The following is a 44,283-nucleotide window of genomic DNA, read 5'->3' on the forward strand; positions in this document are numbered from 1 at the left end:
GGGTGGGGCAGTGGGTTTTTTCTGATTGCGCCCGCCAAAACAGTTATTTTTGCGGCGGGTGAAAATCGACTGTGGGAGCTGGCTTGCCTGCGATGGCGACGGTGAATTCAACATCGCTATCGCAGGCAAGCCAGCTCCCACATTGAATCGGTGCTACTTGGCGGTTTTTGCGGTGGCCACCCAGCCGTCAAACGTCGCTTTGTTTTCCTTCATCCAGTCCTCCGCCAGCTTGCGAATGTTGCGTTCGCTGGAGCCGTCGGCGCTGATGTTTTTTTCCCAATAACTCCAGGTTGCCTGGGAAAACGTCATCTGCTCCACCAACTTCTTGATCGCCGGATTCGCCGCGATGAATTGCTTGTTGCCAATCGCATACCAGTTCCACGCCGCCATCGCCATGCGGCATGGATCAGCCCCGCCGGCGCACCCGGCAACCCCGGGCGTCAGTGCCGAAGTGGTGCTCGGCACATTGCCCGGCAACGCATCAAACGGCGTCGGCAGCCACACCACGTCCTTGCCCGGCACCATGGTGTTGGTCATCCACGACGGTGCCCACGCATAGAAAAACACCGGCTCGCCACGTTTCAGCCGGGCGACGTTTTCGAACATCAGTGCTTCGTATTTGCCGCGTACCGGGTTAACCGTGTCCTTGAGACCGAACTTGTCGAGCTGGTAATCCACCACATCGCCACAGCCCCAGCCCGGATCACAACTGATCAGGTTGGCCTTGCCGTCCTTGCCGAACAGCCCGGCGATTTTCGGGTCCTTCATTTGTTCCAGGCTGGTGATGCCGTACGCGTCGGCGGTTTTCTTGTCGATCATGTAGCCGTTATAGCCAGCGCCCGTAATGAAGCCCGAGCCCACCACTTCGGTACGGTCCTTCACCTTGTCAAAGCTCGGTTGCAGCATCGGCAAGGTCACGTCCATCGACAGGTCCAGGTCGCCCTGGGCCGCGGCGGGGAAGAACAGGGTGGTGTTGACGGTGCTCAACTTGCTCGCGTAGCCCAGGCGCTTGGTGGCCTCGATCGCGATTTTGGTCAGTACGTAGTTGCCGCCGGTGCTTTCCGATTGCACGAAGCGGATGGTCTTGCCGGTGCCCGGCAAATCCTCGGCCCACACCTGCGTACTTGCCAGGTACAACACTGCTGCAAATCCAAGCAAGGCTTTGAATGGATGCATCATGATTTCCTCTTTTTTTTCTCGTTATGGTTAGGGTTGGCAGTCAACAACGGGCATTCATGAGGTTCTTTTTGTTATGCGTTTACCGGGTTCGGATTGAGCAGTCGCTTGAACAGCGACTTGCGCTTGCGCATGGTCGGTTGCGCCAGGTTCTGGGTGATCCGGTCGAGCATCATCGCCAGCAGCACAATGGCAATCCCGCCCACCGCCGCGCGGCCCACGTCCATCCGGCCCAGGCCTTGCAGCACCACCAGGCCGAGGCCTTCGGCGCCGATCATCGCCACCACCACCGACATCACCATGGCCGTGAGCACGGTCTGGTTGAGGCCGCCGAGGATCGTCGGGATCGCCAGGGGCAGCTGGATTTCCCAGAGCAATTGGCGCTTGTCCGCACCAAAGGCGTGGCCGGCTTCCACCAGTTCGGTGTCGACCATGCGGATGCCCAGGTAGGTAAAGCGAATCAGCGGCGGGCAGGCGGAGATCACCACCGCCACTTCACCCGACACCGTGCCGACGCCAAACAGCATCACCACCGGCACCAGGTACACGAAGGTCGGGGTGGTTTGCATGATGTCGAGGATCGGCCGCATCACGCCCCACACCCGCTCGCTGCGGGCGCACCAGATGCCCACCGGAATGCCCACCACCATGCAGATCACAATCGCCGTGGTGATCAGCGACAAGGTGGTCATGGCCTCGTCCCACACCCCCAACGCGGCGATCACCACCAGGGCCACGGCGCTGAACACCGCCACCCCCAGGCTCGCCGCACGGTAGGCGATCAGGAACATCAGCAACACCATGACCGGGAACGGGATCGCGTGGATCACCGTGTCACTCAGCCCCAGCAAATGCTCCACCGGCCAGCGAATCGCCTGGAACATTGGCCGCAGGTGAATCCCCAGCCACTCCACACCCTGGCTGATCCACTGGTCTACGGGTAAAACCGCGAGGTCTTCTGAACTAAGCATGCTGTGCAACCTCCGCAGCGGCAGGGCGCGGGGCCGGGACGCTGGCTATGCAATCAAGAATGTGCGCGCTGTTGAGGGTGCCGACGAACTGCCCGTCGCCATCCACCACCGCCACCGGCAAACCCGGTTTGAGCAGGCGCGCGGCTTCCACCAGCTTGGCGCTGGCCGGCACGCAAACGAACTGGCTCGACAGCCGTTGCAGTGCGTCGGCGCCGCCGCCCACGGCCAGCAGCGCTGCCGAGTCCAGCACGCCGACCGCCTTGCCGCTGGTGTTCAGTACGAATGCAGCCGTGCTGTCATTGCCCACCACCCGGGTGTCACCCTGCACCAGCAGCGTGTGGGCTTTTTCCATGATCGAGCGCGCATCGAACAGCCGCGAACGGTCCACCTCCCGGGTGAACGCCGCGACGTAATCGCTGCCCGGGTCCATCACGATTTCCTGGGGCGTGCCCTCGCGCACCACTTGGCCGTCGGCCATGATCGCGATGCGTGTGCCCAGCTTCAGGGCTTCCTGGAAGTCGTGGGTAATGAACAGGATGGTTTTTTTCAGGGTGCGTTGCAGGCGCAGCAACTCGTCCTGCATCTCGGTGCGGATCAATGGGTCGAGGGCACTGAAGGCCTCGTCCATGATCAGCACGTCGGCGTCGGTGGCCAGTGCGCGGGCCAGGCCGACGCGCTGGCGCATGCCGCCGGACAGCTCGTGGGGATGGTGGTCGGCCCACTTGGCCAGGCCGACAATCGCCAGTACTTCCAGGGCCCGCTTGCGCCGCTCGGCCGCCGAGACACCGCGCAGCTTGAGGCCGAACTCGGTGTTCTCGATCACGGTTTTATTCGGCAGCAGCGCGAAGTGCTGGAACACCATGGAGATACGCGTGCGGCGCACTTCCCGCAGTTGGTTTTCGTCGAGGCTCACCAGGTCTTCGCCGTCCAGCAGGATCTTGCCCGCGGTCGGTTCATTCAGGCGGTTGATACAGCGCGCCAGGGTGGATTTGCCCGAGCCCGAGAGGCCCATGATCATGTAGATCGCCCCGCTGGGGATCGACAGCGATACGTTGTTGAGGCCGACCACGGTGGCGGTCTCGGCCAGGATCCGGTCTTTGCTGGCCCCGGCGGTCAAGAGCTGCATGGCCTTGTCCGGGGTTGAGGAAAAGACCTTGTAGAGGTTCTCAATCTTTAGTCGTTCGCTCACCAATTGCCTCCAATTGTTGTTTTGCAATCTGCGGAAAACTTCATCAATAGAAATTTTTGGGCTACTGGCAGTTAAAAATCTTCGAGCTAAGGCGACGCAAGGCGCAGTCGCAAAAATTTCTTGTTGTGGTGCCAAGGCACTTACAGCATGAGCGGTGTGGCGAGTGCAAGGGTTGGGCGTCAACCGGTCGTTGAATCCGATGGAGCCATGCTTTCCCGGGCTTTGCGGGCCACGCGAAACGCCTCGACACCCGCCGGCACGCCGCAGTACACCGCGATCTGCACGAGGGCGGCGTGCAGTTCGTCGTCGCTCAGTCCGTTGCGCAGGGCGCCGCAGAAATGCGTACCGAATTCGTCCATGCGCCCCAGCGCCGCGAGCATTCCCAGGTTGAGCAGACTGCGTTGCTTGAGGTCCAGGCTGTCGTCGGTCCAGACCATGCCCCAGCAGTACTCGTTGAGCACCGCCTGGAAGGGCCGGGAAAAGTCGTCGGCGCGGCCCAGGGCCTGGTCGACGTAGCTATCCCCGAGGACTTGGCGGCGAACGCTTTCGCCTTGGGCCTGCAATGATTTATCCATGGTGAGTCTCCGAAGGGGTTAGAAAATCGCGTATCAGGGCGGCCACCTGTTGCGGCGCCTCGATCAGGATGCAATGGCGCAGCCCAGGCAGAATCCGCAGTTGCGAACCCTCGATGCGATCGTGCATGAACGTCGCCATCCGTGGGTTGGAGCCGGCGTCTTCGGCACCGGTGGCAATCAGCGTGGGGCAGCGGATCCGTGACAGCTGTTCGCCGAAATCCGACTCGGCCAGGATGCGATACGCCGCGGCATAACAGCCCGGGTCGTTGTCGGCATTCAGTTGGCGCAGACGGGTAACAGCCTCGGGATTGCGCGCCTGAAAATCCTCGGTCAGCCAACGCGACAGCGATGCCTCGTAGTGAGCCACCGGCTCCCCGGCCTGCAAGGCGGCGAGGCGCGCGTGTACCCGCTCGCGCTCCTCGGCGTTACGCCCGGCGACGGTCGACAGCAGCACCAACCGGTGAACCCGCGACGGATGAGTCAGGGCCATGCGTTGGGCGATCAGCCCGCCCAACGAGAACCCGGCCAGGTCGAACTGCTTGAAGCCCACGTGATCCGCCAGGGCCAGCGCCTCACCCACCAAATGATCAATCTCATAACGCCCGGGCGTGCGGGACGACTGGCCGTGGCCGCGCAGGTCGAAGGTCAGCACGGTGAATTGCTCCTGCAGACCCGCCACCGTTTCAGCCCACGCCTCAAGGCTGGAACCCACGCCATGGATGCACACCAGCGGGCGCGGTCCATGCCCGTCCAGGCGATAATTGAGCGTGACGTTGGCCACGCTGAAACGTTGTGCCTGGCCCATCACGCGCTGACCTGGTTGCGTTGTCTGGCGCGTTCGCGCTCGGCGAAGAATGGCATCACTTCATCGATGAACAGGCGCAGGGTCTGCTTCTGCAGTTCGAACGGCAAGTTGAAGGTCAGGCCCAGGCAATACTGGTCGACACCGGCGGCTTCGTAGTCGAGCAGCTTTTCGATGATTTCTTCCGGGGTGCCGAACATCAAGTTGCGCCGCAGGTTTTCCGGGTTGTAGTTGTCTTTGCCGCGCACGCTTTCAAACGGCACCGGCTCGGGGAAGCCGTTGTGCACGGTGCCGATGTTCTGCATCAGGTTCTCGAAGGCGCGGCCAAAATCCATGCTGTGCTTGACCGGCAGTTCCCAGTCGTTGGCGTTGGCGTACACGCAGGTGCGGCGCTGCATCATGAAGCGCGGGCGCGGCACGTGGGGGTTGTCGGCCACGGCCTTGTTGAATTTTTCGCCGAGCACCGCGATTTCGGCCGCCGGCAGCGAGAGCGGGGTGGACAGGATGTTGGCGCCAATGCTCACTGCCCAGTCGAAGGTGCCCGGGTCCCGTGCGGCGACCCAGATCGGCGGGTGGCCTTTTTGCAGCGGCTTCGGTACGGCGGCGGTCTGCGGGAATTTCCAGTAGTGGCCGTCGTGGGCGTAGTCGCCGGTCCAGAGCTTTTGCACCGCGGGCACCAGTTCCTTCATGTAGCCCACACCTTCCTGCTGTTGCAGGCCGGGGGTCATGCGGTCGAACTCGTACTGGTAGGAACCGCGGGCGATGCCGAATTCCAGGCGGCCGTGGGTCAGGTGATCACACAGCGCGGCTTCACCGGCAAGGCGGATCGGATGCCAATAGGCGGCAGCGAGGGTTGCGGTGCCCAGGCGGATACGCTCGGTGTGCTGGCCGAGCCAGGTCAGGGTCTGGAACGGGTTGGGCGCGATGGTGCATTCCAGGGTGTGGTGTTCGGAGGTCCACAGGGTTTCAAAGCCGCCGGCATCGGCGATCTTTGCCAGCTCCAGCAGGTTGGCCATGACGGTCTGCATCGGCACGTCTGGCGAGAAGCGTTCCATGCTCAGGGATACGGCGAATTTCATAAGATGCTCCTTGAATAATCAGCGCAGGCGAATGACGAAGGGGTCCTGCATTTCGCCGGAGTAATCGATGACCACGTTCTTGGCCCGGGAAAACTCGCGCATCACGTCAAAGCCGCCGCGACGGCCATATCCGCTGTGCTTGAAGCCGCCGTTGGCGGACATGTAGGCCGAGCTGCGGTAGGTGTTGATCCACACCGTGCCGGCGTCGATGCGGTTGGCAAAGCGCATCGCGCGGTCGATGTTCTGGGTCCAGATTCCGGACGCCAGGCCGTAGTGGGTATCGTTGGCCAGGCTGAGCATTTGCTCTTCGGTGGTGAAGGGCATCACACCCACTACCGGACCGAACAATTCGTCGCGCATGAACGGCATGTCGTTGGTGGCGTTGGCCATCACCGTGGGCTCGAAGTACCAGCCTTCGGACAGGTGCGCGGCGCTGGGGCGTTTGCCGCCGACGGCGATCTGCGCGCCTTGTTGGGCGCCGCTGGCGATGTAGCCTTCGAGCTTTTGCAGTTGGGCTTGCAGAGCCAGCGGGCCGATGTCGGTGTGTTCTTCCATCGGGTGGCCGACGCTGATCTGTTGGGTGCGGGCCACCAGGGCCTCGACGAACTTGTCGTAGATCGGCGCTTCGACAAAGCAGCGCGAACCGGCCACGCAACTTTGCCCGGCGGCGGCGAAGATCCCGGAGACCACGCCGTTCACGGCCTTCTCGATATCCACATCGGCAAACACCACGTGGGGCGATTTGCCGCCCAGTTCCATCTGGCACGGCACCAGGTTATTGGCGGCGTTGCCAGCGATACGCCGACCCGTTTCGGTGCTGCCGGTGAACACGTATTTGGCGATGTCGGGATGGCGGGTCAGGGCCTCGCCGGTGACGGCGCCGTTGCCGGTGACTACGTTGACCACACCCGCCGGGAAGCCGGCTTCGATGATCAGTTCGGCCAGCGCCAGTGTGGAGGCGCTGGCGTGTTCCGAGGGCTTGATCACCACCGTGTTGCCGATGGCCAGGCACGGTGCGAGGGTGCCGGTGAGCAGCATCAGCGGCGAGTTCCACGGGGTGATCATGCCGACCACGCCCAACGGCTCGCGGCTGCTGTAGTTGAGCTGGTTGAGCTTGTTGACCGGGATCACCTCGCCTTGCAGCTTGTCGGCCATGCCGGCGAAGTACACGTAGGCATCGGGCAGGGCGCTCATTTGCGCGCGCATTTCCCGCAGCAGCTTGCCGTTGTCGCGGGTTTCCAGCAGCGCCAGTTCTTCGGCGTGCTCGGCCACCAGCTGGGCCAGGCGATACAACAATTTGCCGCGTGCGGTGGGCGTCATGTTGCGCCACTGCGGGTCGTTGAAGGTCTTGTGGGCGGAAGCGACGGCGCGGGCCACGTCGCCCGCATCGGCCTGGGCGAACTGGTACCAGGACTGGCCGGTGGTGGGGTCGAAACTGTCGACATAGCTGCCGCTGTCGGGAGCGACAAAGCGACCGTCGATAAACAGGTTGAGGCGGTTGCCCTCAAGGGCGCTGACCGTGGTTTTCATGCAAGAGTCCTGTAGGTGCGTGTCAAAGGGGCGCGTTTTCGAGCATCGCGATGCGGCCGCTGGCGGCAGAGCCGGTGTAGATGCCGAACTGCTGGTTCTGGCGCTCGCGGGCATAGCGGCGCACCACCGAGCGCAGTTCGTTGACCGGCATCTGCTCGATGGGCAACGCGTCCAGCGGGAAGAAGCGCAGGGTGTCGGGCAGCTCGGCGTCGAACGGGCCGAGCTGGGCGCGGTAGATCAGGTAGCCGGGGTCGGTGTCGTCGACATCGAACGCCGAGTACAGGAAGGTCGATTCCAGTTCCACCGGCAGCGAGCTGTCGCCGGCGTCGATAAAACCCTTGCGCTTGCCGGCCACCGGCAGCGTCCAGCCGCCCTGGCCATCGGCGCGAAACAGGATCGCGTCGCCGGCTTCGATCAGGTAGCCGATGATCATCTTGTGGGAGTCCAGCCAACTGGCCGGCAGCGGGTCCTGGATGTTCGCGTAGCGGCCCCGGCAGAAGCACAGCGGCAGCTTGGGGCTGGTGCCGAAGGCGCGGACCTGGCCGATCAGCACCAGGTGGTCGCCGGCTTCGATGCGCTGGTGCACGCTGCAGTCGAACCAGGTCAGGCTGTCGGTGAGGATCGGTGCGCCGGTGTGCACGGTGTCGTGGTTGACGGTGTGGAATTTGTCTGGCGACTTGGAGGCGAAGGTCCCGGAGACGTCCACCTGGCCTTCGTGCAACAGGTTCACGGCAAACTGTTCGGTGCTGGCAAACGCGGTGTAGCTGGCGGCCGACTTGCCCACGCACACCAGCAGCAGCGGCGGGTCGAGGGACACCGAGGTAAACGAATTGGCGGTCATGCCGCGCGGGTTGCCATCGGTGTCATGGGTGGTGATGACGGTGACGCCGGTGACGAAGGTGCCGAAGGCCTGGCGCAAGGCGCCCGGATCGACGGCTGCAACGTTGGCGCTGATCGCGGTGCTCGGCATCGGGGTACTCCTTTGTTCTTGTGGTGTGAAGCAAGCCTACGAGCAAGGGAAACCGTGGGCTTGCGTCGAAAAATGGTAGCGAAGACGAAAGTTTTGCTTCGTTTCGCAGTGCTCCGGCATTTCTGTGGCAAACATCAACCCTGTGGCGAGGGAGCTTGCTCCCGCAGGGCTGCGAAGCAGCCCCACAACGGCAACCGGGTTCTTTCAGGCGGACTATGGCGGGGCTCATGGGGCCGCTCCGCGACCCAGCGGGAGCAAGCTGCCTCGCCACAACTGAGCGTCGTTCTTCAGCCAGACGTCAGTCCTTGGGTTGTTCCGCTTCCATCTCGGCCATGTCCTGGTAGCGGTCGGCAATCCGTGGGTGGGCACGGGAGCCGTCGCTGGCGCCGATGGCGATCAGCACTTCGTCGGGGCCCGGGGCATCGGCGACCTGGAAGTTGGCGGTGAGAAAGTGCGAGCGCTTGCCGGTTTCGCTTTTGTGCACCATCGGCAGCGAAAGCAGGGCGCCCGGTGCATTGCGGGTGTTGGTGAAGCTCAAGTAGGCGGTGCCTTCCACGGCTTCGCGGAACAGGTTGCCGAAGCGCAGGGTGTGGATCAGGCCCGAGGCGTGTTCGATTTCGCCGTTGACCCCGACAGCCGCCGCCTTGCCGAAGGCTTCGACCTTGCCCCCGGGCATCAGGGCGATCAGGCGACGGGTCATCTCATGGCCCAGGCCGGGGGCCAGGCGCAGGATTTCCGGACGCAGGTTTTCGACGAAGCCCTGGCCGGCCCAAGGGTTTTTCAACACGGCTGCCACCACGATCAGGGTGATCGGTTTGCCGGCGTCCTTGCCGCCTTCGATAAAGGTTTCTTCGATAAAGGTGCAGTACTTCCTGACGCCCAGATTTTCCAGATTCATGATCACTCGTCGCCCTTGTGGCTGTTGGTTGTGGCCTTAGGCTAGGAGCGTTGGGCAGCAGCGTCTTCCGTGGTTACGCAGTGCAAATCCACTGGACATTGCTCTGAACCGGAGCAAGTATCAGGCGGGCCTGGCAGGCAACGTGGCTGCCGTGACCTCCATGTTCGGGTGAGCGCCTTGAATCGAGAAATGCAGATACTGTCGTTGCGCGATGTGGCCAGTCAGATCAACTCCGGCGGTGACCTGCAGTCGATGCTGCACCAGTTGGTGTACGCCAGTTGCCGCCACACCCACTGGACCATGAGTTCGATCATGGCCATCGACATGGACGCCGGCTTCGGCCACGTGATCGCCCGCCATGACCCGACCCTGGTGCAGCGCCCGCTGGTGGATTGCTGGGAGCTGTCTTCCAGCCCGGTGATGACCGCCCTGCAACGCAACGAGGCGGTGTTCATCCGCGACGTGCGCGAATGCGAGTACCCCGGCTACCGCCGCGAATCCTTGGAGCGCGATTACCGCACGGTGATGGTGATGCCGATGAACTGCACCGACTTCGACGGCCGGCCCATGGTGCTCAGTGTGATTTCCCGCACGCTGATGGACGTTTCGGAAGAAGACCGGGTGTTCCTCGGCATGATCATCCACCTGGGCGCCATTGCCGTGGAGCGCCAGCGCCAGCTGGAAGCCGAACGCCGCGCCGCCGAGCGCCTGCAGCAGGCGTTGCATGTGCATACCACGATGCTTGAACACGTATTGGGCGGCGGTTCGGTGACATCGTTGTCGCTGATGGTCGGCGACCAGTTGCCCAACCCGGTGATCGCCGTGGACTTCACCGCCAACCAGGTGGTGGCGGGGCGTTCCCCGGATCCCGCATTGTTTGACGACAATGCCTGGCAGGCCGCAGTCGCCGGGGTGCTCAGCGTGCAGATCACCAAAGCCGCCCAGGAAAGTTTGCGCAGCGCCCTGCGCAGTACGGTCAACCTGTTCCTCGACGATGGCCAGCGCCAGTTCACCCTGCGGGCGCAGATCGAACCGTTGATGGTCGACCACGAACTGGTGGGCGCGCTGGTGCTGTTCCCGGTGGCGGCGCCGGTCAACGAGCTGGACCTGCTGATGCTGGAAAGCGCCAAGTTCGCCTTGAGCGTGCAGATGATGCGCAGTTTTATCCGCTTTCGTTTTGAAACCCGGACCCAGACCGAGCTGCTGCTCGAAGTGCTCGAGGGCCGCTGGCGCGATGCCGATGACATCCAGCAGCGCGCCCAGCGGCTGGGCATCAGCTTCAGCACCGCGCAGCAGATGATCATCGTCGACTACGGCGCCAAGGCCCGGGAGGCGAAGAACCTGCACCACAACGTCGCGCGCATCCTGCAGCGTGCAGGGATGCAGGCCACGGTGATCATTGTCGACAACGGTTTGGTGTGCCTGGTGCCGGCGGAAGGCGAGCGCTTGAGCAAAATCAAACGGCAGATTACCGATGACCTGGCGCACTACCTGGGTGCCGAGCCGATCCTGCTGGCCAGCGGGGTGTGCCGGGCGCTGGCGGATTATCCTGCCGCGTGGGAGCGCTGCCGGCGGCTGATCGAGATTGCCCGCTCGTTCGGCCGCAGCGGGCCGATCTCCGATCAGGATTTCGGGCCGATCCCGATCTTCGTCGCGGCCGTGGGTGGCGAGGATATTCGCACCTTCGTCAACGACAGCGTTGGCGCCATGCTCGCCCATGACCGCAAGCACCAGACGCCGTACCTGGAAACCCTGACGGCGTATCTGCGGGAGAGCTGCCGCAGCCAGGCATGCGCGGACGCGATGGGGGTGCATGTGACGACGCTGCGCTACCGGCTGGCGCGGATCCAGGAGTTGTTCGGGATTGATGTGGAAACGCCGGAACGGCGGTTTGCCACGGAGTTGGCGATTCATTTGCAGCGGGTGATTGATAGCTGACGGGTAGCATTGCTCCACTTAATAGGAAGCATTACTATTCACACCCCGCCTCCCCAGTGCTTCCTTGATGACTCCTCAGCCGCCCCGCAGAACAGGCTTTTTCGAGCACTACGAAGAGTTGATCGGGACCTGGACGCGCCGCCTGAGAAACCGTCAGCAGGCCGAAGACCTGGCCCACGACACTTTTGTGCGGGTGCTTGAATCCAGCGCCACCAAGGTTGAGCAACCTCGAGCCTATCTGCATCAAACGGCGCGCAATATCGCCGTTGACGCCTATCGCCGCGAGGACCGGCGGGAGGCGATGGCCCTGGAAGCCTTTGATCAGAGTTCGCCCCACAGTGGCGACCCGGAGCATTTCATGCACGCGATCCAGCTGGCGGATTCCATCGAGCGAGCCCTGGCCGAGCTGCCGCTCAATTGCCGCAAGATTTTCATCTGGCAGAAAATCGAGGGCCTGACCCAGCAGGAAATCGCCGAACGCCTGGGCCTGTCTAAAAACATGGTGGAAAAGTATATGATCCGCACCCTGCGGCATCTACGTGACCGCCTGGATGCGATGGCACCATGACCAATGCCCGCTTTGAAACAGGATCTTCCATGATGGATACCCGTGAGTGTGCCTGCGGCAGCGCGACGGCCCGCGACGAGGCGGCGCAATGGTTTGTGCGTGTGCAGGACAGCCCATTGAGCGCAGAAGAACGCGAGCGTTTTGATGCCTGGCGTGCAGAGCATGCCGAGCACCAGTACGAATTTGATGTGCTGCAAGGCTTGTGGAGTGCCACCGATCTGGTGCCCAAGGCGCGCTTGCAGGCGTTGTGCGATGCCCCGCAACCGCGTGCGAAGCGCCGGCCCGTGCTGCGTTATGCAGTGGCTGCAAGTGTGCTGGCGGTGGCCCTGGGCCTGGGGTTGTTCAGTGGCCTGGATCATCCGGCGACGTATAACGCCGAGTTCCGCACTGCATTGGGGGAGCACCGGCAGGTGGCGTTGCCCGACGGCTCGCTGATGGACTTGAACAGCCGCAGCGTGGTGGCCGTGCACTATGTAAAAGGCCAGCGCGGCATCGAGCTCAAGCAGGGCGAGGCCATGTTCAGCGTCGAGCACGACACCAGCCGGCCCTTCGTGGTGGACGCCGGGGCAGGGCAGGTGACGGTCACCGGTACGCGTTTCGACGTGCGCCGCGATGACGACCAGACCCGCGTGGTGGTCGAGGCCGGTACGGTCAAAGTGCAAGGGCGCTCATCCGATGACATCGTGATGCTCACGGCCGGTCGGGGCACCCATGTGGATACCCGGGGCCAGGTGGCGGCTGCCTACGCCGTCAACCCTGAAGAGCTCACGGCCTGGCGCACCGGCAAGCTGGTGTTCAACAACGCCACCCTCGGCGAAGTGGCTCGGGAGGTCTCACGTTACCGCGAGCAACCTTTGCGGGTCAGCGCGCCCGCGGTGAGCAACCTGCGCTTGACCAGCGTGTTCAAATCCACCGACACCGACGCCTTGCTCAAGGCCTTGCCGCACATTCTTCCGGTGGCCTTGCGCACCTTGCCGGACGGTAGCCAGGAAATAATTTCGCGATAGATTCAGGTTTTTTTCGAGTTCTTCGTCTTCTTGTGCAACTGCAACTGGTTTGCATTAACAGCCGCACTCTCTTGCGATCACAGGACTACGTTCGACGTGAAAAAACTCGCCATGAAAAACAATAAATCATCCCGCTGGGCACCCCTCGCCCTGGCGCTGGCCGTCAGCGCCGCACTGCCGGCGGCCTATGCTGACGATGGCATTCATATCCAGGCCCAGTCCCTGGGTTCGGCCTTGAGCCAATTGGGTCAGCAGACGTCGCTGCAAGTGTTCTTCAGCCCCGACATGGTGGCCGGCAAACAAGCCCCGGCCGTCGACGGCAACCTGTCGCCCGAACAAGCGCTGCGCCAGTTGCTGCAGGGCAGCGGCCTGGATTACCAGATCGATGCGGGCTCCGTGACCCTGCGCCCGCTGGGCAAGGGCACCGGCGAAGCCGGTTCGCCGCTGGAGTTGGGTGCCACCGACATCAAGGTGGTTGGCGACTGGCTCGGCGACGCGAATGCCCAAGTGGTGCAGAACCACCCGGGCGCGCGCACCGTGGTGCGCCGTGAAGCCATGGTGGAGCAGGGCGCGATGAACGTCGGTGACGTGCTGCGGCGCATTCCCGGGGTGCAGGTACAGGAGGCCAACGGCACCGGTGGCAGTGATATTTCCCTCAACGTCGGGGTACGCGGCCTGACCTCGCGTCTGTCGCCACGCTCCACGGTATTGATCGACGGCGTACCGGCAGCGTTTGCACCCTACGGCCAGCCGCAGTTGTCGATGGCGCCGATTTCCTCCGGCAACCTCGACAGCATCGACGTGGTGCGTGGCGCAGGCTCCGTACGTTATGGACCACAGAACGTCGGCGGCGTGATCAACTTCGTCACCCGGGCCATCCCGGAAAAATTCTCCGGCGAAGTCGGCACCACCCTGGAAACAGCGGCCCACGGCGGCTGGAAACACATTGAAAACGCCTTCATCGGCGGCACCGCCGACAACGGTATCGGTGCTGCGTTGCTGTATTCCGGGACCAAGGGCGATGGTTACCGCGACCGCAACAACTCCAACGACATCGACGACGTGATCTTCAAGACCCACTGGGCGCCGACCGATCAAGACGATTTCTCGCTGAATTTTCACTACTACGACGCCAGCGCCGACATGCCCGGCGGCCTGACCCAGAAGCAGTACGACGCCAACCCGTATCAATCGGTACGTGACTGGGACAACTTCAATGGCCGGCGCAAGGATATGTCCTTCAAGTACATCCGGCAGATCGACGACCGCACCCAGGCTGAAGTGCTGACCTACTATTCCGACAGTTTCCGCGGCAGCAACATCGCCAACCGCGACCTGAAGACCCTGGGTTCCTACCCGCGCACCTACTACACCTTCGGCATCGAGCCGCGTGTGTCCCATGTATTTGACCTGGGGCCGAGCACCCAGGAAGTCAGCGTCGGTTATCGCTACCTCAAGGAAGGCATGCACGAGCAGGCCACCAGCCTGGCGCTGGTCAACAACGTGCCGACGCCCGTGGGCCAGAGTGACGGCCACGTGTACCAGGACCGTACCGGTGGCACCGAGGCCAACTCGTTCTATATCGACAACAAGATTGATATCGGCAAATGGACCGTCACCCCGGGCATTCGCTTTGAGCAGATCCGCACCGAATGGCACGACCGTCCGGTGGTAGGCCTCAATGGCGCCACGGTTCAGGAGAAGCGCCGCGAGATCCACAACAACGAACCGCTGCCGGCCCTGAGCGTGATGTACCACGTCTCCGATGCCTGGAAGCTGTTCGCCAACTACGAAACCTCCTTCGGCAGCCTGCAATACTTCCAGCTGGGCCAGGGCGGTAACGGCGACCAGACCGCGAACGGCCTTAACCCGGAAAAAGCCAAGACCTACGAAATCGGTACCCGCTACAACGACAGCGTCTGGGGCGGCGAAGTGACGTTGTTCTACATCGACTTCTCGGACGAGTTGCAATACGTCAGCAACGATGTGGGCTGGACCAACCTCGGCGCTACCAAGCACGAGGGCATCGAAGCGTCGGCCCATTACGACCTGTCGAACCTCGACCCGCGCCTGGACGGCCTGACCGCCAACGCCGGCTTCACCTACACCAGGGCCACCTCCGAAGGCGACGTTGGCTTCAAGGGCCGCGACTTGCCGCTGTACTCCCGTGAAGTGGCCACCCTGGGGCTGCGTTACGACATCAACCACTGGACCCACAACCTGGACGTCTATGCCCAGTCCGGCCAGCGTGCGCCGGGCACCGGTACCACCTACATCACCCAGCCGACTGCTGATGGCCAGTACGGGGATATTCCCGGCTACGTCTCGGTCAACGTGCGCAGCGGTTATGACTTCGGTGCGCAACTGTCGAACCTGAAGCTGGGCGTCGGGGTAAAAAACGTGTTCAACCAGGAACACTACACCCGCTCCAGCGACAACAACTCCGGGATCTACCTGGGTGAACCGCGCACGTTCTTCGTGCAGGCCAGCGTCGGCTTCTGATGCGTGCCTGATCCCAGGTATCGACAGTGACGAGGGGGCGCAAGCCCCCTCGCCATAGCCCTTCTTCCTACTCTTTTTCTAACGATTTTCTGCGTCCGCAGGAACTGAATCCGACAGGTCTACCACACAAGGAGGTGCCCACTTTCCATGGGATACCTTGTATCGCCGAGGTGTCTTTGAGCCGGGAGTGAATCGTGTCAATACGCCGAACTGGAGATGCCTATGTCGGTAACCTTATCCAACTCAACTGTTGCCAACCCCTCTGATAACGCCGCGCAGCCGCATACTGATGCCGCCACATCGACGCAGTCACGCTCACGCTCCGGGCAGGGGTCGATCCACATCAGCTTCAACTTGCCACAGAATGGGATCGGCCCGGGATATTCGAATTGGACGACGACGCAGAGCACGATGGATCGCCGTGGTGCCGCCAACAACTCATTCCGGGCGTCCTATGCAAACTCGTTCCTGGGCGGGCTGATCGGGCAGCTTCAGGACTTTCTGCACAAGCTGTTCAATCCGTTCCGGCCTCACCCCGGTTATGGTCGTCCTGACCCTTCCATTCCACTCAGGCCTCTTCCCGGACACTGCCGTCCGACCCCCTGCAAGCCTGACCCGGGATACGGTCGCCCGGACCCACACTTTTCGAGGCAAACCCCCGATCAACTGGGGAACCTCCTCAAGAACAAATTTGATGCGTTCACGGTGCCGGGCCAGCCCTTCATCACAAAACAAAGCCTGGAGGAGATGGCGGGCAGACGGTTGACCAACGACCAGGACCGTAATGAGAACATTCTGTTGGCCCGGGAACTGCTGCGACGCCCAGACGTAATACAAGCCTTTGACCGAGCCGGCAGGACCGGTGATCTGGATGGTCGAATCTCCCGGCGGGACCTCAACGCCGTGCTCGACTCCGGCAACGCCTTGAAGTACAAGACCGACAAACAGCTCGCCGAACAGATGTTGAAGGACTTCGACGCCCTGAAGGGTATCTGGAGCCGCTCCATCAGTATCAAAGATTTGAAAAAATTGGCCGCATCGTCGTCGAGCGACCCAAAGCAACAGCGGCTCATCGAGTTGGCCAAGGAAGTCACTCAGCGCTCAAGCCTGTTAACGCTGATGGACTCTCTTGACCGGTATGACGGCAAGATCGGCAGAGCCGCCCTGCGCCACCTCTCTCTGAACCTGTTTTAGCTCGATCACGCCGCGACCCTCTCGCGGCGTGATGACCTGCCTTGATCAATCCGCTGCTTTCAAACTCTCAGCCAGGGCTCAGACATGGCTACACCTTCGTGTGGATCGCACAATCCTGGCTATCAGCCAGCCTGTCTTGCGCCGACGGGCAGCGATACCCTGCAACCGCCCCCCGTTGCCGCACCGGGCAAACGGTGCGAAGAGGGCGCCGAAGCCCGGCGAGTGAAGAACTTCACCGGGCAGCACACATTCCAGGCCCCGGCGGCTGACGACTTCATCAAAGGCATGTTGCCGCACGGGCAGTTGCCTGCCTCCCACGCGCCTGGGTTACGCCCGTTGCGCGCGGTGATGGGCGCTATGGTCGCAGCGATCAAAGACCTTTGGCAGGAGACAAAACCGACCTCGCCAGGGTCTCGAAAAGCCGACTGATTCTTCGGTTTTTACATGTTGTCATTGGAACGCTGCTCTATCTCGGAACCATTGCCACCGGCACACCACACACCTTTGGCCTGTTTTCACCTGAGCGATACGGCGATTGCCGGGATGATGACCAGGTCAATGTGGAACCGGAAAATGGTGGAGATGAATCATGACAATCAACGGCGGGTCGGTCTGCCAGCACCTCGGTGCTACACCCTGTATTGCCCCGGCACTGGACGGCGGTACACGGGCAATTCACGCCGCTTCAAGTGAACCCGGTGAGGCTGCGCGAAAGCACAGCCATCAATCCGGCGGGGCGCCTGTCCGCTCATCAGGCTATCGGCCTCCTTTGCGGGGGGAGAGTCACTGCAGGAGTCTGCTGCAACACCTGGGGCTTCAGAACGAAGTGGCCAGCCGCCTCCGCGGGCCCAATCCCTACATTCGTTTGCCGGACAGCGATTTGGTGAGCGCGGCGAACGCCCAATTTGCCATGCTGAAAAAACTCCATGAGAACTGACGGACTGAAGCTGTCTTCACTGCAACGAATCGCCAGTAAAAAGCTCGGTGCCAGCCGAGAGGCCGACAGCGCTATCCTGCTTGCCAAGGCGATCATCCAGCGTCCGCGCCTGATCGATGCGATCCTCGACCAGGACGGCTACATCACCCGCGAAAGCCTGGCACAGGCCGAGAACGTCGTGTTCGGCAACAGCGATCCCAGTGCCTTCAGCCCGGACCCTTTCCACACAAAAAACAATGCCGATCTCGTCCGTCTGTTCAAGGAAATGTTCACCGAGTTACGGGACCGGTCGCGGGACCGCATGGGGTTTTTCGAGCAGATCTGCTACGTCAATATCGAGGTGCTGGCGATGATGAGCAAAGACCCGGATGAGCTCGACAGCCATGGCCAAGTTGTACTGGACCCGGCCACGGGGCTACCGAAGAAGAAATACGACGAACAGCAGGTGTATATGGCGAAAAACCTTGTGGACCGGCCGGGCTTGTTGCGGTCGCTGGAAAACACCGCCGACAGCGGTCGGCGAATTTTCGGCAGCCATCACCAGGCGGGCTGGCTCAGCAACAAAACCCTTGATCGCTGGCTGGAACTCCAGAAAGCCAAATGACCCCGGGTTGACGCCTCAATGTACGAGGCGTGATGGGGCTGGGTGGTCAGACCCGCAGTATTTTCCCGCTGATCGCCACACCGATCAGCAGTACGGCAATCAGCACAAAGGCAGCGCTCAAGCTGCTGCCATGGGCGATGAAGCCGATCACCGCAGGGCCGGCGAGAATGCCGGTGTAGCCCAGGGTGGTGATGGCGGGCACCGCAATGTGTTCCGGCATGACGGTCTGCTTGCCGACGGCGGTGTACAGCACCGGTACGATGTTCGAACACCCGGCACCGACCAACGCATACCCCAGCAGGGCGGTTTCCCACGCAGGTAATAGCGTCGCCAACAGCATGCCGCCGGCGGCGAGCGCGCCACCGAATACAATCACCCGGGTTGCGCCCAGGCGGCGAACTATCCTGTCGCCGGTAAGGCGCCCGACGGTCATGGTCAAGGCAAAGGCTGCGTAGCCAAGGCCCGCATAGGCTTCGTCAAGGCCGCGCTCGGCGCTCAGGAACACCGCGCTCCAGTCCAGCACGGCGCCTTCGGCAAGAAACACGATGCAGCACAGGCAGCCGATAAACAGCACCACGCCGTGGGGCACGGCAAAGGCCGGCCCGGAGCTTTCACTGCCGTAAGGCAGCAGGTGTGGCCCGGCCTTGAGCAAGGCCACTACGATGACGACGATCACGGCGAGGGTGGCCTGCAACGGCGACCAGCCCAACCCCAGCAGCCCGCTGACACCTGCCGCCCCGACGATCCCGCCCAGGCTGAACAGCCCGTGGAAGCCCGACATCATGGTCTTGCCGCTGGCCCGTTCGACCATCACCGCTTGCAGGTTGACCGTGGAGTCCACCGTGCCCAGGCCGGCACCAAACACAAACAGCGCGGCCATCAGCAAGGGAATCGAGGTGACGGTGGCCAGCATCGGCAGGCCCAGGCAGATCAGGAGGGTGCCGCCGGTGGCCACTCGCCGGATACCGTAGCGCGACGCCAGGGCCCCGGCGACCGGCATCGCGATCATCGAGCCCACCCCCAGGCACAACAGCAAAAGGCCGAGGGTGCCCTCATTGAGTTGGGCGCGGGCCTTGGCATAAGGCACCAGTGGTGCCCAGGCGGCGATGCCGAAGCCGGCGATGAAAAACGCGATGCGGGTCGACATTTGTTCCAGCCGCCCGGGTACCACGGGCGCTGGGGTGCTGATGGCGGTCATGAAAAATCCTTGGTTTTGCGTTCAACGAACGATGTGCAGCGCAACATCCTTGCACATCAGGCCGTATCGAGCGAGCCGGGTTCCCTTGGCATGCCTGAACACAGGGCCAAACATTTTTTCCAGGATCATGGAACGCGACGGGCCTTTCCAACCACTATCAGTTCGTAGGACAAGTAACCACTTGAGGTGCGAGGTGGCCTGGAAGGTGCGTAATCCCCGCGAGAACTGGTGAACCCCGGGCTTCCAGCGACGGATTACCACCTTCCAGGCCGATCCTCTCACTTCAGCAGCCGCGCCAGTTTGCCATCCCGCACCTGCAACACTTCAAACAAGCCCAGGGCCTGCAGGGCGGGGAGGGCTTGCAGGATGTCCTGTTCGGCCAGCAAGCGCTGCTCGTCCGGGGTGGCCGGATCGCACCAGGTTCTGGCGTTGGCGAGGAATGCGCCCACCGTGCCCTTGCGCACGGTCACGCCATTGAATTGGCCTTGGTCGAGATGGTCGGGAAGCACGTCTTCTGCACGCATGGCGGAGCCCTCAATGAATGAATCCGCAGTCTGGGCGTGCGCAAATGGCTACACTGCCTTATCCAGGTCATTCAATACGGTAAAGCTGCCATATGCCGTCAACACTCGTTTCAGCCCAGCTCGCCAATGCGATCGGCGGTCCGTTGCTGGTGGCGACGTTGCGCAGCAGTCCGGTAGCACGCACCACGGCCCTTCATCAGCATGCCCGCGGGCAATTGCTCGGAGCCCAGCGCGGGTTGTTGTCGGTGCAGGCGGCGCACCAGCATTGGGTAGTACCGGCCACCCACGCGGTGTGGATTGCCCCCGATTGTTCCCACGCCTTGCGTTCCCACGGGCCGTTTGATGGCTGGAGTGTGTATGTCGAACCCCAGGCGTGTGCAAGGCTGCCCCGACAGACGTGCGTTATCGCCACGTCGGCCTTGTTGCTGGAAGCCGTCAGGCGCGCGGCAACCTGGAGCCAGCCGCTGCTCGAGCCGCCTCAGTCACGGATCGCCCAGGTGATCCTTGATGAAATCGCCGGGTTGCCCAAGGAGCCATTCGGCTTGCCGCTGCCCCGGGACCCGCGCCTGTTGCGCATCGCCCAGGCGCTGGCCGACAGTCCCGACGACAACCGCCTGCTGGAACACTGGGCGCAGTGGGCCGGTGTCTCGCCGCGCACCCTGGCCCGGCGGTTTGTTGCCGAGACCGGGTTCACCTTCAGCCAGTGGCGCCAGCGCGCACGGTTGTTGCGCGCCCTGGAGTTGCTGGCGGCGCATGCACCCGTGACCCGGGTTGCGCTGGACCTGGGTTATGAAAACGTCAGTGCCTTTATTGCGATGTTCCGGCGTACGTTCGGGACGACGCCGGGGCGGTACTTCACGGATGGCGCAAGCGACTACGGGCATACACCGCCACAATCACGAAACACCCCATAGGCAACAGGTAAGCCAGCGCCACCGTGCTGTTGTCCGCCACCTTGCCCATCAAGTAGGGCATCAGGGCGCCGCCGACGATCGCCATGATCATGAACGAACTGCCGCGCTTGGTGTGCGGCCCGAGGTTCTTCACGCCCATGGCGAACAGCGTCGGGAACATGATCGACATGAAGAAGAACACCGCGATCAGCGCGATCACCGAGATACCTTCCAGGCCGATCACCACCAGGCCGCACAACGCGATATTGATCAGCGCATAAATCAGCAGCAGCTTCTGCGCGCTGACCCGGCCCATCAGCCAGGTACTGAAAAAGCGCCCGAACATGAAGGCCAGCATTGCGATCGACAGCAGATAGGCGGCTTGCTGATTGCCCATCTGTGCCCAATGCTCGGTGACGTAGTTGATGAAAAATGCGCCGACTCCGACCTGGGCCGCCACATAGAAAAACTGCGTGATCACCCCACCGACAAACTCCCGGTGCTGCCACAGACCCTTGCCGGCCGTCGGTTGCAGTGCCTGTTCCTGCGCGCGCAAATCCGGCAGCGGCGTGCGGGCGATCAGCAGCGCCACCAGCAGTACCAGGACCGCGATCACCACGTAGGTGGTCTGCAACGAACTCATGTCCGAGGCCGGTGTGCTGCCGGCGCTGAAGAACATCGCGCCGCCAATCAGCGGGCCGAAGAACTGGCCAAGGCCATTGAATGATTGCGCCAGGTTCAACCGCCGCTCGGCGCCCTGGGGTTCGCCCAGCACCGTGGCATAGGGGTTGGCAGCGGTCTCCAGGCAGCCCAGGCCGCAGGCGATGACAAACAGCGCGAACAGGAAAAACGGAAAGCTCGCCGCCGCAGCCGCCGGCATGAACAGCAGCGCGCCCGTCGCATACAGGCACAGGCCCAGCAGGATCCCGGCCTTGTAGCCGTGGCGGTCCATCAACAACCCGGCCGGCAGGGCAATCAGGAAGTACGCGCCGAAATAGGCGCTTTGCAACAGCCCGGACTGGGCCTTGCTGACGTGCAGGACTTCCTGGAAGTGCTTGTTCAGTACGTCGAGCAAACCGTAGGACAAGCCCCAGAGGAAAAACAGACTGGTCACCAGCATCAGCGCCCAGCGATAGGTCGGCACGGCACGGGTGCCTGGCAGGTGTGTATCTTTGCTTAACATGACGCTTCTCCTGTTGTTTTTATGGGATCAAGGCGTGCGATGCAGCGGTTATCAGGGTTGGTCGGTGAGGCAGAAAATCTGCTCCAGGGGCTGCCATTTGCCGCCGGGGTCAGTCCACGGCGTGGGGGCCTGGAAGCGCCACATCAGGGTTTCCCAGGCTTGCACGTCGGGGTTGGCGCGTGCAGCGTGGTCCAGCCCTTCGAAGCTGAACCCGGCCGCGGTGTCCATGACCATGAACAGCCGCGTGCCCAGGCGCCAGATCTGCATTTCCAGGATTTGCTGGCTGCGCAGATGCTCTGCCACGGCAGGCCAGATGCGTCGATGCAGCTGCTGGTACTCGGCGATCAATGCCGCATCGTCGATCAGGTCCAGCGCCAGGCAGTAACGTTGGCCGCTCATGTCAGCGCCCGGTCGAGGTGGGTGTAGCCTCCATCCACCACCAGCCACTGTCCGGTGGTGTGGGAGGCGCGGGGTGAGAGCAGGAACAGCACGCTGTCGGCAATTTCCTCGGGAGTGGTCATCCGTTTGCCCAAGGGGATTTTTTCGACGATGGCGGCGAGCTTGGCCTCGGGGTTGTCGAAGCCGTCGATCCAGCGTTGATACAGCGGCGTCAGCACCTCGGCGGGCACCACGGCATTGACCCGGATGCCGAACTCCAGCAAGGAGGCGGCCCATTCCCGGGTCAGTGACAGCTGCGCACCTTTTGCGGCGGTATAACCGCTGGTACCGCCCTGGCCGGTGAGGGCCGTCTTGGAGCTGATATTCACGATTGCCCCGCGGCTGGCCTTGAGGGCATCGAGGCACAAGTGGGTCATCAAGTAGTAATGAATCAGGTTCTTTTCCAGGGATTCGACGAACGCTGCACGGCCCGCATCCAGGCCCACGCCGTCGTTGACCCCGGCGTTGTTCACCAGGCCGTCGATGCGTCCGAAATGTCGCAACACTTCGTTGACGGCTGCGCGGCAGGCGTCCTCATCGCGCAACTCGACACGGATGAAGTGGCTTTGACCGTGCTGCTCAAGCTCGGCCGCGAAGGCCGGCGACAACGGTTGATGGCCGAAAATTACCGGGATTGCGCCTTCGGCAATCAATCCCAGGGAAATGGCGGCGCCAATCCCCGAGCCGCCGCCGGTGACGATGATCACGCGGTCCTGCAAATGCAGATTCATGGGCAGTTTCCTTCAAGGTGATAGACCCGCTGGGCCGTGCCGCCCCAGATGGCTTGCTGTTCATCGGGCGACAGTGGGCCGAGGGTCTGTTGCAGCAATTGGCAGGTGCCCTGGTATTCCCCGGCCAGCAGGCACACCGGCCAGTCCGAACCGAACATCAGGCGCTCGGCGCCGAACAATTCCAGCGCCAGTTCGATGTAGGGGCGCAGGGCTCGGGCGTTGCGTTGCTCGGGCCCGGCTTCGGTGAGCAGGCCCGACAGCTTGCAACTGACGTGGGGCAGGGCGGCCAGTGGCGCCAGGTGTTCGGCCCAACCGACGGGGCCGTTGGCGATGTCCGGTTTGCCCAGGTGGTCCAGCACCAGATGATGCCGGTCGTGACGCTGGCACAGGGCTGTCGCGGCGTCGAGGTCGGCGCAGCGGATCAGCACCTCGTAGACGTAGCCTTGTTGCTGCAGGTGCTGCAGGCCACGGGAGAACCTGGCGTCGGCCATAAAGCTGGCAGGCGTAGGCTCATCCTGAATCTGATGCCGAAAGCCCTTGAGTCCCGGTGCGTCGCGCCACTGTTCCAGGTGCTGTTCCAGGCGTGGGTCGCACAGGTCGACCCAGCCGACGACGCCGAGTATCCATGGGTGCTGCCGCGCCATTTCCAGCAGCGCGTCGGTTTCCTGCTCACCGGCGCGGGCTTGCACGGCAATGCAGCCATCCAGGTCGGCAGCGTCGAGCAACGGCCGCAAGTCCTGTGGGAGAAAGTCCCGCCGCAGGTCAGCCTCAGCCGTACCGATCCACGGATAATCAGCGGCCCGGTAGCGCCAGAAATGCTGGTGCGCATCGAGCCTCAAAGGTGATGGGGACGACATTGTTATTGTGCTCCGTCCATTCAAATTGCGGTTCAGCTCACGGCCGGTGGCGGTATTGCTCCCGGGACGCGGCTTTCATCTGGATCGAAAAGCCCGGCGCCTTCGGCGGCAGATAGGCCGCACCGCGCACCACGCAAGGTTCCTCGAAATGCTCGTGCAAATGGTCGACATACTCGATCACCCGGCCTTCGTGGGTGCCGGCAATGCACAGGTAGTCGATCATCGACAGGTGCTGCACGTACTCGCAAAGCCCGACACCGCCGGCATGCGGGCACACGGGCAGGCCATATTTGGCCGCCATCAGCATCACTGCCAGCACCTCGTTCACCCCACCCAGGCGGCAGGCGTCAATCTGCACCACATCAATGGCTTCGCGCATGATCAATTGCTTGAAGATGATCCGGTTCTGGCACATTTCGCCGGTGGCGACCTTGACCGGCGCCACGCCCAGGCGAATCTTGCGATGGCCCTCGATATCGTCGGGGCTGGTGGGTTCCTCGATGAACCACGGCTTGGCAAACGCCAATTCGCGCACCCAATCGATGGCGGTGTCGACTTCCCACACCTGGTTGGCGTCAATCATCAATTGGCGGTCCGGGCCCAATACTTCGCGGGCGATGCGTACGCGCCGCAGGTCATCCTGCAAGTCGTGGCCGACCTTGAGCTTGACGTGGTTGAAGCCGGCATCCACCGCTTCCTGGCACAGCCTGCGCAGCTTTTCGTCGCCGTAACCGAGCCAGCCGGCGGAGGTGGTGTAGCAGGGGTAGCCGTTGGCTTGCAGGTCGGCCAGGCGTTCAGCCTTGCCTTCGGCGCGTTGGCGCAGCAAGGCCAGGGCTTCGCTGGAGGTGATGCAGTCGGTGATGTAGCGGAAATCGATGCAGCGCACCAGCTGTTCCGGGCTCATGTCGGCGACCAGGCGCCACAGGGGTTTTCCTTCGGCCTTGGCCCACAAGTCCCACGCGGCATTGACGATCGCGCCGGTGGCCAGGTGGATTGCGCCCTTGTCCGGGCCGATCCAGCGCAGCTGGCTGTCACTGGTGACATGCCGCCAGAAGCGGCCCATGTCTTCGGCGATCCATTCCAGGGTCAAGCCCACCAGCAGCGGCTGCATGGCCTGGATCGCCGCGCAGCAAATCTCGTTGCCACGGCCGATGGTGAAGGTCAGGCCATGGCCTTCAAGGGCCGGGTTGTCGGTCTGCAAAATCACATAGGCGGCCGAGTAGTCCGGGTCCGGGTTCATGGCGTCGGAACCGTCCAGGGACTGGGACGTAGGAAAGCGGATATCTTCGACGCGAATCGCGGTAATGGTAGTCATGAACGGCTCCTAGTCTCTTGTCAGGCGTCGACCGTGGTCTGGTTCTGTTCGCCGAGGCCTTCGATACCCAGGCGGATTTTTTGCCCGGGCTTGAGGTAGACCGGCGTGGGCTTGATCCCCAGGCCGACACCGGGCGGGGTGCCGGTGGAAATCACATCCCCCGGTTGCAGGCTCATGAACTGGCTGAGGTAGCTGATCAGTTTGGGGATCTGGAAAATCATCGTGCGGGTGTTGCCGTTCTGGTAGCGGTGGCCGTCGACTTCCAGCCAGATCGACAGTTGGTGCGGGTCGGCGATCTCATCGCGGCTGACCAGCCAGGGGCCGAGCGGGCCGAAGGTGTCGCAGCCCTTGCCCTTGTCCCAGGTGCCGCCGCGTTCCAGCTGGAACTCGCGCTCGGAGACATCGTTGATCACGCAGTAGCCGGCCACGTGCTGCATGGCCTGGCTTTCCTCGATGTAGCGGCCACCCTGGCCGATCACCACGCCCAACTCCACTTCCCAGTCGGTCTTGGTGGAGTGGCGGGGGATTTCGATGTTGTCGTTGGGGCCGACGATGGCGCTGGTCCACTTGTTGAAGATGATCGGTTCGTCAGGGATGGGGGCGCCGGTTTCGGCAGCGTGATCGGCGTAGTTCAGGCCGATGCAGATGAATTTGCCTACCTGGCCGACACAGGCGCCCAAACGCGGATTGCCCGGTACCAGGGGCAGGCTCGCGGGGTCGAGTTCTTGCAGGCGAGCGAGGTTTTGCGGGAGCAGGGCGTCACCGGCGATATCACTGATGTGGGCGGACAGGTCACGCAGACGTCCATCAGCGTCCAGCAGGGCCGGGCGTTCCTGACCTTTTTCACCATAGCGCAGCAATTTCATGAGCAATCCTCTTATTGGAAGTGGGCGGTCAGTTGCTCCAGCCGCCGTCAATGATCTGGGTGGTGCCGGTGGTAAACGCGCTGGCATCGGCGCCAAGGTAAAGCGCCAGCTGGGCAATTTCCTGGGGCGTGCCCAGGCGTCCCATCGGCTGGCGGGCGGTGAATGCGGCGTACACCTCGTCCTGTTGACGGCCTTCATGGCGGGCTTGTTCGACGATGCGTTGCTGCAGCGAAGGCGACTCCACGGTGCCCGGGCAGATAGCGTTGCAGCGGATGCGCTGGGTAACAAAGTCGGCCGCGACGGATTTGGTCAGGCCGATGACGGCCGCCTTGCTGGCGCAATAGGCAAAGCGGTTGGGCACGCCCTTGAGGCTGGAGGCCACCGACGACATGTTGATGATCGAGCCGCCGCCCGCCGCCAGCATCCCCGGCAGAAACGCGCGGATCATGCGGTACATGGCGGTGACGTTCAGGTCGAGGGCAAACGTCCAGTCGCTTTCCGGGCATTCGAGGATATTGCCGGCATGCACCACGCCTGCGCAGTTGAACAGCACATCGAGCGGGCCGATCTCGGCAGCAAGGCGTTGAATAGCGCTGGCGTCGGTGACGTCGAGCAAGACCGTTTGCGCGCCCGACAAGTCAGCGAGCGCCTGTTGATTGATGTCGGCTGCAATCACTTCAGCCCCTGCCGCCAGATAGGCTTCGACGCTGGCGCGGCCAATGCCCTGGGCGGCGGCGGTGATCAGCACGCGTTTACCGGTGAGGTCCATGACAGACTCCCTTGACTATTGTTATTGGCTCAATGGTCAGGCCATTGAGAGCGTGAAACACCTGCATCTGCGGCATAGCGAACCCTGGTGGGTTTGCTATGATCAGCACACTGGAAACGATCCAATGGTCAGGCCATTGATCCAATTTTTAGCATGGGTCATCCCGGTCAACAAGCGGCTTTTTTGCGGGTTGATCGCTTTGACCGTGCTGTGCATGAATCGAGCTGAGCCTAGATGCCATTTCAAGTGATTGATAACCAACGTCTTTATCGACAGATTGCCGACCAGTTGCGGGCGTTGATCGACAGCGGAGAATTTCCGCCGGGCAGTCGACTTCCCGCTGAGCGTGAACTTGCCAAACTGCTGGGCGTGAGTCGCGCTTCCGTGCGTGAGGCGATGATTGCCCTGGAGGTGATCGGCCTGGTAGACGTGCGGGTGGGCAACGGCGTGCTGGTGTGTGAACCCGTGCAACCGACAGTCAGCCAGGAACCGGTGATGGCCCAGGCCACCCGGGATCAATGGAAAGAGTTCGATCCGGAACTCAACCTGCACGTCGACTTCAATGCCGAGATTCCACCGTTTTCCCTGCTCCAGGCCCGTCGCCTGATTGAGCCGGAAGCCGCCGCTCTGGCCGCCAAACATGCCACCGACGAAGAGCTGGCGGGGATCCGCGAGGCCTTCGAGCGTAATGTGCAGGACAACCGCGACGGCTCCCATACCCATCCGGGCGATCGCCTGTTTCACATTCGCATCGCCCAGGCCTCGGGCAATCCGGCGTATGCGTTGATGATTGCGCATTTGCTGGGGCATCGTTACGGCAGCATGTTCCAGCGGTTGCAGGCGCATTACACCTCGGACGACATGCCCCATCGCTCGGAAGACGAGCACCGCAAGATCCTCGATGCACTGGAATTGCGAGACGTGGAGGGTGCGCGACAGGCGATGCGCAAGCACCTGGAAGAGGTGGTACGAATCTTTATGCGGACTGCGCAATGACCCTGTTCTACGACGCCCGCGGGAATATCTACGGGGTGGTAAGCCCGGCGCAGTTACGCAGCAAGGGTATCGACGTGCCGGACCGTGCCGACTTGGCCGCTGGCACCCGAGGTGTTTGGGCGTTGGCGGCGATTGCCGCCGAGTGCGGTTGGGATGAGTTGCCGCGCCCGGCCGAGGCCAAGGCGCATCGTTGTGACGGTTTGTTGGTGGGGCCGTTCCAGGCCGCGCCGCCTTTTGACCTGTTGATCGTCAACACCGACGGTTCCCTGGCCGAACGCAGTGGCAATGGCCTGACGATCTTTGCCCAGTCGTTGACCGACCAGGGATTGATGGCGCAAGGCTGTGAGTTGCGGGTGCATCACGACAAGACAGACGCACTGTCGCCGGTGGTTACGCGGGTTGAGCCGGCGGAGTACGAACAGGTGCAGGGCTTTTGGCTGGCGCTGGGGCGTCCCGAGTTCGGGCCTTTGGCGGTAGGGGCTGTTGGTGTGGGCGCGGTCTCGCTTGAGGGAACTGAGGTGAGCCATGTTTCGCCACTGGCTGCGCTCAACCCCGAGTGGAATCACAGCCAGTTTGTGCGTGTGGGCAACCCGCATTGTGTGACGCTGGTACAGGACGCGTCAGCGTTGCCGGACAACGCCCAGCTGCATCGATCAGCCTGGTTCGATCCGCTGAGGGCGATTGCTTTCGCACCACCTGCCGGGGCCGGCCAACCTTGTATTTCCGGGGTCAACCTGCAATGGGTCGCCCGGGATTCAGGCAATCGCGTGATCGCGCGGGTGTTTGAGCGTGGTGAGGGGCCCACGGCGTCCTCCGGGACCAGCGCCAGTGCGGTGGCATGCGCCGCCTGGTCTGTAGGATGGGTGACGGCGGGTCAGGTGGCGGTGGTGATGCCGGGCGGTACCGCACCCGTACGGTTGCAAGCAGAGCCGGGTGAGTTGCCGAGCGTTAGCCTGTTCGGGACTGCGCGGCTGCAGGAAGTTTGAAAAAGGCAGTGGCGGGCTTAATCATCTTTGTCAGCTGTTTCTCTATAAATAAGCAGCTCTGGTGAATGGTGGTGTAAGAGTATTCTCGTTAGTCAGTACTGGCTGTTTAACTGCATTTCTGTATTTATAAAAGACCCTTCCACTATCAATGTACGAATCTTCTTTTTTATTTTGAGGCGGCCGAATTTCGCCTGAAATCGCTAGTATTCCTGGGGTTCAGGCACTTTTTATCGGCTTCGAATTGAGTGGCTTTATCTGCGTTTTACGGGAGAAGTTAGTTCAGCTCGACAATGAATGGCGGGTAACAACGGATGTTCAATACGCTTGTTTCGTCACGTTTCAAACTGGTCGTTGCAGGAATGAACCAGGCATTTCAGGTGCTGGCTTTTAAAGGCAGCGAAACGATTGACCAGCCTTTTTTCATTGAAGTGCAGTGGGTCAGTGAAAACCCCAGCCTGGATCTGGAGAAGTTACTTCACCAACCGGCCTATCTGGATTTTGGCGAGCCCGGTGAAGGCCTGCACGGGCAAATCTACAGCATTGGCCGGGAAGGCCCGGGGCAGCGGCTGACCCGCTACCACCTCACCCTTGCGCCGCGCGTGGCGTACCTGGCCCATCGTTGCGACCAGCGGATTTTCCAGCAGCGCAGCGTGCCGCAAATTATCGCGGCAGTGCTTGAGCAGCACGGCATCCTTGCTGATGCCTATACCTTCGAACTGGGGCCGGTGGTTTACCCACCGCGTACGTTCTGTGTGCAATACGCGGAAACCGACCTGCACTTTATCCAGCGGCTGTGCGAGGAAGAGGGCATTCACTACCACTTTCGCCACAGTGCAGACGCCCATGTACTGGTGTTGGGTGATGACCAGACGGTGTTTCGTCGTTTGCCGGCGCAACGCTACTGCCCGGCCGGAGGCCCGGCTGCCGAAACGCTGGTGATCCAGCGTTTCGATGTGCGCCTGGCCACGCGCAGTGCTCAGGTTGTTCTGCGTGACTACGACTTCGAACATCCGTCGCTGCGCTTGCAGGAGCAGGCCGGATCTTTCCCGGCACTTGAAGACTATCAATACCCTGCGGGATTCACGGGGCATCTGCGAGGTTCGCAGTTGGCCCGGCGTGGCCTGGAACGTCATCAACGCGACCGTCATCGGGCCCTGGGCCGCAGTGACCAGCCGGCTTTGCGCAGCGGGCATTTCCTGGAACTGCGCGGCCATCCGGACCGCACCTGTAATGACTTGTGGCTGATCACCGGCGTACGTCACGAAGGCTATCAACCGCAGGTGCTGGAGGAGGCGGTGGTGGATGTCGAGGCATTCCACGGCTACCGCAATCGATTTACCGCAACGCCCTGGCGCGCCGCTTACCGCCCGCCGCTCAAGCACGTCAAACCGCGTATCAGTGGCAGCCAGACCGCAACCGTCACCGGGCCCGAGGGTGAAGACGTGCATTGCGACGCTCACGGCCGGGTGAAAATTCGCTTTCATTGGGACCGCCTGGACCAGCACGACGACAAGAGCAGCTGCTGGGTGCGTGTGGCGTCCGGATGGGCGGGTGACAGCTATGGCGCGGTGATGATCCCGCGTGTGGGCATGGAGGTACTGGTGACGTTCCTGGAAGGTGATCCAGACCGGCCAGTGATCAATGGTTGCCTGCCCAATACCTTGCAGCCTGTTGCCTATCCGTTGCCCCAACACAAGACCCGCAGTGTGCTGCGCAGCCGCAGTTCGCCGAGCGGGACGGGGGCCAACGAGCTGCACCTTGAGGACCGCAGCGGCCAGGAACTCATCTACCTGCGCGCCCAACGCGATCTGGAGCAGCAGGTCGGCCACGACAGTCGGCTGGAGGTGGTGGGCGAACGTCGGGAAACCATCCACGGCTTGAGTGCCACCACCCTGGGAGGCGAGGAACACCGCAGCATCGCCGGCGACCGCAAGGTTCGGCTTGGGGCTGATGATCACTTGCACGTGCAGGGCAACAGCCAGACCCTTGTCGGCCAGACCCTGGTGATCGAAGCGGGGCAACAGGTCCATCTGAAGGCGGGGGCCAATCTGGTTATCGATGCCGGTGCGCAGTTGAGCTTCAAGGCCGGTGGTGAGCATTTGCTGATTCAGGCCGGCGGGATTTTCAGCAGTCGGCCGATCACGTTGGGCGGTGTGCCTGCCGTGATTCGCACAGCCAACCCAGTTGGACCGGGTGACGTGGCTGCTTCGTCCGCATTTGCAGCGGATGGGCCGAAGGTTTCGGTTATCCAAGGCGCAGTCATGGAGATGGCCAGAAGACTGGATGCGGACTTCTGTCCAGTGTGCGAGCGCTGCCGTGAAGGCCTGTGCGAATCCACGGGGAGGGCGGCTTGATGGAGATCGCGCCTGGCCAGTGGATGGCTGAACAGCAGCAGGCAGGGCGCCGCCTGTGCCTGGTTCTACAGGGTGAAAGCGATGCGCGTGGGGTACTGCTGGCGACACGCACGGTCGCTGAGTATCGCTGCCTCTTTGGTGAAACCGTCGCATCGGAAATGGCAGCGGATGGGCCGATGCTCCTGTTGCTCGACCATGTCAGCGAGCCCGCATTGGTGGGTTTGCTGCAAAACCCTCAGCGTAATTGGGGCTGGTTGGGCAGCCTGCCTGGTGATGATTTATCGGGTGTTACCCGGCACTGGCGCGACAGGTTGGTGGTGGGATCGGCGGGCAGTCAGGCGCTGTACCGCTTCCACGATAACCGCACCTTGGCGCGGGCCTTGGTTCACCTGCCTGCTCGGGACTGGCCTGTTTTTCTCGGGCCGCTGATCGGCGTGTGTTACTGGCAGGGTGAGCGTTGGAGTTGTGTCGATAACCCGGCTCCGGGGGCGTATCCGGTACCCGATCCTGCGCCGTGGCTGGAGGTGCCGAATCCCCAGGCGGGAGTGATTCTGCAAGCCAATATCCTGCGTTACCTGCTGGCCGAGTACAGCGAGGCGTTGAGCGCACTGGTTGAATTTCAAGACCCGAGAATCTGGTTGGCGCAGGTGCTGGAGCAGGCGCGGGCCTGGCAATGGGACAGGCCGGAACAGCTGGAGTTTTTGGTCGTGCGGCGCTTGGTGGAGGCCACTGGGGACGTGCTTGTTCGATGGCAACCGATGCAGGGAGAAGTGGCGGAGGATCATTTTCAGCGGGTGGTTGGGGAGTGGCGTCGGGTGGAGCGGGAGCAGCAGGATGCGTAGGGGAATTATGTCGGGCGTGTGGCGAGGGCTGCTCGTTTGTGGCGGGCTGGGTGTTTCTGGCTGTGCGATGAAGCCGGCGGACAGTTTCATCCTGGAAGTCGATTTGCCGGCGAATTTTCGCTTCAAGAGTGATGCGGCTTACCGGCCCGCAACGGGTGAGACCTGCACCCTGCCCAAACGACGGGGCAAGCGGCCGGAGGACAAGGTTTTTGAAACCCTCGGCAAGCCGGTGGCTCATCGGGTGAGCTTTGAAGTACCACTGACGGAAGTGGTGGATGGGTGCCCGTTGGTGTTACGCAGTATTACGTTTGATATGTACGCGAAGTGGGGGGAGCGGTCGGCGGATGTCGGGGGGGATTTCGCAATTATTAATGTGCGGGATCGGTTGGAAGAGGGTATGGCCGGAATGCCTGAACCGGGTGTTCAGGAGTTATGGGGGCGGTGTCAGTGGTTTTTCAGGACGATCGGACCGCTGCATGCGATCAGGAAAATCCTTATGTGTAATTCGTTGGACGCCATTGGACAGCCGAGTAAGTCACGAGCAGGAGGCTTTGTACAACGGGATCAGTTAGAGGGGAAAACACTGAGGATGGTGCTGGCAGTAGCAAGCGAGGAGCTACCCGCTGTAGACGACAACTGGGTTGCCGTTCCGGGAGGCTGGAGACGCTGTATGGGGGAAAGCTTGGGCGATGTGTTTGCGTATTGCCGTGGGAATACTACTGATTTCAAAGCTATCAAAATGCCGGATGGACGCGTATGCGACGTCTATCCAACGTGTACAGAATAGGAGGCTTATTCATGAAACAGGATGCATGGAAGCAACCGTTTTTTAGCGACAAGGCACCTGCTTGTTCGTTAAGAGGACATTGGGCAAGTTTCTGCCTAGTAGATGAGTTTGGGGACGGAAAGGCCTACGGCGGTCTGCCTTACACATTTTATGACAGTGCGGGGCGTGAGTACTTCGGTCGTTTGGATGGTGAGGGCTTTGCCAGGCGAGATGATTTTTACTGTGGTCCGCTCGTCATTAAGTTGGATGAACACTACTCCGGTTCAGAAAAGCCTTATACCGATTTGATGACGCGTCTGGCTTACAAGCTACCCATCACCGAGCTCCAGGTTCGTGCGGAACAAACCCGCTTTCTCCGGGCCGATGGCCAGCGTGTCGAACGAAGCCTTTCGAAGAATCAGACGGACCTGTTCTATCAGGTCGAAGTACGTGATCTGGTCCGATACGCCGCTCACTTGCCACGCATCGTATCCCGTACTCATCGGCCCCCGCGACATGCACTAAAAATGATGGCCGACCTTGGATTCGGGCCACCCCAGCCGACGTTGGTTGGTGTCGTTTTATTTCCCAACCGGCACACAGTACTTGAGGTTCGCCCATTGCGAGCACTGCGCCCTATGCTGTCCATCGAGGATCAATTCTGTGCCTTGAACCTCTATCAGTTGGCACTTATGTCCACGTTGAGCTATTGCGATTTTGGACAGGAACCCCCAGCAAAACCAATAGACCAAGTCAGCTTTCAACGGGGCCCTAGCGTCGGTCATTTCTTTGCCGACAGACTATCGGGCTATCAGGAACCCTGGAAGGTCGATGCTAAGCAAGTACAACACTTTTATCCGTTATTGGAAGAGGTACCGTATTCCCTGCGTTTCGAAATTTTGCCCTTCGATCCTGAGTTGTATCAGCAAAATCGCTCCGAGTTGGGTGAAGAGCAGGAACATCCAGCACGTCTGCACTTTTTCGACGACGAAAAGGATGGCACTGATACTCAGGCATTTATCAGTCATCACGATGAAGTGATCATTATTGCCGTAAGGGGCACGGCCAGCGGAGTCGACATACTGAGGGATGTAAATGCCCATCAAGTGAATTTCATTGATGGTGTCGGCAAGGCTCATGAAGGCTTTTACCAGGCTTATCAAGCCATGCATGATTTTGTACGGCGCTACCTTGACCAATTTTATACAGGGCAGCGCATCGTGATTTGCGGGCACAGCCTCGGCGGTGCGATTGCCTTGTTACTGGCTGAGGGATTACGTCGAACCGAAGATACCCACTACAACATCCTCCTATACACCTACGGAGCCCCCCGAGCTGCCGACTCCGAATTCACCGACGGTGCCTCCGCTCTGGTGCACCACCGCATCGTCAATCACAGTGACCCTGTCCCGAGTGTGCCTGCGCCCTGGATGAACACCACCGCCAAAATCTGGATTCCTGGCGCCGTGGTGCTATTCAGTAACCCAGCGCCCGGGGGCCTGCTGTTTGCCTTGGGCCTGGTACGGCTGACCGGCAACCCTTACCAGCATCACGGCGCGCAGCAGCACTTCATGCCGATACTCCTACCGGACGGTACACGGTCCTCCGTTTTGTGGACCCCTGGCTGTGAATCCATTGAGGACGCAGCCTGCAAACGCGCATTGAGGCTCAATGGCGATATGCCGGATCGCGCCAACCTCATCAAACAGCTTGTTCAGAGTGCCCATCACTCCATGGTCGTCAGCTACATCCCCGCCGCCTGGGCCACGTTGCGCCGCTGGCAACAAACACTCGACACCCATGGCACCCTCGTAACTGCCCGTGAGTTTGAACTGATCGACGAAGCCCTGTTCACCATGCAGCACCAGCTACGGGAGCAACGGAAGAAACTGGATCTGCATCGCCCTGCCAACCAGCGTGGCTACGAACACCACGACCCCTTGAGCCAGGAAGTCGACCGGCTGAAAGACAGTCGCGACCGCCTGGCAACCCTCCGCTGGCGCCGCCTCCAGGCCCGCGACGTCTACGGTAGCCACGCTTCATCCCCAACCCTGCAATCCAGCCTGAAACGCTGGTTCGCTCACCCGCAAAATCGCGTACTCACCCAAGTGGCGAGCATCCCGCCACAGTCGGATGATGGCTGGGGAAAGCCACAAACCCTCGATATAGATTCAATCGTATGAGCCTACAAAAACTCCACCTGCGCCGGCCCGCGTTTCATCAACACTTTGCCCGCGCGAATCGAATACAACGGCAAGCCCTGGCTGCGAATCACTTCATAGTCGCTGTCTGCAGACAGGATCAACAGGTTCGCCGGGCGTCCCGGTTCCAGGCCATAACGATCCCCCAGGGCCATCGCCCGGGCGCTGTTGTCGGTGACCAGGTCGAGGGCACTTTGCAGGTTGCGGTAGCCAAGCATGTGGCAGATATGCAACCCGGCTTCCAGCACTCGCAAAATGTTGCCGTTACCCAAGGGGTACCAAGGGTCGACGATGGAGTCCTGGCCGAAGCAGACGTTCATGCCAGCCTCCAGCAGTTCGTTGACCCGGGTCACGCCGCGGCGTTTGGGGAAAGTGTCGAAGCGGCCCTGCAAGTGGATGCTTTCGGTAGGGCAGGAGACAAAGCTTATGCCCGAATGCCCCAGCAGGCGGAAGAGTTTGGCGCAGTAAGCATTGTCGTAGGAGCCCATGGCCGTGGTGTGGCTGGCGGTCACGCGGGCGCCCATGTCACGGCTGCGCGCCTCTTCGGCCAGCACTTCAAGAAAGCGCGAGTGTGGGTCGTCGGTTTCGTCGCAATGCACATCGACCAGGCAACCGGTGCGTTCGGCCAGGTCCATCAGGAACTTCACCGAACTCACCCCTTGGTCACGGGTGTATTCAAAGTGCGGGATGCCGCCGATCACGTCGGCGCCCAGGCGAATGGCCTCTTCCATCAGCTCGCGGCCATTGCGGTAGGACTCGATGCCTTCCTGGGGGAACGCGACGATTTGCAGGTCGATCAGGTGGCCGCTTTCCTCGCGTACTTCAAGCATGGCCTTGAGCGCGGTGAGGTCCGGGTCGGTGACGTCGACATGGGTGCGCACATGCTGGATGCCATGGGCGGCCAGGGTCTGGATGGTTTTTTTGGAGCGGGTCTTGGTGTCTTCCAGGGTGATGGTGGCCTTGCGCTCGCCCCAGCACTCGATGCCTTCAAACAGGGTGCCGCTCATGTTCCAGCGCGGCTCGCCGGCGGTCAGGGTGGCATCGAGGTGAATGTGCGGCTCGACGAAAGGCGGGACCACCAGGTTGCCGGCGGCGTCCAGGTCGTCGGGGCCTGCCAGGGGGGCAGCGCCTTGTTGGGTGATGCTGGCGATCCGGCCGTGTTCCAGGTGCAGATCATGCAGGCCTTCACGGTTGCGCAGGCGGGCGTTGATGATGTGCATGGGCAAGTTCCTCTTGGCAAAAAACAGTCAGGCAGACAGCCGCCAGATCATCAGCGCGATGCCGATGTCCAGGCGGTCATAAGCATTGTCCAGCGTCAGCCCGCACAGGGCTTCGATACGCTGGACGCGGTGCGTCAGGGTGTTGCGGTGAACCGCCAGCCGTTGGGCTGCGGCCACAAGGTTACCATTCTCGTGGAACCAGGCCTCCAGGGTCGGCATCAGGCTTGGGCCATGGTGCAGGTCGTGGCGCAGCAGCGGCCCCAGGCGTTCGTTGAGGAATTGATCGAGCAGGGCGCGATCACGTACGCCACTGAGCAGCTTGAGTACGCCCAACTCATCGTAGACACACAGCCCGGCGCGTTCACTGAACCGTCGCGCAGCGGCCAATGCCTGGCGCGCCTCATCCAGGGCCTGGGCCAGGCGCGCGGGTGGGTGCGCGGCAGCACTCAGGCCGATAAACAGTTTCAACGGCGCCAGGCGCAGATTCAGTGCCTTCAACCAACCCGCCAACAACTGACGGTTGGCCAATGCCGCACCCGCGTCTATCGCAGGCAGCAGCAACGTCCATTGTCCGGCACGCCCCAGCACGGGCAGGCGCGACGGATGCTGCGCAGAAAACTGGCGCAGACGGCGGGTAATCGCATCGTGTTGTCGGGCAAGCTGCGCCTCGACCACTGGCGCCTCACCCTGGGCAAACAGCGCGTCGCTGCCGTCCAGTTGCAACTGGACGAGTTGCCAATGGCCGGCCAGCGGCATGTCCAACTGCGCAGCGCGGTGCAGCAGCAAATCCAGGGATTGGTAATCACCGGCCAGCAGGCGCTCCAGCACATCGTGTCGCGAGCGCCCCAACTGCTGCGACTGGATCAACGCCGAACCGATGGCCTGGGTCACCAGTACCATCTTCAACGAGTAAGGCTGTTCGATCAGCGGCATGCCCGCCGCTTGCGCCGCTTCCAGCAAACGCTGGGGAATCGCCTGGATATAGTCCGGCCCCGTGAGGATCACCATGCCGGCGACCTGGCGCTGACAGGCTTCGTCTAGCAGCACCAACAGATTGGCCTCGTCCCGTGGATGATTGATGCCGGTGACGAACACCAGTTCGCCCCCCAGCACCCATTCGGCGATCCCGCTGTTTTCTGCGACATAGGGCCAGCGCACCGTGTTCTCCAGGCCGGCTTCCCCGGCCCGCAGGCACATCGATTCAAGGCCGGGCAAGGCCAGCACATCGGCGATTGTCAGGCTCATGCCTGGACGTCAGCCAAAGGTGCCCGCACCCGCAATACGCTGGTCAGCACGATGTAGGTCAGGGACGCCGCCACGATCCCCACCAATGGCGCCACCCAGGGTGAATGAAAGGCCAGCACCGTACCCACGGCATAGGCGATCAGCCCTGGCCAGTTGAAGGCCGGCAGGCGTGTATCGGCCAGGCGCGGATAGTGGCCGCGGTAGCGATAGAAGAAATCCGCCATGATCACCCCGCCAATCGGTGGGATCACCGTGCCCAGCAGGATCAGGTAGGGCACCAGCATGTCGTACATGCCCAGCAACGCCAGCAGGGTGCCGATCACTGCACCGACCAGGGTCACCGTTTTGCGGCGCTTGGTGCGCAGCAGGTTGCAGCCGGCGACGGCGAAGTTGTAGATGGTGTTGTCCTGGGTGCTCCAGATATTCAGCAACAGCATCGCCATGGCCGCCATGGCGAAGCCTTGCAGCAGCAACACTTCGACCACGTCGGGCTGCTGGTAGACGATGGCGCCATAGGCACCGATCAACACCATCAAGCCGTTGCCGATAAAGAAGCCGATCAGGCTGGCCAGCACCGCGACCCTGGCCGAGCGTGAGAACCGCGTCCAGTTGGTAGCCTGGGTAGCGCCGCTGACAAAGGTGCCGAACACCAGCGTGATAGCCGTGGACATGTCCAGCTCACCGGTCGGCACCACCGCCAGCAGTCCATCGAGCCCGCCGACCTTGACGGTGGCGACCCACATCGACAGAAACAACAAAATACCCATGGCCGGCACGGCGATGTAGGACAGAATCTCCAACCCGCGATAGCCCACGTAGGCCGTCGCGCAGAACACCATGCCAAACAGCACCATCAGCCCGAGTACGCTGCCCTGGCTCAACTCGAAATACTTGCCCAGTACTACGGCTGCGGTGGCGGTGCCCCAGGCGTACCAGCCGATCTGGGTAAAACCGAGAATCAAGTCGCTGAGTTTGCTGCCCACTTCACCGAAGCAGAAGCGCCCCATCAGCACCGAGTTCAAACCGCTCTTGAACGCGATGTAACCCAGGCCTGCGGCGTAGATACCCAACAGCAGGTTACCCAGGGCCACGACGCCGAGCATCTGGGTAAAGCTGAAGGCCACCCCCAGCTTGCCGCCGGCGAACATGGTCGCGGTAAAAAAGGTAAAGCCCAGCAGCACCATGGCGGTGGAGGCCAGGCCTTTGCGGGCATGCATGGGCACCTCGCTGAGAGGGTAGTCATTGCCCGGTTCGTTCTGCGTCATGTGCCGTTCTCCCTGAATGAGTGACGCAGGCCTATTGCACCCGTCGTGCCAAGTGCGAGGCAGTGACGGGCGCACGGTCAGGACTGTGCAGGTTGCACAGTATTTATAGCCAAACAGGGGAAACACGCAGGCGGGATTGGTCTTTCTGCCCACTCAGGCGCGAAAGCGGTGCAGGGTGATACAAATTGGATCACCCGTTATTCAATCGAACAGGGTGTGAGTGGTCTGCCCGCGATGAAAGGCAAAAGCGGCCTCAAGGTCGCTTTCAATGGTGCGGCCACGGGACAGCGGCGGCAGATCGTCCAGGCTGAAGAAGCCAACTTCGGTGGTTTCGAAACCGGCCGCCGGCGCCAGTTGATCAACCCGTTCGCACAGAAAGTAGAGTTTGTAGAAGTCCCGGATATCCGGCCGGTACAAGCCTTTGGCCTTGTGGGTGACGCTGTACAGCGCCTTGGCCGTGACCGTCAGCCCGGCCTCTTCGCGAATTTCCTTGACGATGTTTTCAGCCGCCGACAAACCAATATCCGCATAACCGCCGGGCAATGCCCAGCAGCCATCCGTGAGCTCGCGGACCAACAGGATCCGGTCACCGTCAATCACTGCGCCCCGCACATCAATCATGGGCGTCGAATAACGTTTGGCAAAATCCGGCACCAGCCCGGTGATGCGCTCCAGCGGTACTTCGCCCAATTGCGCCAGCATGCTGTGGGCAATCTGGGCGATTTCCTCGAGGCGCTCGCGCTCGAAGTCATCGGTGCAGAAGTGCAGCCCCGTGGAGGCCAATGCTTGCAGGCGCTTGGCCTGGGCCAGCCAGGTGTTTTCCATGGGAGCTCCTTCAGTGCGAGGCGGTGAGGTCTTTTTGCATGTAGACCCGACGCAGGCCGTTTTCCTCGGCCCGGTGAGTTTCCACATAGCCTTTGCGGGTGTACAGCGCGATGTTTTCGGTCATCGCTTCATTGGTGTAGAGACGGATAGATCCATGCCTGGCCTGGCGTTCCGCGAAGCCCAGCAACAGGCGCCCGTAACCCAAGCCCTGGGCACCGGGGTCGACGGCCAGGTTATCCAGCAGCAGGTACTCATCGTGATGAATCAGTACGACAAAGCCGCGGACCTGGCCCACACTCTCCAGCACATGCACCCGTTCGGCAGCGACCTGCTGGCGATAGTCATCCAGCATCGGCCCTGGCTTGCGCCCGATTCGCTGGATGTAAGGGGAGTAGGCGGCGTGGACGATCGCTTCAATTGCGGCGATATCGTCGACGGTAGCGGGGCGGATATGGGTTGGCATCGCAGCGCTTCCTGTACAAGAGGCCACGACTGTAAGGGAGTCACCGGCATAAAAAAACCACCGCAAGGGTGGTTTTTTACATCGCCGGCTTATTCGCCGCGATAGATGCAGCCGCTGGTGCAGGTCTCATGGATGCGAATCGCGCTGAGTTCCGGCAACAGCGGTTTCAGTTCATTCCAGATCCACTTGGCCAGCACTTCGCTGGTGGGGTTTTCGAGGCCCGGGATGTCGTTGAGGTAGTTGTGGTCGAGGCGTTCGTAGAGCGGCTTGAAAATCGCCTTGATCTCCGAGAAGTCACGGATCCAGCCGGTGTGCGGGTCGAGGTCGCTGCTGAGGTGGATCGCCACCTTGAACGAATGGCCATGCAGGCGCCCGCATTTGTGGCCTTCCGGAACGTGGGGCAGGCGGTGGGCGGACTCGAAGGTAAACTCTTTGAAGATTTCCACAGGGTTTTTCAGCTCGGTGAGGTGTCTGGCAGGCGGCGAGTTTAACAGTTTGTGGCGGCCGCGCGCATACCGCGTAGCAGCTGTCGAGCCATGGCGAGGCTGCGTTTGCGATTTGTCTGACAAACCGAGGTGCTGCCGACGCAGCCTCGCTTGGGCTCGACAGCTGCTACGGAGAGGGCGCTAGAGAGCCAGCAGGCGTTCGCCCAATTGGCCATTGTCGGCCAGTTGCAGAAACTCATCCCCCAGCCGCTGGCTTTCGCTCATTGCGGTTTGCCAGTACTTGTTGCGGCCCGGGTCATCCCCCATGAAGCGCTTGAAGTCACTGCGGTCCGGCAGTTTGCCGTGGGGCAGTCGCGCCAGGTATTCCTTCGACGGCGCCAGCAGCAGGACATCCTGCAAACCCTGTTGATTGGCGTGGCGCCACGGCAAGCCTTTGTCGAACCAGCCGGGAATGACCCGGTCGGTGAAGTGCGGGTACAGCACGATGTCATCGCCGTGGTAGGGCAGGTCGAGGTGATAGTCCAGCAGGCCGCCATCGCGGTAAGTGCCTTGGCCTGCACCCGGCAGGTCGCGTACGCCTTGCATCACCATGGGGATCGAGCCCGACGCCAGCAAGGCCTGGCGCAGGTTGCCCAGTTCCAGATCAAGGAAGCGCGACGGGAAATCCTTGAGCGCATGCAGCGGTGGCGCCTGGCGTGGATCGTGGACGATCAGCCGTTCGAAGTGCCGGGACAACCGCGCGCGGCCCCTCAGGTTGTCGGCGATCACCGAGGACAACCCCAAACCAAGCCGACCGCGATGATCGTCGGCGAGCAGGCCATGGCTTTTGACCACCATGATGTTCAGCCGGTAGTGCGGGTTGTCGAGCACGCGGGCATCGCGGCCGGCCAGCAAGTCATCGAGCATGCGCACGCAGCTCTGGCTGACTTCGGCCATGGTCACGCCTTTGGCAAAGCTTTGTGCGTTGTACAGCCGGCCCAGGTCGAGCAGGCCTTGCACCGGGTCGGGCAGGCACGCACTGGCAAACCGCCAGGAGCCTATCGAGGCGCCGATCAGCGCACGCTCGCGGGGCGCCCGGGGCAGCCAGTCACCAAACAGCGCCAGGTCCAGACCCTGGATGCCCAGCGCCTTGGGCCCGCCGGCAGCGCCGGGAAGGATGCCGACGTCCGCAGGCGCAAGCCCCTGCTCACGAATGCGTGCAAAAGCGCGTTTACCGGCCTTGAGGGTCAAGGCGGGGAACTTCATATGGATAGCAGTCATACCGGTCTCATTTACCGCGAGCAGGGCAGTATAGAAAATCTTGCCCGGTTGCAGGCAAAGGTCTCGCAGAGAATTGCCATGGTGGCAATTCAGTTTCAGTTAAGTTGGATCCAGTACCGTGAGCCCCGTAGGCAAAATATCCCGAAACGGAGACTCACCATGAAAACCCTCACAGCCTTGATCGCCAGCAGTATCATCGCCCTCACCGCAGGCGTCGCCCAGGCTCGCGACCTGGGGCCGGACGAAGCACTGAAGTTGCGCGACGCTGGTACCATTGTGTCTTTCGAGAAGCTCAATGCTATCGCACTGGCCAAACATCCCGGCGCCACCGTGCATGAAACCGAGCTTGAAGAGGAATACGGCAAATACCTTTATCAGGTTGAACTGCGCGACGCCCAGGGCGTCGAGTGGGACCTGGAATTGGACGCCGTCACCGGCGCCGTCCTCAAGGATCATCAGGATACGTAATGAAGGTAAATCTACGCACCAGCGTTCAAGTGGCGCTGGTGCTCCTGGCATTTTGCTCAGGCCTGGCCGCTCGGGACCTGGGCCAGGATGAAGCGCTGCGCCTGCGCCAGGAGGGTGTGATCGCGCCGCTTGAGCATCTGCTGGGCCCGGCATTCGAGCGCTACCCGGGCGCCAAACTGCTGGATGCCGAGCTTGAAGAGCACGAGGATCGCCCTGTGCGGTTTATCTATGAAATCGAACTGTTGACGGTGGAAGGCGTGGTGCGCGAGATCGAACTCGACGCCAACACCGGTCAACTGCTCAAAGACAAGGAAGACGACTGATGCGCCTGCTTCTGGTGGAAGACCACGTACCCCTGGCCGATGAGCTGATGGCCGGGCTCAATCGCCAGGGCTATGCCGTCGACTGGCTGGCGGATGGGCGCGATGCGGTGTATCAGGGGCGCAGCGAACCCTACGACCTGATCATCCTTGACCTCGGCCTGCCGGGTTTGCCCGGGCTTGAGGTGTTGACGCAATGGCGTGCCGCCGGCCTGGCCACGCCGGTGCTGATCCTCACTGCCCGCGACTCCTGGGCCGAGCGCATCGAAGGGCTCAAGGCCGGGGCCGACGACTACCTCAGCAAACCGTTCCATCCCGAAGAGCTGCACCTGCGTATCCAGGCCTTGCTGCGTCGTTCCCATGGCCACGCCAATCAGCCCACCTTGCAGGCTGCCGGCTTGCACCTGGATGAGGGTCGCCAGTGTGTGATGCGTGATGGCGAGGAGATCCAGCTGACCGCGGCCGAGTTTCGGCTGCTGCGTTACTTCATGCTGCACCCCGAGCAAATCCTTTCAAAAAGTCACCTGGCCGAACATTTGTACGATGGCGAGACCGAGCGTGACTCCAATGTGTTGGAGGTCCACGTCAACCACCTGCGCCGCAAATTGGGCCGCAGCGTGATCGAGACCCGGCGCGGCCAGGGTTACCGGTTTGGTGCCAGCCCGGCATGAAGTCGATCCAGCGGCGCCTGAGCCTGGGGCTGATCAGTGTGATGGTGATCGTCGGCCTGGTGCTGGCGCAGACCAGCCTGTGGCTGTTCGAAATGGGCCTGCAACGTTACCTGGAGTCCGGCTTGCGCAACGACAGCGAGAACCTGCTGGTGGCGCTGGTGCGCGGGCCGGCGGGTGTGCAACTGGATGAGCAGCGGTTGTCTCCTGCGTACCAGCGTCCGTTTTCCGGGCACTATTTCCGTATCGATTTTGCCGATACCCATTGGCGTTCCCGCTCGCTGTGGGACCAGGAACTGCCGCAGTTGCCCCACGCCGGGCTGAAGGGCAACCTGCAGTTGGGGCCGGAAGGCCAGCAGTTGCTGGTACTGCGTTCGGACTACAAACGGTTTGGCCAGTCGATTTCCATCAGCGTGGCCCAGGACTACACACCCGTCAGAGAAAGCTTTCGGCTGATGCGCCAGATCGGCCTGGTGCTGGGGCTGGCGGCGCTGTTGCTGATCCTGATTCTGCAACGGGTCACCGTGCGCCGCGCCTTGCGCCCGCTGGAGACCGCACGCAACCAGATCGCCCAACTGCAGCAGGGCCAGCGCTCGCAACTGGATACCCAAGTGCCGGTGGAGCTGGAGCCGCTGGTGGCGCAGATCAACCATCTGCTGGCCCACACCGAAGACAGCCTCAAGCGCTCGCGCAATGCCCTGGGCAATCTCGGCCATGCCTTGAAAACCCCGTTGGCGGTGTTGTTGAGCGTGGCATCCAGTGAACAGCTCAAGGACCATCCGCAACTGAGCAAGCTGCTGCGGGAACAGTTGGAGCAGGTGCAGCAACGGCTTAATCGTGAACTCAATCGTGCCCGCCTGGCCGGAGAGACACTGCCGGGTGCCTTGTTCGATTGCGACGGCGAATTACCGGGGTTGCTTGCGACCCTGAACATGATCCATGGCGAACACCTGGATTTGAGTTACCGCGTGCGGCCCGGTTTGCAATTGCCGTGGGACCGCGAAGACCTGCTGGAACTGTTGGGCAACCTGCTGGACAACGCGTGTAAATGGGCGGACGCGGAGATTGTGTTGAGCATCGGCGAAACCCCGGAAGGCTTTCGGTTGGCTGTCGAAGATGACGGGCCGGGGATTCCCGAGAGCCAGCGTGATCAGGTGTTCAGCCGAGGCACGCGGTTGGATGAGCAGACTGACGGGCATGGTCTGGGGCTGGGGATCGTGCGGGATATTGTCGAGGTGTGGGGT

General features: G+C 61.9%; 43 protein-coding genes. 18 read left to right on the top strand and 25 right to left on the bottom strand.

The window, feature by feature from the left end:
• Positions 1 to 153 precede the first annotated feature (153 nt).
• From proX to AC3WKX_RS27950, 9 genes are all read right to left on the bottom strand, one after another.
• Positions 154 to 1,179: a glycine betaine/L-proline ABC transporter substrate-binding protein ProX gene (gene proX / locus AC3WKX_RS27910; protein ID WP_102604556.1), complete on the bottom strand. Its 1,026-nt coding sequence runs from the start codon at positions 1,177 to 1,179 to the stop codon at positions 154 to 156.
• Between the two features lie 71 nt (positions 1,180 to 1,250).
• The gene (locus tag AC3WKX_RS27915; protein WP_023658964.1) at positions 1,251 to 2,147 is read right to left on the bottom strand and encodes an ABC transporter permease; all 897 of its coding nucleotides are present in this window, start codon (positions 2,145 to 2,147) and stop codon (positions 1,251 to 1,253) included.
• A complete protein-coding gene (locus AC3WKX_RS27920; RefSeq protein ID WP_173883048.1) occupies positions 2,140 to 3,336 on the bottom strand; it encodes a quaternary amine ABC transporter ATP-binding protein in 1,197 nt (398 codons plus the stop codon). The genes AC3WKX_RS27915 and AC3WKX_RS27920 overlap by 8 nt, the downstream gene beginning before the upstream one ends.
• Before the next feature lie 179 nt (positions 3,337 to 3,515).
• Positions 3,516 to 3,911: a carboxymuconolactone decarboxylase family protein gene (locus AC3WKX_RS27925; RefSeq protein ID WP_102604555.1), complete on the bottom strand. Its 396-nt coding sequence runs from the start codon at positions 3,909 to 3,911 to the stop codon at positions 3,516 to 3,518.
• Positions 3,904 to 4,716, bottom strand: a complete 813-nt coding sequence (locus AC3WKX_RS27930; protein WP_102369460.1) for an alpha/beta fold hydrolase — start codon at positions 4,714 to 4,716, stop codon at positions 3,904 to 3,906. The genes AC3WKX_RS27925 and AC3WKX_RS27930 overlap by 8 nt, the downstream gene beginning before the upstream one ends.
• On the bottom strand, positions 4,716 to 5,792 hold the full coding sequence (locus AC3WKX_RS27935; RefSeq protein WP_003219483.1) for an LLM class flavin-dependent oxidoreductase: 1,077 nt from the start codon (positions 5,790 to 5,792) through the stop codon (positions 4,716 to 4,718). Before AC3WKX_RS27935 ends, AC3WKX_RS27930 begins: the two co-directional genes overlap by 1 nt.
• Before the next feature lie 18 nt (positions 5,793 to 5,810).
• Positions 5,811 to 7,322 (bottom strand): aldehyde dehydrogenase, encoded by a 1,512-nt coding sequence (locus AC3WKX_RS27940; protein WP_087693080.1) that lies wholly within the window; start codon positions 7,320 to 7,322, stop codon positions 5,811 to 5,813.
• A 22-nt stretch (positions 7,323 to 7,344) separates the two neighbouring features.
• Positions 7,345 to 8,292, bottom strand: a complete 948-nt coding sequence (locus AC3WKX_RS27945; protein ID WP_003219486.1) for a flavin reductase family protein — start codon at positions 8,290 to 8,292, stop codon at positions 7,345 to 7,347.
• A gap of 298 nt (positions 8,293 to 8,590) precedes the next feature.
• Entirely contained in the window at positions 8,591 to 9,190 is a 600-nt protein-coding gene (locus AC3WKX_RS27950; RefSeq protein WP_003219487.1) for an amino acid synthesis family protein, read from the bottom strand.
• Positions 9,191 to 9,379: 189 nt separating this feature from the next.
• Here AC3WKX_RS27950 and AC3WKX_RS27955 point away from each other — a divergent pair, with 189 nt between their 5' ends.
• The 7 genes from AC3WKX_RS27955 (at position 9,380) to AC3WKX_RS27985 (ending at position 17,940) form a co-directional block, all read left to right on the top strand.
• Entirely contained in the window at positions 9,380 to 11,128 is a 1,749-nt protein-coding gene (locus tag AC3WKX_RS27955) for a helix-turn-helix domain-containing protein (RefSeq protein ID WP_003219488.1), read from the top strand.
• Positions 11,129 to 11,195: 67 nt separating this feature from the next.
• On the top strand, positions 11,196 to 11,696 hold the full coding sequence (locus tag AC3WKX_RS27960) for a sigma-70 family RNA polymerase sigma factor (RefSeq protein WP_003219490.1): 501 nt from the start codon (positions 11,196 to 11,198) through the stop codon (positions 11,694 to 11,696).
• Between the two features lie 32 nt (positions 11,697 to 11,728).
• On the top strand, positions 11,729 to 12,703 hold the full coding sequence (locus AC3WKX_RS27965; protein WP_087693093.1) for a FecR family protein: 975 nt from the start codon (positions 11,729 to 11,731) through the stop codon (positions 12,701 to 12,703).
• A gap of 96 nt (positions 12,704 to 12,799) precedes the next feature.
• A complete protein-coding gene (locus AC3WKX_RS27970; protein ID WP_173883049.1) occupies positions 12,800 to 15,205 on the top strand; it encodes a TonB-dependent siderophore receptor in 2,406 nt (801 codons plus the stop codon).
• Between the two features lie 222 nt (positions 15,206 to 15,427).
• A complete protein-coding gene (locus AC3WKX_RS27975; protein WP_102604554.1) occupies positions 15,428 to 16,399 on the top strand; it encodes a type III secretion protein in 972 nt (323 codons plus the stop codon).
• Between the two features lie 84 nt (positions 16,400 to 16,483).
• Positions 16,484 to 16,828: a hypothetical protein gene (locus tag AC3WKX_RS27980; protein WP_023658960.1), complete on the top strand. Its 345-nt coding sequence runs from the start codon at positions 16,484 to 16,486 to the stop codon at positions 16,826 to 16,828.
• 497 nt (positions 16,829 to 17,325) lie between these two features.
• Complete coding sequence (locus AC3WKX_RS27985; RefSeq protein WP_008432744.1) at positions 17,326 to 17,940, top strand: hypothetical protein; 615 nt, start codon at positions 17,326 to 17,328, stop codon at positions 17,938 to 17,940.
• 46 nt (positions 17,941 to 17,986) lie between these two features.
• Here the strand turns inward: AC3WKX_RS27985 and AC3WKX_RS27990 are convergent, their stop codons facing one another.
• Together AC3WKX_RS27990 and AC3WKX_RS27995 are read right to left on the bottom strand one after the other, a co-directional pair.
• Complete coding sequence (locus AC3WKX_RS27990; protein ID WP_102604553.1) at positions 17,987 to 19,138, bottom strand: MFS transporter; 1,152 nt, start codon at positions 19,136 to 19,138, stop codon at positions 17,987 to 17,989.
• A gap of 278 nt (positions 19,139 to 19,416) precedes the next feature.
• Positions 19,417 to 19,662 (bottom strand): hypothetical protein, encoded by a 246-nt coding sequence (locus AC3WKX_RS27995; protein ID WP_008432748.1) that lies wholly within the window; start codon positions 19,660 to 19,662, stop codon positions 19,417 to 19,419.
• Between the two features lie 92 nt (positions 19,663 to 19,754).
• Between AC3WKX_RS27995 and AC3WKX_RS28000 the strand changes: the two genes are divergently transcribed.
• Positions 19,755 to 20,576, top strand: coding sequence for an AraC family transcriptional regulator (locus tag AC3WKX_RS28000; RefSeq protein WP_173883050.1), 822 nt, complete (start codon positions 19,755 to 19,757; stop codon positions 20,574 to 20,576).
• Here AC3WKX_RS28000 and AC3WKX_RS28005 read toward each other — a convergent pair.
• From AC3WKX_RS28005 to AC3WKX_RS28035, 7 genes are read right to left on the bottom strand one after another with little or no spacing between them, the layout of a single operon-like run.
• Entirely contained in the window at positions 20,518 to 21,738 is a 1,221-nt protein-coding gene (locus AC3WKX_RS28005; RefSeq protein WP_008432753.1) for a sugar MFS transporter, read from the bottom strand. The genes AC3WKX_RS28000 and AC3WKX_RS28005 overlap by 59 nt on opposite strands.
• 51 nt (positions 21,739 to 21,789) lie before the next feature.
• Positions 21,790 to 22,137 carry an L-rhamnose mutarotase gene (locus tag AC3WKX_RS28010; RefSeq protein WP_003219515.1) on the bottom strand — a complete coding sequence of 116 codons (348 nt, stop codon included), beginning with the start codon at positions 22,135 to 22,137 and terminating at the stop codon, positions 21,790 to 21,792.
• On the bottom strand, positions 22,134 to 22,907 hold the full coding sequence (locus AC3WKX_RS28015; protein ID WP_102604552.1) for an L-fucose dehydrogenase: 774 nt from the start codon (positions 22,905 to 22,907) through the stop codon (positions 22,134 to 22,136). Before AC3WKX_RS28015 ends, AC3WKX_RS28010 begins: the two co-directional genes overlap by 4 nt.
• Positions 22,904 to 23,764, bottom strand: a complete 861-nt coding sequence (locus AC3WKX_RS28020) for an amidohydrolase family protein (RefSeq protein ID WP_023658957.1) — start codon at positions 23,762 to 23,764, stop codon at positions 22,904 to 22,906. The genes AC3WKX_RS28015 and AC3WKX_RS28020 overlap by 4 nt, the downstream gene beginning before the upstream one ends.
• Before the next feature lie 37 nt (positions 23,765 to 23,801).
• The gene (locus tag AC3WKX_RS28025) at positions 23,802 to 25,079 is read right to left on the bottom strand and encodes an L-fuconate dehydratase (protein WP_008432761.1); all 1,278 of its coding nucleotides are present in this window, start codon (positions 25,077 to 25,079) and stop codon (positions 23,802 to 23,804) included.
• Between the two features lie 20 nt (positions 25,080 to 25,099).
• Positions 25,100 to 25,945 (bottom strand): ureidoglycolate lyase, encoded by an 846-nt coding sequence (locus tag AC3WKX_RS28030; RefSeq protein ID WP_102604551.1) that lies wholly within the window; start codon positions 25,943 to 25,945, stop codon positions 25,100 to 25,102.
• A 28-nt stretch (positions 25,946 to 25,973) separates the two neighbouring features.
• Positions 25,974 to 26,714 (bottom strand): SDR family oxidoreductase, encoded by a 741-nt coding sequence (locus tag AC3WKX_RS28035; protein WP_102604550.1) that lies wholly within the window; start codon positions 26,712 to 26,714, stop codon positions 25,974 to 25,976.
• Between the two features lie 234 nt (positions 26,715 to 26,948).
• Here AC3WKX_RS28035 and AC3WKX_RS28040 point away from each other — a divergent pair, with 234 nt between their 5' ends.
• From AC3WKX_RS28040 to AC3WKX_RS28065, 6 genes are all read left to right on the top strand, one after another.
• Positions 26,949 to 27,710, top strand: a complete 762-nt coding sequence (locus AC3WKX_RS28040) for a FadR/GntR family transcriptional regulator (RefSeq protein WP_008432767.1) — start codon at positions 26,949 to 26,951, stop codon at positions 27,708 to 27,710.
• Positions 27,707 to 28,696 (top strand): diaminopimelate epimerase, encoded by a 990-nt coding sequence (locus tag AC3WKX_RS28045; protein WP_102604549.1) that lies wholly within the window; start codon positions 27,707 to 27,709, stop codon positions 28,694 to 28,696. Before AC3WKX_RS28040 ends, AC3WKX_RS28045 begins: the two co-directional genes overlap by 4 nt.
• Before the next feature lie 311 nt (positions 28,697 to 29,007).
• Positions 29,008 to 31,050: a type VI secretion system tip protein TssI/VgrG gene (tssI, locus tag AC3WKX_RS28050; protein ID WP_102604548.1), complete on the top strand. Its 2,043-nt coding sequence runs from the start codon at positions 29,008 to 29,010 to the stop codon at positions 31,048 to 31,050.
• Positions 31,050 to 31,892: a DUF4123 domain-containing protein gene (locus AC3WKX_RS28055; protein WP_102604547.1), complete on the top strand. Its 843-nt coding sequence runs from the start codon at positions 31,050 to 31,052 to the stop codon at positions 31,890 to 31,892. The genes tssI and AC3WKX_RS28055 overlap by 1 nt, the downstream gene beginning before the upstream one ends.
• The gene (locus AC3WKX_RS28060; RefSeq protein ID WP_102604546.1) at positions 31,885 to 32,679 is read left to right on the top strand and encodes a hypothetical protein; all 795 of its coding nucleotides are present in this window, start codon (positions 31,885 to 31,887) and stop codon (positions 32,677 to 32,679) included. Before AC3WKX_RS28055 ends, AC3WKX_RS28060 begins: the two co-directional genes overlap by 8 nt.
• A gap of 11 nt (positions 32,680 to 32,690) precedes the next feature.
• Positions 32,691 to 34,841 (top strand): lipase family protein, encoded by a 2,151-nt coding sequence (locus AC3WKX_RS28065; RefSeq protein WP_102604545.1) that lies wholly within the window; start codon positions 32,691 to 32,693, stop codon positions 34,839 to 34,841.
• 2 nt (positions 34,842 to 34,843) lie between these two features.
• On the opposite strand, the gene codA is transcribed toward AC3WKX_RS28065, so the two are convergent.
• The 7 genes from codA to AC3WKX_RS28100 form a co-directional block, all read right to left on the bottom strand.
• Positions 34,844 to 36,079, bottom strand: a complete 1,236-nt coding sequence (gene codA / locus AC3WKX_RS28070; protein WP_102604544.1) for a cytosine deaminase — start codon at positions 36,077 to 36,079, stop codon at positions 34,844 to 34,846.
• A 27-nt stretch (positions 36,080 to 36,106) separates the two neighbouring features.
• Positions 36,107 to 37,324, bottom strand: a complete 1,218-nt coding sequence (locus AC3WKX_RS28075) for a PucR family transcriptional regulator (RefSeq protein WP_102604543.1) — start codon at positions 37,322 to 37,324, stop codon at positions 36,107 to 36,109.
• Positions 37,321 to 38,589, bottom strand: coding sequence for a cytosine permease (gene codB, locus AC3WKX_RS28080; RefSeq protein ID WP_102604542.1), 1,269 nt, complete (start codon positions 38,587 to 38,589; stop codon positions 37,321 to 37,323). The genes AC3WKX_RS28075 and codB overlap by 4 nt, the downstream gene beginning before the upstream one ends.
• 201 nt (positions 38,590 to 38,790) lie before the next feature.
• Complete coding sequence (locus AC3WKX_RS28085) at positions 38,791 to 39,414, bottom strand: NUDIX hydrolase (RefSeq protein WP_008432778.1); 624 nt, start codon at positions 39,412 to 39,414, stop codon at positions 38,791 to 38,793.
• Between the two features lie 10 nt (positions 39,415 to 39,424).
• Positions 39,425 to 39,877: a GNAT family N-acetyltransferase gene (locus AC3WKX_RS28090; protein ID WP_102604541.1), complete on the bottom strand. Its 453-nt coding sequence runs from the start codon at positions 39,875 to 39,877 to the stop codon at positions 39,425 to 39,427.
• A gap of 89 nt (positions 39,878 to 39,966) precedes the next feature.
• Positions 39,967 to 40,323, bottom strand: a complete 357-nt coding sequence (queD, locus tag AC3WKX_RS28095) for a 6-carboxytetrahydropterin synthase QueD (protein ID WP_102604540.1) — start codon at positions 40,321 to 40,323, stop codon at positions 39,967 to 39,969.
• 180 nt (positions 40,324 to 40,503) lie between these two features.
• Positions 40,504 to 41,583 carry a patatin-like phospholipase domain-containing protein gene (locus AC3WKX_RS28100; protein WP_102604539.1) on the bottom strand — a complete coding sequence of 360 codons (1,080 nt, stop codon included), beginning with the start codon at positions 41,581 to 41,583 and terminating at the stop codon, positions 40,504 to 40,506.
• 159 nt (positions 41,584 to 41,742) lie between these two features.
• Between AC3WKX_RS28100 and AC3WKX_RS28105 the strand changes: the two genes are divergently transcribed.
• The 4 genes from AC3WKX_RS28105 to AC3WKX_RS28120 form a co-directional block, all read left to right on the top strand.
• Entirely contained in the window at positions 41,743 to 42,051 is a 309-nt protein-coding gene (locus tag AC3WKX_RS28105) for a PepSY domain-containing protein (RefSeq protein WP_008432789.1), read from the top strand.
• A complete protein-coding gene (locus AC3WKX_RS28110) occupies positions 42,051 to 42,374 on the top strand; it encodes a PepSY domain-containing protein (RefSeq protein ID WP_102604538.1) in 324 nt (107 codons plus the stop codon). Before AC3WKX_RS28105 ends, AC3WKX_RS28110 begins: the two co-directional genes overlap by 1 nt.
• Positions 42,374 to 43,042 (top strand): response regulator transcription factor, encoded by a 669-nt coding sequence (locus tag AC3WKX_RS28115; RefSeq protein WP_003219550.1) that lies wholly within the window; start codon positions 42,374 to 42,376, stop codon positions 43,040 to 43,042. The genes AC3WKX_RS28110 and AC3WKX_RS28115 overlap by 1 nt, the downstream gene beginning before the upstream one ends.
• On the top strand, positions 43,039 to 44,283 hold a 1,245-nt coding region (locus tag AC3WKX_RS28120; protein WP_102642709.1), incomplete at its 3' end, for an ATP-binding protein. The genes AC3WKX_RS28115 and AC3WKX_RS28120, both read left to right, overlap by 4 nt.

This window comes from Pseudomonas sp. GP01-A4 (assembly GCF_058780865.1).

Excerpts from the sequence above, each read along its gene's own strand:
- AC3WKX_RS27935 (WP_003219483.1), bottom strand. The coding sequence starts at position 5,792 with ATGAAATTCGCCGTATCCCTGAGCATGGAACGCTTCTCGCCAGACGTG.
- AC3WKX_RS28100 (WP_102604539.1), bottom strand. The coding sequence starts at position 41,583 with ATGACTGCTATCCATATGAAGTTCCCCGCCTTGACCCTCAAGGCCGGT.
- AC3WKX_RS28040 (WP_008432767.1), top strand. The coding sequence starts at position 26,949 with ATGCCATTTCAAGTGATTGATAACCAACGTCTTTATCGACAGATTGCC.
- AC3WKX_RS27915 (WP_023658964.1), bottom strand. The coding sequence starts at position 2,147 with ATGCTTAGTTCAGAAGACCTCGCGGTTTTACCCGTAGACCAGTGGATC.
- AC3WKX_RS27990 (WP_102604553.1), bottom strand. The coding sequence starts at position 19,138 with ATGACCGCCATCAGCACCCCAGCGCCCGTGGTACCCGGGCGGCTGGAA.
- tssI (WP_102604548.1), top strand. The coding sequence starts at position 29,008 with ATGTTCAATACGCTTGTTTCGTCACGTTTCAAACTGGTCGTTGCAGGA.
- AC3WKX_RS27945 (WP_003219486.1), bottom strand. The coding sequence starts at position 8,292 with ATGCCGAGCACCGCGATCAGCGCCAACGTTGCAGCCGTCGATCCGGGC.
- codB (WP_102604542.1), bottom strand. The coding sequence starts at position 38,589 with ATGACGCAGAACGAACCGGGCAATGACTACCCTCTCAGCGAGGTGCCC.
- AC3WKX_RS28060 (WP_102604546.1), top strand. The coding sequence starts at position 31,885 with ATGCGTAGGGGAATTATGTCGGGCGTGTGGCGAGGGCTGCTCGTTTGT.
- AC3WKX_RS27925 (WP_102604555.1), bottom strand. The coding sequence starts at position 3,911 with ATGGATAAATCATTGCAGGCCCAAGGCGAAAGCGTTCGCCGCCAAGTC.
- codA (WP_102604544.1), bottom strand. The coding sequence starts at position 36,079 with ATGCACATCATCAACGCCCGCCTGCGCAACCGTGAAGGCCTGCATGAT.
- AC3WKX_RS28030 (WP_102604551.1), bottom strand. The coding sequence starts at position 25,945 with ATGAAATTGCTGCGCTATGGTGAAAAAGGTCAGGAACGCCCGGCCCTG.
- AC3WKX_RS28065 (WP_102604545.1), top strand. The coding sequence starts at position 32,691 with ATGAAACAGGATGCATGGAAGCAACCGTTTTTTAGCGACAAGGCACCT.
- AC3WKX_RS28090 (WP_102604541.1), bottom strand. The coding sequence starts at position 39,877 with ATGCCAACCCATATCCGCCCCGCTACCGTCGACGATATCGCCGCAATT.
- AC3WKX_RS27960 (WP_003219490.1), top strand. The coding sequence starts at position 11,196 with ATGACTCCTCAGCCGCCCCGCAGAACAGGCTTTTTCGAGCACTACGAA.
- AC3WKX_RS28010 (WP_003219515.1), bottom strand. The coding sequence starts at position 22,137 with ATGAGCGGCCAACGTTACTGCCTGGCGCTGGACCTGATCGACGATGCG.
- AC3WKX_RS28105 (WP_008432789.1), top strand. The coding sequence starts at position 41,743 with ATGAAAACCCTCACAGCCTTGATCGCCAGCAGTATCATCGCCCTCACC.
- AC3WKX_RS28000 (WP_173883050.1), top strand. The coding sequence starts at position 19,755 with ATGCCGTCAACACTCGTTTCAGCCCAGCTCGCCAATGCGATCGGCGGT.
- AC3WKX_RS28110 (WP_102604538.1), top strand. The coding sequence starts at position 42,051 with ATGAAGGTAAATCTACGCACCAGCGTTCAAGTGGCGCTGGTGCTCCTG.
- AC3WKX_RS27955 (WP_003219488.1), top strand. The coding sequence starts at position 9,380 with ATGCAGATACTGTCGTTGCGCGATGTGGCCAGTCAGATCAACTCCGGC.
- AC3WKX_RS27940 (WP_087693080.1), bottom strand. The coding sequence starts at position 7,322 with ATGAAAACCACGGTCAGCGCCCTTGAGGGCAACCGCCTCAACCTGTTT.
- AC3WKX_RS28025 (WP_008432761.1), bottom strand. The coding sequence starts at position 25,079 with ATGACTACCATTACCGCGATTCGCGTCGAAGATATCCGCTTTCCTACG.
- AC3WKX_RS27980 (WP_023658960.1), top strand. The coding sequence starts at position 16,484 with ATGGCTACACCTTCGTGTGGATCGCACAATCCTGGCTATCAGCCAGCC.
- AC3WKX_RS28075 (WP_102604543.1), bottom strand. The coding sequence starts at position 37,324 with ATGAGCCTGACAATCGCCGATGTGCTGGCCTTGCCCGGCCTTGAATCG.
- AC3WKX_RS27985 (WP_008432744.1), top strand. The coding sequence starts at position 17,326 with ATGAGAACTGACGGACTGAAGCTGTCTTCACTGCAACGAATCGCCAGT.
- AC3WKX_RS28035 (WP_102604550.1), bottom strand. The coding sequence starts at position 26,714 with ATGGACCTCACCGGTAAACGCGTGCTGATCACCGCCGCCGCCCAGGGC.
- AC3WKX_RS28015 (WP_102604552.1), bottom strand. The coding sequence starts at position 22,907 with ATGAATCTGCATTTGCAGGACCGCGTGATCATCGTCACCGGCGGCGGC.
- AC3WKX_RS28085 (WP_008432778.1), bottom strand. The coding sequence starts at position 39,414 with ATGGAAAACACCTGGCTGGCCCAGGCCAAGCGCCTGCAAGCATTGGCC.
- AC3WKX_RS27975 (WP_102604554.1), top strand. The coding sequence starts at position 15,428 with ATGTCGGTAACCTTATCCAACTCAACTGTTGCCAACCCCTCTGATAAC.
- AC3WKX_RS27930 (WP_102369460.1), bottom strand. The coding sequence starts at position 4,716 with ATGGGCCAGGCACAACGTTTCAGCGTGGCCAACGTCACGCTCAATTAT.
- AC3WKX_RS27950 (WP_003219487.1), bottom strand. The coding sequence starts at position 9,190 with ATGAATCTGGAAAATCTGGGCGTCAGGAAGTACTGCACCTTTATCGAA.
- AC3WKX_RS28045 (WP_102604549.1), top strand. The coding sequence starts at position 27,707 with ATGACCCTGTTCTACGACGCCCGCGGGAATATCTACGGGGTGGTAAGC.
- AC3WKX_RS28055 (WP_102604547.1), top strand. The coding sequence starts at position 31,050 with ATGGAGATCGCGCCTGGCCAGTGGATGGCTGAACAGCAGCAGGCAGGG.
- AC3WKX_RS27965 (WP_087693093.1), top strand. The coding sequence starts at position 11,729 with ATGGATACCCGTGAGTGTGCCTGCGGCAGCGCGACGGCCCGCGACGAG.
- AC3WKX_RS28020 (WP_023658957.1), bottom strand. The coding sequence starts at position 23,764 with ATGTCGTCCCCATCACCTTTGAGGCTCGATGCGCACCAGCATTTCTGG.
- AC3WKX_RS28005 (WP_008432753.1), bottom strand. The coding sequence starts at position 21,738 with ATGTTAAGCAAAGATACACACCTGCCAGGCACCCGTGCCGTGCCGACC.
- AC3WKX_RS28115 (WP_003219550.1), top strand. The coding sequence starts at position 42,374 with ATGCGCCTGCTTCTGGTGGAAGACCACGTACCCCTGGCCGATGAGCTG.
- AC3WKX_RS27995 (WP_008432748.1), bottom strand. The coding sequence starts at position 19,662 with ATGCGTGCAGAAGACGTGCTTCCCGACCATCTCGACCAAGGCCAATTC.
- proX (WP_102604556.1), bottom strand. The coding sequence starts at position 1,179 with ATGATGCATCCATTCAAAGCCTTGCTTGGATTTGCAGCAGTGTTGTAC.